At 72.0% G+C, this 56,453-nt stretch carries 36 protein-coding genes and 1 pseudogene; 18 read left to right on the top strand and 19 right to left on the bottom strand.

Going from position 1 to position 56,453, the window contains the following annotated elements:
- On the bottom strand, positions 1-184 hold a 184-nt coding region (locus tag Ade02nite_RS46805), incomplete at its 3' end, for a DUF3311 domain-containing protein (RefSeq protein WP_203777907.1).
- A 600-nt stretch (positions 185-784) separates the two neighbouring features.
- Here Ade02nite_RS46805 and Ade02nite_RS46800 point away from each other — a divergent pair.
- The 3 genes from Ade02nite_RS46800 (at position 785) to Ade02nite_RS46790 (ending at position 4,412) form a co-directional block, all read left to right on the top strand.
- Entirely contained in the window at positions 785-1,357 is a 573-nt protein-coding gene (locus Ade02nite_RS46800) for a class E sortase (protein WP_239169574.1), read from the top strand.
- A 170-nt stretch (positions 1,358-1,527) separates the two neighbouring features.
- Positions 1,528-2,469, top strand: coding sequence for an alpha/beta hydrolase (locus Ade02nite_RS46795; RefSeq protein ID WP_203777906.1), 942 nt, complete (start codon positions 1,528-1,530; stop codon positions 2,467-2,469).
- Between the two features lie 137 nt (positions 2,470-2,606).
- Positions 2,607-4,412 carry a protein-arginine deiminase family protein gene (locus Ade02nite_RS46790; RefSeq protein WP_203777905.1) on the top strand — a complete coding sequence of 602 codons (1,806 nt, stop codon included), beginning with the start codon at positions 2,607-2,609 and terminating at the stop codon, positions 4,410-4,412.
- An 85-nt stretch (positions 4,413-4,497) separates the two neighbouring features.
- Here Ade02nite_RS46790 and Ade02nite_RS46785 read toward each other — a convergent pair whose 3' ends face one another.
- A complete protein-coding gene (locus Ade02nite_RS46785; protein WP_203777904.1) occupies positions 4,498-5,379 on the bottom strand; it encodes a helix-turn-helix domain-containing protein in 882 nt (293 codons plus the stop codon).
- Between the two features lie 154 nt (positions 5,380-5,533).
- On the opposite strand from Ade02nite_RS46785, the gene Ade02nite_RS46780 reads away from it, so the two are divergent.
- Positions 5,534-6,721, top strand: a complete 1,188-nt coding sequence (locus Ade02nite_RS46780; protein ID WP_203777903.1) for an MFS transporter — start codon at positions 5,534-5,536, stop codon at positions 6,719-6,721.
- Positions 6,722-6,760: 39 nt separating this feature from the next.
- On the top strand, positions 6,761-7,813 hold the full coding sequence (locus Ade02nite_RS46775; RefSeq protein WP_203777902.1) for an alpha/beta fold hydrolase: 1,053 nt from the start codon (positions 6,761-6,763) through the stop codon (positions 7,811-7,813).
- Between the two features lie 108 nt (positions 7,814-7,921).
- On the opposite strand, the gene Ade02nite_RS46770 is transcribed toward Ade02nite_RS46775, so the two are convergent.
- The 9 genes from Ade02nite_RS46770 to Ade02nite_RS46730 all read right to left on the bottom strand — a co-directional run bounded on the left by Ade02nite_RS46770 (position 7,922) and on the right by Ade02nite_RS46730 (position 18,170).
- Complete coding sequence (locus Ade02nite_RS46770) at positions 7,922-8,791, bottom strand: LLM class F420-dependent oxidoreductase (RefSeq protein ID WP_203777910.1); 870 nt, start codon at positions 8,789-8,791, stop codon at positions 7,922-7,924.
- Between the two features lie 135 nt (positions 8,792-8,926).
- On the bottom strand, positions 8,927-10,534 hold the full coding sequence (locus tag Ade02nite_RS46765) for a dipeptide ABC transporter ATP-binding protein (protein WP_203777901.1): 1,608 nt from the start codon (positions 10,532-10,534) through the stop codon (positions 8,927-8,929).
- The gene (locus Ade02nite_RS46760) at positions 10,531-11,409 is read right to left on the bottom strand and encodes an ABC transporter permease (RefSeq protein WP_239169573.1); all 879 of its coding nucleotides are present in this window, start codon (positions 11,407-11,409) and stop codon (positions 10,531-10,533) included. Before Ade02nite_RS46760 ends, Ade02nite_RS46765 begins: the two co-directional genes overlap by 4 nt.
- Positions 11,410-11,417: 8 nt before the next feature.
- A complete protein-coding gene (locus Ade02nite_RS46755) occupies positions 11,418-12,398 on the bottom strand; it encodes an ABC transporter permease (RefSeq protein WP_203777899.1) in 981 nt (326 codons plus the stop codon).
- A 1-nt stretch (position 12,399) separates the two neighbouring features.
- Complete coding sequence (locus Ade02nite_RS46750) at positions 12,400-14,034, bottom strand: ABC transporter substrate-binding protein (RefSeq protein WP_203777898.1); 1,635 nt, start codon at positions 14,032-14,034, stop codon at positions 12,400-12,402.
- Complete coding sequence (locus tag Ade02nite_RS46745; protein WP_203777897.1) at positions 14,035-15,183, bottom strand: acyl-CoA dehydrogenase family protein; 1,149 nt, start codon at positions 15,181-15,183, stop codon at positions 14,035-14,037. It abuts the gene before it with no gap.
- A gap of 85 nt (positions 15,184-15,268) precedes the next feature.
- Entirely contained in the window at positions 15,269-16,468 is a 1,200-nt protein-coding gene (locus Ade02nite_RS46740; RefSeq protein ID WP_203777896.1) for an LLM class flavin-dependent oxidoreductase, read from the bottom strand.
- 13 nt (positions 16,469-16,481) lie between these two features.
- Positions 16,482-17,210, bottom strand: a complete 729-nt coding sequence (locus Ade02nite_RS46735; protein WP_203777895.1) for an alpha/beta hydrolase — start codon at positions 17,208-17,210, stop codon at positions 16,482-16,484.
- 120 nt (positions 17,211-17,330) lie between these two features.
- A complete protein-coding gene (locus Ade02nite_RS46730; protein WP_203777894.1) occupies positions 17,331-18,170 on the bottom strand; it encodes a LysR family transcriptional regulator in 840 nt (279 codons plus the stop codon).
- A gap of 123 nt (positions 18,171-18,293) precedes the next feature.
- Here Ade02nite_RS46730 and Ade02nite_RS51035 point away from each other — a divergent pair.
- The 5 genes and pseudogenes from Ade02nite_RS51035 to Ade02nite_RS46705 form a co-directional block, all read left to right on the top strand.
- A pseudogene (locus tag Ade02nite_RS51035) lies at positions 18,294-19,241 on the top strand (ketopantoate reductase family protein); the annotation flags it as partial.
- A 234-nt stretch (positions 19,242-19,475) separates the two neighbouring features.
- Entirely contained in the window at positions 19,476-20,297 is an 822-nt protein-coding gene (locus Ade02nite_RS51030) for a sulfurtransferase (RefSeq protein ID WP_379038034.1), read from the top strand.
- The gene (locus Ade02nite_RS46715; protein ID WP_203777893.1) at positions 20,294-21,628 is read left to right on the top strand and encodes an FAD-binding oxidoreductase; all 1,335 of its coding nucleotides are present in this window, start codon (positions 20,294-20,296) and stop codon (positions 21,626-21,628) included. The genes Ade02nite_RS51030 and Ade02nite_RS46715 overlap by 4 nt, the downstream gene beginning before the upstream one ends.
- Positions 21,629-21,633: 5 nt before the next feature.
- Positions 21,634-22,131, top strand: a complete 498-nt coding sequence (locus Ade02nite_RS46710) for a flavin reductase family protein (protein WP_203777892.1) — start codon at positions 21,634-21,636, stop codon at positions 22,129-22,131.
- A gap of 253 nt (positions 22,132-22,384) precedes the next feature.
- Complete coding sequence (locus Ade02nite_RS46705) at positions 22,385-28,546, top strand: polymorphic toxin-type HINT domain-containing protein (RefSeq protein WP_203777891.1); 6,162 nt, start codon at positions 22,385-22,387, stop codon at positions 28,544-28,546.
- Positions 28,547-28,648: 102 nt separating this feature from the next.
- Here the strand turns inward: Ade02nite_RS46705 and Ade02nite_RS46700 are convergent, their stop codons facing one another.
- On the bottom strand, positions 28,649-29,032 hold the full coding sequence (locus Ade02nite_RS46700; RefSeq protein WP_203777890.1) for a helix-turn-helix domain-containing protein: 384 nt from the start codon (positions 29,030-29,032) through the stop codon (positions 28,649-28,651).
- A 90-nt stretch (positions 29,033-29,122) separates the two neighbouring features.
- On the opposite strand from Ade02nite_RS46700, the gene Ade02nite_RS46695 reads away from it, so the two are divergent.
- Positions 29,123-29,611, top strand: a complete 489-nt coding sequence (locus Ade02nite_RS46695; protein WP_203777889.1) for a hypothetical protein — start codon at positions 29,123-29,125, stop codon at positions 29,609-29,611.
- A gap of 215 nt (positions 29,612-29,826) precedes the next feature.
- Positions 29,827-31,137: an extracellular catalytic domain type 1 short-chain-length polyhydroxyalkanoate depolymerase gene (locus Ade02nite_RS46690; RefSeq protein WP_203777908.1), complete on the top strand. Its 1,311-nt coding sequence runs from the start codon at positions 29,827-29,829 to the stop codon at positions 31,135-31,137.
- A gap of 40 nt (positions 31,138-31,177) precedes the next feature.
- Here the strand turns inward: Ade02nite_RS46690 and Ade02nite_RS46685 are convergent, their stop codons facing one another.
- A complete protein-coding gene (locus Ade02nite_RS46685) occupies positions 31,178-32,191 on the bottom strand; it encodes a LacI family DNA-binding transcriptional regulator (protein WP_203777888.1) in 1,014 nt (337 codons plus the stop codon).
- A gap of 249 nt (positions 32,192-32,440) precedes the next feature.
- Between Ade02nite_RS46685 and Ade02nite_RS46680 the strand changes: the two genes are divergently transcribed.
- The gene (locus Ade02nite_RS46680; RefSeq protein ID WP_203777887.1) at positions 32,441-33,406 is read left to right on the top strand and encodes a glycoside hydrolase family 6 protein; all 966 of its coding nucleotides are present in this window, start codon (positions 32,441-32,443) and stop codon (positions 33,404-33,406) included.
- Positions 33,407-33,510: 104 nt separating this feature from the next.
- Here the strand turns inward: Ade02nite_RS46680 and Ade02nite_RS46675 are convergent, their stop codons facing one another.
- The 6 genes from Ade02nite_RS46675 to Ade02nite_RS46650 all read right to left on the bottom strand — a co-directional run bounded on the left by Ade02nite_RS46675 (position 33,511) and on the right by Ade02nite_RS46650 (position 40,859).
- Complete coding sequence (locus Ade02nite_RS46675) at positions 33,511-36,561, bottom strand: glycoside hydrolase family 9 protein (protein ID WP_203777886.1); 3,051 nt, start codon at positions 36,559-36,561, stop codon at positions 33,511-33,513.
- Positions 36,562-36,727: 166 nt separating this feature from the next.
- On the bottom strand, positions 36,728-37,696 hold the full coding sequence (locus tag Ade02nite_RS46670) for an aldo/keto reductase (RefSeq protein ID WP_203777885.1): 969 nt from the start codon (positions 37,694-37,696) through the stop codon (positions 36,728-36,730).
- Between the two features lie 61 nt (positions 37,697-37,757).
- A complete protein-coding gene (locus Ade02nite_RS46665) occupies positions 37,758-37,937 on the bottom strand; it encodes an MbtH family protein (protein ID WP_203777884.1) in 180 nt (59 codons plus the stop codon).
- A 14-nt stretch (positions 37,938-37,951) separates the two neighbouring features.
- Positions 37,952-39,283: a crotonyl-CoA carboxylase/reductase gene (gene ccrA, locus Ade02nite_RS46660; protein WP_203777883.1), complete on the bottom strand. Its 1,332-nt coding sequence runs from the start codon at positions 39,281-39,283 to the stop codon at positions 37,952-37,954.
- Positions 39,280-40,035: a thioesterase II family protein gene (locus tag Ade02nite_RS46655; protein WP_203777882.1), complete on the bottom strand. Its 756-nt coding sequence runs from the start codon at positions 40,033-40,035 to the stop codon at positions 39,280-39,282. The genes ccrA and Ade02nite_RS46655 overlap by 4 nt, the downstream gene beginning before the upstream one ends.
- A complete protein-coding gene (locus Ade02nite_RS46650) occupies positions 40,032-40,859 on the bottom strand; it encodes an SAM-dependent methyltransferase (RefSeq protein WP_203777881.1) in 828 nt (275 codons plus the stop codon). Before Ade02nite_RS46650 ends, Ade02nite_RS46655 begins: the two co-directional genes overlap by 4 nt.
- Positions 40,860-41,626: 767 nt before the next feature.
- Here Ade02nite_RS46650 and Ade02nite_RS46645 point away from each other — a divergent pair.
- From Ade02nite_RS46645 to Ade02nite_RS46625, 5 genes are all read left to right on the top strand, one after another.
- Positions 41,627-42,772 (top strand): cytochrome P450, encoded by a 1,146-nt coding sequence (locus tag Ade02nite_RS46645; protein ID WP_203777880.1) that lies wholly within the window; start codon positions 41,627-41,629, stop codon positions 42,770-42,772.
- Between the two features lie 50 nt (positions 42,773-42,822).
- Positions 42,823-43,476: a hypothetical protein gene (locus tag Ade02nite_RS46640; RefSeq protein ID WP_203777879.1), complete on the top strand. Its 654-nt coding sequence runs from the start codon at positions 42,823-42,825 to the stop codon at positions 43,474-43,476.
- A 27-nt stretch (positions 43,477-43,503) separates the two neighbouring features.
- Complete coding sequence (locus Ade02nite_RS46635) at positions 43,504-44,157, top strand: FMN-binding negative transcriptional regulator (RefSeq protein WP_203777878.1); 654 nt, start codon at positions 43,504-43,506, stop codon at positions 44,155-44,157.
- Entirely contained in the window at positions 44,147-54,934 is a 10,788-nt protein-coding gene (locus Ade02nite_RS46630) for a non-ribosomal peptide synthetase (RefSeq protein ID WP_203777877.1), read from the top strand. Before Ade02nite_RS46635 ends, Ade02nite_RS46630 begins: the two co-directional genes overlap by 11 nt.
- Positions 54,931-56,453, top strand: a 1,523-nt coding sequence (locus Ade02nite_RS46625; RefSeq protein WP_239169570.1) for a beta-ketoacyl synthase N-terminal-like domain-containing protein, incomplete at its 3' end; no start/stop codon positions are given. The genes Ade02nite_RS46630 and Ade02nite_RS46625, both read left to right, overlap by 4 nt.

Here is a 56,453-nt window from a genome sequence, read left to right as displayed (position 1 = left end):
GGGTCGTCGTGCCCACGCCGACGAGGACAAGGGCGAACTGGATCCAGTAGAAGGCGGGAAAGCCGAACAGTCGCGGCTCGTCGAAGTTGTAGATGAAGGGCAGGACCGGCACGACGATCGGGATGAGCAGCAGCCAGTTCCACGGGCTGCGATCGTCGCGGGCTTTGGTCTCTGGCTCCGCCATTGCCCCGTACCTCCTCGTGAAGTGCTCGTGCTGAGGTGATCTCAGTAGGGAACGGCAGTTGATTCGGCGCGAAATGGGTGATTGCCGCGTACCGGGCGATGCCCAATATAGGCGTGGAGCCACGGAGGGGTACGTCCTTGCGACAGAAAACACGTCCTCATGAGGGGCTACACGTGATCGCCCATCTTGCCATGATCGACGTTCCCCGGAAACCAGGCGGCGCGTGGAGTACCGGTTCCAACGACCGATGAACTCACGGCGATGGATGCCGTTAAGCGAGGCGAGTAGACCAGGTAGTTGCGCGGTGCCGTTGTCCATTTGGGCCGGGCACGGAGGAAACGGTAAAGGAAAAGATGACAAAGTCGGCGCGCCAGGAATCGACCAGCCTCCGATCCCCGCGGGCCATCCGATGACGGATTTCTCTGATCAGCCGTCATCCGGATCCGGCGAGGGCCGGCACCGCGCGACCACCCGGATGCTTCCCGCACCGAAGCAGAGGGCTCGCCCCGGGAAAAGCGCCGAGCTGCCGCCGCGAAAGGTGGCGCCAGCCGCGTCGCCTGGCGAAGACGCGGAGGCGCACAGGCCGATAACTCAGCCAAGGTGCAGTCCGAGCAGCACAACCTGGCGCGGGAACTGGATCAGGCGTGGGCCGGCCCGCCGGCGGCACCGTCTGCCGGCGCCCCGCAAGGACCGGCGGCACCCGGCGACAGTCTCGTCGGCCGCCTCTACATACCGAAGTTCGACAAGGAGTGGGTGGTCGTCAACGGCGTGCGGCCGGACGACATCAAGTACGCGCCCGGCCACTACCCCGAGACCGCCATGCCCGGGCAGATCGGCAATTTCTCGGTGGCCGGTCACCGGATCAAGAAGATCTTCTGGCGGCTCGATGAGCTCCGGCCGGGCGACGTGATCGGCGTCGAGACCCGGGACAGTTGGTACGTGTACAGGGTGTACGACCTGGACATCGTCAAGCCGAACCAGGTCGAAGTCGTCGCTGCGGTGCCCGGCAAGCCCAGCGTCAAGCCGACGAAAGCGCTACTCACCCTCACCACCTGCAACCCGAAGTACAACCGCTATCAGCGGCTGATCGTGCACGCCGAGCTGGCGAGAAAGGTGCCGCGCAACCCATCGCCGGCCGATGCCGGCATGCCGCCCGAGATGAAAGCACACTGAGCCCGGAGCTGGGCGCGCTTGGTGTCGTCGAAGCGAGCCACCCGGGGCGGCGACACGGGACCCCCGTGCCGATGTGCCCGTGCCCGCGCCAGGGCGAGCTACCGGGGTCACTGAGGCGCGGCGGAGCGATGGTGGTGGAGCAAGCACCGAGCTCACCGAGAAGGAACGTCATGCAGAAAATGGACGTGAAGTTCGACAGCGCAGGCATCGAGCTGGCCGCCAACCTGTACCTGCCCGACGGGGCGGGCGACCGGCCGCTGCCGGCCATCGTGGTGGGTCACCCCGGGACCGGGGTCAAGGAACAGGCGGCGGGCCTCTACGCGTCGCTTCTTGCCCAGCAGGGCTTCATCACCATCGCGTTCGACGCCGCGTACCAAGGCGAGTCGGCCGGTCTGCCGCGAGGGCTGGAGGACCCCGCCCACCGCATCGAGGACCACAAGGCCGCCGTCTCCTACCTGACCACCCGGCCCGAGGTCGACGCGGACCGCATCGGGATGCTGGGCATCTGCGCCTCCGGCGGCTACGCCATGAACGCCACGGCGAGCGACCATCGGGTCAAGGCCATCGCGACGGTCAGCGGCGTCGACATCGCCCGGCAGTTCCGCCTCGGTGCCGACGGCGACCAGGATCCGGCCGTCTTTCAGGGCATGCTCGACGCGGCCGCGAAGGCGCGCACGGCCGAGGCGCACGGCGAGGGCGGGCAGGTCTTCCAGCTGTTCCCCGACACCATCGAGCAGGCTCGGGCGCTCGGTGGCGAGCACGGCTACGAGGGCTTCGAGTACTACTGCACCCCGCGCGGCCAGCACCCGCGCTCCACGAAGCTGCTCACCTGGACCAGTATCGACCACCTCGCCCTGTTCGACGCGTGGACCGCGGTCCCGCTCATCGGGCAGCGCCCCGTCCTGGTCATCGTGGGGCGGCGGGCGGTCACCGCGTGGATGAGCATCGACTCGTTCCAGCGGGCGGTCGGGCCCAAGAAGCTGGTCTTCATCGAGGGCGCCAGCCACGTCGACCTCTACGACAAGCGGGAGTACGTCGACCCGGCCGTCGAGGAGCTCCGCGGCTTCTTCACCACCAACCTCGCCGTCGAGCCCGTGCTGGTCTCCGCCTGAAACTGCACCCCACGGGCGTCAGCGGCCGCCCACACAGGCGCGTGCCGGCCAGCATCAGGTTCGACAGACCCGGCCTGCGTGGACGGCCGTTCGCGAGCAAACCGGATCCTGACAAGTCGCTGCGAGCATCGACTCCCATGAGACGACACATCATCGGGGCGGTGGCCGGTGCCGCCGGTCTGGCTCTGGCCGCGGTGCCCCTGGCCGCGTCGGCCGGCGAGACCGGCGGCGCCCAGCTGGGCGCGGTCACCCCGGGTGGGATGTTCCTGGCCAACATCGACGACGACGCCAACGCGTGCCGCGCCTCCGCCCGGACCATCACCAAGGACGCGGTGGCCCGCGAGGAGGCCAACGACCAGCGCTTCGCCGACGAGAAGGACGCGCTCTCCCAGCTGCCGGACCAGCAGGAGGCGGAGAGACGGTACCTGGCCCTGCGCCGCGCACACCGGCTCGAGCAGAACCTGGCCGACCGCCAGATGGCCGCGTGCAACGATGCCGCCGACACGGTCGTGAACGGTGCCGCCGACGAGCGCGACCTGTTTCGCCTGCGGGTGACGGCCTGGCCCGACGTCCCGGCGGACGCCTCCGCGACGCTCACCGCGACCGGCAAGGTGCGGCTGTTCGTCAAGCGCGGCCGCTGGGAGGTCGCCTCGTCGCTGTCCACGGCCGAGCTGAGGCACGGCGTCGACCTCGCCCTCGAAGGCATTGATGTGGTGCGGGACCGCGCTGCCTGGGACGGCACGTCGGTGGTGACGCTCAGCGTCGTTGCCGACGGCAAGGTCAAGACCTCTGCGGTACGCCTGCGTGAGGCGCCCGTGCTCACCCAGCTCAACACGCAGCGCCTCCAACGCGTCTTCACCAACAAGGCTTCGGACGACAACGGCAAGGCGTGGCGTGCCGCGGCCGCGAAGGTGGCGCCGCTCGCCACTCTGGACAGTGGCGACGACGACTGGACGCAGGATCTGTTCGAACCGGCGTACCAAAGAATGGGTGATGTCGGCATGCGGGTGCTGATCCCGTCGGTGAACGACCAGCATCGGCAGGCCGCCCGCGTCGCGTACACCCAGCTCAAGGGGCCGGATGTGGCGGTCGCGCACGTGCCCGGTGTGCCCGTGCCGGAGACCGACGACGACAACACGTACGACTCGATGGGCAATCTGGAGACCATGCCACCGACACCGGGTCACCCGAACGGCACGGTGGTCGTGGGCGGTAAGCCGTCCGCGCAGATCGTGGCCTTCCTGCGCGCGCAGGGTGCCCAGGAGGTCGTCACGGTCGACACGAGCTGGCTGAACGTCGGGCACGTCGACGAGTTCATCCAGTTCCTGCCGGTCGCGGGCGGCTGGAAGGCGATCGTCGCCGACCCGGCCGCGGGCCTGGCGCTGCTGAGCAAGGTGCCGCAGAGCGAGAAGCTGCACGGCGACCTGCCGGCGCTTCAGTGGCCCTACGACGAACGGATCGACCACCGCACGATCGCCGAGTTCCGGGCCGACGGGCAGTTCACCGACACCAACCGGATCGCCGCCCGCAGGATCGCCGAGAACGTCGCACGGCTCGGGCTGACGCCGGACCGGATCGTCCGCATCCCGGTGCTGTTCACCGCCCGCGGGCTGGACTGGGCTCTCGACAAGTCGGCGATCGACGGCATGGACGACGGCCCGGAGAAGGACAAGGCGATAGCCGCGCTCAACGCCCGCCGCGACGGCGTAGGCGAGACCCCCAACCTGATCAACGGCCTGGTGGCGGCCGGCCACCGCTACGTCGCCCCGAAGCCGTACGGCCCGTTGCTGCACGGCAGAGACGTGTTCGAGGACGCCGCCACCAGCGCGCTGGCCACAATCGGATACCGGGTCACCTTCGTGGACGACCTCACCTCCGCGCACGTCTCCGAGGGCGAGATCCACTGCTCCACGAACACGTTCCGTGACTACCTCCGCCCCTGACCGGGGGTCGCGTCGTATCCGTTCGTGACCGACGCGCGGGCCGGCGTGCGTTCGGCCTGACCGGCACCCAGGATGCCGATGATCGTCAACGGTGGTTCTCCGGGCGGGGTATTGCCTCCGGCTGGGCTCGCCGCCGCGGTTGCCGGGTGGGCAGACCGGCCGAGGCCAGGATCGACAGCTTCTCGGCATCGCGGGATCCGGCATCCGGGTGGTAGATCACCAGCGACTGCCCGTCCGTGCCGCTGATGGCCAGCCGTTCCCGGTGCAGCGCCAACTCGCCCACCTGGGGATGGTTGAAGCGGATCGTGGTGCCGCGCTGCGCACGCACCTCGTGCCGCGCCCACAACCGGCGGAAGGTCGCGCTCGCCAGCGACAGCTCACCGGTGAGCTCGATGAAACGCGGGTCCTCGATGTCGGCTCCGATCGCCTGGCGCAGGGCGGCGATGAAACACTCCGTCATTGCCTCCCACTCCGGATACAGATCCTGCTGCGCCGCGTCGAGGAAGAAGTCCCGGAGCTGGTTCCCGCCGACGTCGAGTCCGGGCGAGAGGGTCCGGGCCAGATTGTTGGCGGCGAGGATGTCGAAATAGCGCCCCTCGATGAAGGCGGGCTGCACGAGTCCGTCCAGCAACGTGAGCGCACCGTCAGGCACGGTCTCCGCACGGTGACGGGCCCGGCGCGGTCGCGGCGCGCCGACGACCAGCGAAAGCAGATGAGTCATGTGCTCATCGTCGAGGCAGAGAACCCGGCCGATCGACATGAGCACCTGTGGCGACGGGTTGCGGTCGCGGCCTCGCTCCAAGCGCAGGTAGTAGTCGGCGCTGATGCCGGCGAGCATCGCGACCTCCTCCCGGCGCAGCCCCGGCACACGTCGTACGCCGGTGTCTCCAATGCCGGCTTGCCGGGGCGTCACCAGCGCCCGGCGAGCGCTCAAGAACCTGCCGAGGGCATTCGATCTCTGACTCATTTTGCCAGCGTAGTGCGGCGCCGCCGATCAGCCGGGGCCCTGTCAGACCCCCGGCTGATCAGGGATCTGGCCGGGTCGGCGAGCCGTTCCTAGCGTCGTGGGACATCGCCCGGAGCGTCCCATCGGGCATTCCCTGTGTCGGAAGGATCGAACCTTGACCACCACGTCCCGGTCGCCCGAGGTGCCGGCGGCCGACCGGACGACGCCCGCGTGGGGTGCGGTCGTCTCCCTCGGCCTGGGCATCTTCGCCATCGTCATGTCGGAGTTCCTGCCGGCCAGTCTGCTGCCGCGCATCGCCGACGATCTCGGCGTCTCGGACGGGGCGGCCGGCCAGGCTGTCAGCGTGACCGCCTTCGCCGCCGCCGTCTCGGCGCTGTCGATATCCGTGGTCGTGCCGCGCGTCGACCGGCGGCGCGTCATGATCGGCCTGACCCTCCTCGCGATCGTTTCCAACCTGATCGTGTCCGTGGCGCCGAGCCTCTCCGCCGTGTTGCCCGCGCGTCTCCTGCTCGGCGTCGCGCTCGGCGGATTCTGGGCCATGGCCACCGCGATGGCCGCGCACCTGGTCCCGGCCGACCACGTGGGCCGCGCGCTCACGGTGATCAACTCGGGCGTCGCCGCGGCCACCGTCGCCGCCGTGCCCCTCGGTGCCTGGCTCGGCGACGTCTGGGGCTGGCGTGGCGTCTTCGTCCTCGGTGCGGGTGTCGCGGCGCTCGCCCTGGCCGTGCAGGTCGCCACGTTGCCGGCCGTCAGACCCGCCGCCCTGAGCGGACTCCGCGCGCTCGGGTCGGTACTTCGCTCCGGGATCGTTCTGGGCGGCCTGCTCGCGATCCTGCTGATCTTCGGCGGGCACTTCAGCGGCTTCACCTACGTCCGCGACGCCGCACAGAGCATGTCCGGCATCGGCGGGGGCGGGTTCGCCGTGCTGCTCCTCGCCTTCGGGACCGCCAACTTCCTCGGCACCGTCGCCGGCGGCCCGCTCGCGGACCGCGTACCGCGGGTGGGGGTCTTGCTCTTCCCGGCCGTGCTGGGCGTCGGAATGATCAGCATGTACGCCACCGGCACCTCTCTCACCGGACTGTTCATCGCCGCCGTCATCTGGGGCTTCGGCTTCGGCGGAGTCCCGACCACCGTGATGAGCTGGGGCGCCCGGACCGAGCCGGAGCGGCTCGAGCAAATCGGTGGCGTCATGGTGACGGTCTGCAACCTCGCGATCGCGGCGGGCGCCGTCGTCGGCGGTGTGCTCGTGGACCGGTCGGCGGCCAACGTCCCGCTTCTCGTCGGTGGTATCGCGTCGGTCGCCGGCGCCGTGGTGCTCACCAGCCTGCGCCACCGTCGATAGATCCAGATATATCGATAACGAACGGAGAGAACCGAATCAATGGAAACGCCTCGACGCCTCAGCGTTCTGATCGGCGCCGCCGTGCTGACTGTCGTCATCCTGGTCGGTGGCACGCTCAACGCCTCCGCGAGCACGCCGCAGCCGGCGAACGCGGCCACGCAGTCCGACGCGCCGGCCTGTGTGGCCCCGGAGCGTCCGCTCAGCCGTGACTTCGACGCCGCGACCCGGAAGAACGCCGCGTTCAACAGCAACTTCCGGCACTGCTTCACCACCATCAACGGCGTGCAGATGCATTATGTGATCGGCGGGCACGGACCAGACCCGTTGGTGCTGCTGCACGGGTGGCCGCAGAGCTGGTACGCGTACCACGACATCATGCCGGAGCTGCTTCCCGGCCGTACCGTCATCGCGATCGACCACGCCGGACTGGGCGACTCGACCGGTACCCCGCCCGCGATGACGACCAACGTCCTGGCCGAGTACGTGCACCTGCTCCTCAACCGCCTCGGCTTGCAGCGCGACGTGCAGGTCGTCGCCCATGACATCGGAGTCGGTGTCGCCTATGCCCTGGCCGCCCAGTACCGCCGGCAGGTCGCCGGCCTGTTCAACCTGGACTTCGCCCTGGTCGGCAAGAGCCTGAAATTCGCCGACCTCGTCCCGCTGGCGTTCCACTTCTCGTTCAATCAGCAGACCTTCTCGGAAGAATTGCTCACCGGGCGGGTCGGCTTCTTCCTGACCAACTTCTACCCGCTTGTCTCCACGTTGCCCCAGCCGATAGCCGCTCGTGACATCGCCGAATACACCCGCGTCTATTCTCGGCCGCAGGTGCTGCACAACGGCATGGAGTTCTACCGCGACTGGCCGAAGGTCGATCAGGACAACGCGGTCCTGATGCGGACTCCGCTGACCATTCCGGTGCGCCTGCTGAGCATGGGTCTGATCCCCGCATGGACGGCGTTGTCCCAGCAGTCCATGAAGGACGCCGCACCGGCCGCCACCGGTACCGCGGTGGACGGGGCCGGCCACTGGCTCATCGAGGAACGCCCCGCCCTGGTCATCTCCGAGATCAACAAGTTCTACCCGGTCGGCTGACCGATCCGCGCGTCGCGCGCCCGGCCCCGAGCGATCATCGCCCGGGGCCGGGCGCGCCGGCTACGAACGCTTCCGCCCGCTGCGGCCTGCGGCACCGTTGCGACGGCGTCATCCCCGCGAAAGGCTCAGCACCTTCGCCACCCGGGTCAGAGCGTCGATGTGCTCGTCGGCGGTGTTCGGGCCGGAACGGGCGGTGTTGATCGCGATGTGGGTCGCGCCCGCCGTCTCCCAGAGCCGCACGGCCTCGGCCACCTCCTCGGCCGAGCCCGACCAGCGCACACTGCCCTCGAGGCCGAGCTGAGCCGGGTCGCGGCCGGCCGCCACCGCGGCCCGGTCGACGATCTCCTTCGCCGCGTCCAGGTCCGGGCCGGGCTGTACCAGCGGGAACCAGCCGTCAGCGACCCGGCCGGCCCGGCGGTAGCCGACGGGTGAGGAGGCGCCGATCCAGAGCGGGATCGGCCGTTGCACCGGCAGCGGGTTGATACCGGCGCCGGTCACCGTCTCGTGCTCGCCTCGGTGGGTCACCGAGCGTTCGGTCCAGTAGCGGCGCAGCAGCGCGATCTGCTCGTCGTAGCGGCGGCCCCGGTTGTCGAACGGCCGGCCGAGGGCTTCGAACTCGACCGCATTCCAGCCCGCCCCGACGCCGAGCCGGAGGCGGCCGCCGGTCAGCCAGTCGAGTTCGGCCGCCTGTTTCGCCACGAGCGCGGTCTGCCGTTGCGGCAGGATGATCACGCTGGTCACCAGTTCCAGCGAGGTGAGCGCGGCCAGGTAGCCGAAGACCACGAACGGTTCGTGGATGACGGTGTCCACGTCGTAGGGGCGGTCCCACCCGGGGTGGACGGCCGGGTCGGCGCCGAGGACGTGGTCGGCGATGCGCACGTGGGCGTAGCCGAGCTCGTCGACGGCCTGGCCGAAGGCCCGGACCTCGCCGGGGTCGTCCGACAGCGCGTTCTGCGGGAAGACCACGCCGATCTTGATCGTCATGACAGCCTCCGATGGGTGCGTTCCCGGCGGACCAGGGAAGGATGTAGCGGCCGTAATCGATGAGGTCGTCAAGGTTGTCGTAGCCCCGGATGGCGGCGGCCACCGTCTCCGGCGGGGTGCCGGCGGATTTCAGGCGGCATCGACCACGCGCCGGCCGGGAATCGCGTCGATCAGCTCACGGGTCCAGGGGCTGCGCGGACTGGTGAACACCTCGGCCACCGGGCCATGCTCGACGACCTTGCCGTGGCTCATCACCGAGACGGTGTGCGCGACCTCGGCGACGACCGCGAGATCGTGCGAGACGAACAGGTAGGACAGGCCGAGCGCGGCCTGAAGGTCGGTGAGCAGCTGCAGGATCTGCTCCTGCACCAGCACGTCGAGGGCGGAGACCGGCTCGTCGAGCATGATCAGGTCTGGGCGCAGGGCGAGGGCGCGGGCGATGGCGACGCGCTGCCGCTGGCCGCCGGAGAGCTCGGTGGGCAGCCGGTCGAGGTAGGAGGTGGGCAGCTGGACCTGGTCCAGCAGCTCGCGGGCCCGTTCCTGGCGGCTCCTGCGGTTGCCGATGCGGAACGACACGAGCGGTTCGGTGATCGACTGGCCGACGGTGAACTTCGGGTCGAGGGTGGCGAACGGGTCCTGGTGCACGAGCTGGGCCTTGCGCCGCAGCGGGCGCAGTTGGTTCCACGACCGGCCGACGATCTCGTCGCCGTCGAGCACGACCGATCCGCTGGTGGCGGTCTCCAGGCCGAGCGCGATACGCAAAGTGGTGGTCTTGCCGCAGCCGGACTCGCCGACCAGCGCGTGGGTCCGGCCGCGTGGCACGGTGACGCTCACCTTGTCGAGGGCGTTGAAGCCGCGCGCTCCTCGCCGCAGATCGTTGCCGGCGAAGGTCTTGCTCACCTCGGTGAGGGTCAGGATCGGTTCCGGTACGGCCTGGTCGCGCACGTCGAAGCGGGGAGCGAGTCGTGGTGTCGCGGCGGTCAGGCGCCGGGTGTAGCTTTCGCGCGGCGCGCTCACGATCGTGGCCGGGTCACCCTGCTCGACCAGCCGCCCGTCGCGCATCACGACGATCCGGTCGGCCCGGTCGGCGGCGACGGCCAGGTCGTGCGTGATGATCACCAGTGAGATGCCCTGTTCGCGGACGAGGCCGCCGAGATGGTCGAGGATCCGTTTCTGCACGGTGACGTCGAGGGCGCTGGTCGGCTCGTCCGCGATGATCAGCTTGGGCCGGCCGGCCAGCGCGATCGCGATGAGCGCCCGCTGGCGCAGGCCGCCGGAGAGCTCGTGCGGATATTGCCGGGCCCGCAACTCCGGGTCCGGCACGCCGGCCTGTTCGAGGAATCGCAGGACCTCGGCCGGCACGGCGGCTCCGGTGATGCCGCGCAGCCGTACCGCCTCGGCGATCTGGTGGCCGACCCGCTGGGTCGGGTTGAGCCCGACCATCGGGTCCTGCGGGATCAGCCCGACCACCGAGCCGCGCAGGCGGCGCAGGGTCCGCTCGCTCGCGCCGGCGGTCTCGACCCCGTCCACCACGGCGGAGCCGGCGGTGATCCGCCCGTTGGGCGGCAGCAGGCCGATGATCGCGTTCGCGGTGGTGGTCTTGCCCGAGCCGGACTCGCCGACGATGGCGACGACCTCGCCCGCCTCGACGGTCAGGTCGAGGCCGGCGACGGCGGGCCGCACCCGGCGATGCCGGACGTAGCCGACATCGAGTCCCTTGATGTCGACGAGCGTCATCGCGTCAGCTCCTGGAGTGTCTTGGAGATGTGGTTGAGCCCGAGCACGAGCAGGGCCACGAACAGGCCGGGCAGCAGGCTCAGCCACCACGAGGTGACCAGGTAGTTGCGGCCGTCGGCGATCAGCGTTCCCCACTCGGCCTCGGGTGGGGCGGCGCCGAACCCGAGAAAGCTCAGCGACGCGATCGCGATGATCGCCACCCCGGCGTCCAGGACGGCCAGGACCGCCACCGGACCCCACGAGTTGGGCAGGATGTGCCTCAGCAGCACCCGGGTCCAGGATGCGCCGCCGGCCCGCGCGGCTTCCACGTACGGCAAGGTCTTGACCCGCAGGACCTCGGCACGGGTCGTTCGGGCGAAGCCCGGGACGATGGCGACGCCGACCGCCACCGCCACCGGCACGGTGCCGTAGCCGAGCGCCGTGACGATCGAGAGGGCGAGCAGCAGGCCGGGGATGGCCAGCAGCACGTCGATGCCCCGCATCAGCACCGCGTCGACCAGCCCGCCGAAGAAGCCCGAGACGATGCCCAGGCCGAGCCCGGCGACCAGCGCGATGGCCAGCGCGATCAGGGTGGCCTTGATGGTCAGCGGTGAGCCGTGCAGCACCCGTGACCACAGGTCACGGCCGTAGATGTCGGTGCCGAACAGATGGGCCGCGCTCGGTGCCTGCGCCACCGCGGCCGGATTCGTCTCGTACGGGTCCTGTGAGGTGAACAGCCGAGGCCAGAAGGCGGAGACGACCACGAACAGCACGTAGAGAACGGACAGCAGGAACACCGGTTTGCGGGCGAGCTGCACCAGGTTGGCGATCAGGTTCGCTCGCCGGCCGCCGGCCTCCTCGGCAGGCAGCGGCGCCTCGGTAACCAGATCAGCCACGGCGGTCGTCATGTCGAGGTCACCACTTCCGGTGCGGGGCGGACCCGGCCGCGGGTGTGCGAGATCCGCGGGTCGAGCAGGGGATAGAGCAGGTCGACGATCAGATTGACCAGCACGAACATGGCCGCCGCGACGGTGACCACGGCGAGCACGACCGGTACGTCCTGCGACAGCACCGCCTCCTGGGCGAGCTTGCCGACGCCCTCGCGGGTGAAGACCGTCTCGACCACGATCGAGCTGGTGACCGTGAGGCCGACGAGAACGCCGAGAATGGTCATGGCGGGCAGGGCCGCGTTGCGGAACGCGTGCCGGAGGTGCACCGCCGACCGCGACAGGCCCTTGGCCCGCGCCGTGGCGATGTAGGGCTGGCGGAGGGTCTCGTCGAAGCTCTTGACCAGAACTTGAGCGAGTACGGACGAGGCCAGCACGCTGATCGTCACGACCGGCATCACCAGCGACCGCGCGCCCTCGGTGCCGGTGGCCGGGAACCAGCCGAGCTGGAACGAGAAGAACTGGATGAGGAACAGCGCCACGAAGAACTGCGGGAACGAGGCGCCCAGGGCCGGCAGCCGGGTGAGGAACACCCGCAGCGGATTCCAGCGGGCGAACGTCGCCAGGTAAGCGAGCGCGGAGCCGGCGATCAGCGACAGGACCGCGGCGGTGACGCTGAGCAGCAGGGTGCCGTCGATGCGCTCTGTGATCAGGTCACTGACCGGCACCTGCTGGCTGAGCGAGGTGCCGAAGTCGCCGTGCAGCACCCCGGTCAGGTGCTGCCAGTACTGGGCCCACATCGATTGGTCGAGGCCGAACCGGTGCTTCATCGCAGCGAGCTGGTCCGGTGTGAGGCTGTCCGGCTGCACCCCGGCCGCGGCGAGCTGAAGCTCCATCGGGTCGCTCGGCAGCAGGTAAAGGATGGCGAAGGTGAGCGTGAAGGCCGCCCACAGCACGACGACCGCCTGCACGACGCGACCCGCGACGTAGCGCGCCATGTCATTCCTTCCAGACGTCGTTGAGCTTGAGGAAGCTCTCCGACGTGAACGCGAATCCGTGCACCTTGCTGGAGACGCCGGCCTTCTGCACCCGCTCGGCGAGCGGGTAGACGATGGCGTTGTCGATCAGATAGTCCTGGAGCTCGCCGTAGGCCTTCCCGGCCGCCGCCGTGTCGGTCGTCTCGAGGGCCTTCTTGAACAACGCCTGGATCTGTGCGGTCTCCTCCGGGGCGGCCGCCTGCGTGGCGAGGGCCTTGGAGTTGGCGACCTCGGGGTTGATGATGAACTGGAGCGCCCCGGGGTCGGCGCGGGTGAAGTAGGTGGAGGTCAGGTCGTAGTTGCCCTCCTTGAGGTAGGTCGCCGACTGCGCGGTGGTGAGCTGGCGCAGCCTCAGGTCGATGCCGACCTTCTTGAGCTGGGCCTGCAGCAGTTCGGCGCCCGAGTTGAACGTCGTCAGCGGGTAGTCGATGGTCAGCTTCGCGCCGTTCTTCGCGCGGATGCCGTCGGCGCCCAGCGTCCAGCCGGCCGTGTCGAGGGCCTTGCCGGCGCCGTCCGGGTCGTAGGCGAGTTTGGCTGCCTGCGACTTGAAGTACGGCGTGGCCTGGTCGAACGGTCCCTCGACGATCGGGTAGTCCGGGCCGTAGAGGGTCGACGCGTACGTCTTCACGTCGATCGCCTTGGAGAGCGCCTTGCGGATGGCCGGGTCGCTCAGCGGATGACCGGCGCTGACGTTGCCGAACAGGGTCAGCGAGACGCCGGGCAGCGACCGCGCCTCGACCTTGTCCCCGGACCTCTGGATCAGCTGCTCGTCCTGCGGGCTGAACGGGTTGCGCGGCCAGGCGATGTCGGTGGCCCCGCTGATCAGGTTGCCGGTGCGGACGCTGTCCTCGGCCACGTAGTCGAAGACCACCTTGTCGAGCCGGGCCTCACCGGTGTTGGCCGACAGCGACGAGCCCCACGCGTAGCCGGCCCGCTTGGTCAATACCGTCTCGACCTTGGCGGTGTAGTGGTCGAGCTGGAACAGGCCGGAGCCGACCACGCCCTTGCCGGTGCACCGCTCGGCCGGAGTGAGCTGGAACTCCGCCGGGTCGGTGATGGCCAGGTTGGTGGTCGAGGTGGCTTGCAGGAACGACGAGTTGGGCTTGCTCAGGTGGAAGACCACGGTGGCCGGGCCGGCCACCGTCGCGCCGGTCAGGCCCTGGATGTAGGAGGAGCCGAAGGCGGCGCCGTTGGTGTCCTTGACGGTCCGGATCCAGCCGGCCGCGTTGTCGGCGACCGCCTGCGCGTCGAGCTTCTTGCCGTTGGCGAAGGTGACGTCGTCGCGCAGGTGGAACGTGTAGGTCAGGCCGTCCGGGCTGATCTCCCAGCTCTTGGCGAGCCATGGCACGATCTTGCCGGTCTGTGGGTCCTGATCGGTCAGCGAGTCGGCGAAGTTGCGGATGATCGTGCGACTTTCGATCCAGTAGACCTGGAACGGGTCGATGCAGGAGAACGTCGGGTTGTCCGGCCAGAACGACACCTTGAGGGTGCCGCCGCTCTTGGGCGAGCCGTCGCCGCTGCTGCCGGCCCCGTTTCCGCCGCAGGCGGCGAGGGTGAGAACCGCCGCCGTGGCCGCGATGAATCGTCTGAGGCGCATCTATTTTCCTTCGGTGAGAATGCGGCGGCCGCTCGCGAGCAGGACAGTGTCCTCCTGCGGCGGGTGGACACGGATGCAGAGCGCATCGCGCAGATGACGTTCGAGCGGGTGGTGCCGGGACAGGCCGGGATTGCCGAGGGCGGCCACAGCGGTCTGGGTCGCCGTGATCACCGACCGGCCGATCGCGACCTTGATGTTGGACAGTTCGGCCGCGACCTCGTCGCCGGCCTCCAGGCGCAGCAGCGTGCCGTGCAGAAGTGTCTCGGCCTGCGTGACCTGCAGGTCGATCTCGCCGGCCACCGCCTGGATGCGCTCGGTCCGCGCGATCGGCTTGCCCAGCGCGGCCGGTGCCCGGCCGCGGGCGAACGCGGCGAATGCCGTGCGGGCCGCCCGGGCGACACCGATGTAGAGCGCCGGATGGCTGAAGCTTTGCGGGCCGGCCATGGCGGCCGGATCCCGGTAGACACCGTCGGGGCCGCGTGGGATCTCGACGAACGCGCCGGCCGGCACCCGGACGTTCTCGTAGATCACGTCGTGCGTGTTGGAGGCGCGCAGGCCGAGGTGGTCCCACGTGTCGATCCAGGTGATGCCGGGCCGGTCGCCGGGGACGATCAGGTGCCCGACTCGTCCGTCGTCGGTGGCCACCCACACCACGTGATAGGCGAGGCCGGTGCCTCCGGTGGCGTACGCCTTGCGGCCGTTGACCACCCAGCTGTCACCGTCGCGGGTGGCGGTGGTCTTCGGCAGGCCGCCGCGGGCCGGGGCGCCCAGCTCCGGCTCCGCGCGGATCGCGTTGACCAGGGCTGGGCCGGTCTCCGATCGGGCGAGCAGGTCGTCGTAGAACTCGGCCGGCCAGTGCGGGCGGGCGGCCTGCCCGGCGTGTGACATCAGCAGGTTGGCGGCGAGCAGGCCGACCGAGGCGTCGCCCTCGCCGATCGCGGTGAGGATCCGGGCGGTGTCGCGTGGTCCCAGCCCCGGGCCGCCGAACTGCTTGCCGACGGTCGCGGTCAGCAGGCCGGCCCGATGTGCCGCCTCGACGCCCTTCCAGGGCAGCTCCCCGGTGCGGTCGTAGTCGGCGGCGGTCGCCGCGATCTCGGCGGTGACCTCGGCCAGCGCGCCGGGGGAGAGGTCGGGCACCGGAAAGCTCATGGCTGAGCCTCCTTTGTCATGCCCTTCTGGCCCTCGCCTGCATGGCCGTTTCGAGGTGCGGCGGGGTGCCGCTCGGTGCAGGCGGTCATGACTGTCCAGCCGTGGCGTACTGGCCGTAGTCGGCGCCGTAGTTGCCGGGGTGCTCGGCCTGGAAGGCGCTGCGCCGGCCGGTGGCCTTGCGGTGAGCGAGCTCCTGGCGGACCAGCGGCAGGATGTAACGGCCGTAATCGACAGCGTCGGCGAGGGTGTCGTAACCGCGGATCGACACCAGCGACGCGCCCTGGTCGATGTAGTCGAGGATCGCGGCGGCCACCGTCTCGGGCGAGCCCACCAGGGCGGTGGACGCGCCGGCCGCGTTGGTGACGGCCGCGGTCCTGGTCCACAGCGCCCGGTCGTAGAGCTCGGAACGGTCGGCGAAGGCCAGCGCGCGCTGCGAGCCGACGTTCTGCGGGTGGGCGCCGGCCGCCGGCGGCCCGACCTTGGCGAAGTTGGCGGCGATGCGGGTGACGTAGTCGTGCGCCTTGGCCCAAGCCAGCTTGTCGGTGCGGGCGATGATCGGGCGGAACGTCACCCAGATGCGTGGCAGCGTGGCGCGGCCGGCGGCGCGAGCGATGCCGTAGACCCGGTCGATCTCGCCGCGCAGGTCGTCGAGGGGCTCGCCCCAGAAGCTGAAGATGTCGGCCTTGGCGCCGCCGACCGCGAACGCCTCGTCGGACTGGCCGCCGATCGAGATCGGGATCGGGCCTTCGTACGGTGCGAAACCGGGCCCGAAGTCGTCGAACTTGTAGAACTCACCGTCGTGGCTGAACGCCGTCGGTGACGTCCATGCCCGGCGCAGGATGTCGATGTATTCCGACGTGCGCGCGTACCGCTGGTGCTTGGGCAGATAGTCGCCCTGCCGGGCCTGCTCGGCGTCGCTGCCACCGGAGATCAGGTGGACCACGGCGCGGCCCTCGGTGAGCTGGTCGAGGGTGGCGAGCTTCTGCGCCCCGACGGTCGGGAAGGTGGTGTTCGGGCGCAGCGCGACGATCGGGCGGATCCGCTCGGAGAGTTGCCCGACGGCGCTGGCGGTGACGAACGAGTCGGCGCTGGACGAGCCGTAGGGCAGCAGCGTGTAGTCGTAGCCGCCCTCCTCCAGCGAGCGGACGTAGCGGCGGAAGTACTTGAGATCGATGCCGCGGCTGGGCAGCGGGCTCAGCTCGGTGGAGGGATTGAGGTGGGTGAGGCTGATGAACTCGGCCTCCGGCGAGGCGGTCGCCGGGATGTTCTCGTCGAAGGAGGGCATGAGGGGGTCCTCTCTAGAGGGCTTCGGCGACCGCGATCGGCGCGCCGGCCCGGAGTCGTTCGAGGAAGAGCACGATCGAGGCCGCGACGGTGCGGTGGGTCTGGTCATTGAGGGCGTCGTGCGGGGCACCGGCGATGCCGATCAGCTCGGCCCGTGGCACCCGGGCGTACCAGGCGCGGGCGTTGCCGATCGGGCTGATCGTGTCGGCGCGGCCGTGCACGCCGAGGACCGGAACGGTGATCCGGGCGGGTGTGGCCGGGTCGAACCATTCGGCCGGCAGGTCCGTGAACAACTCGGCGCGGCGCACGCCCGCCTGCGTGATCCGGGCCCGGTGCGTCGGGCAGGACGAGCGGGCGTCCAGCTCCTCGTCCCAGCTCCGGGCCGGCGCGGCGGCCGCGGAGACCGGCAGCCCGGCGAGCACCAGGGCGGCGAACGGGGCCGGGGCGGTCGCGGCCAGGTGGGCGGCGTAGGCGGCGCCGGCATCCGAGCCGACCAGCACGACCGGGCGCTCCGGGTCGGCGGTGGCAAGCAGCCCGTCGACCTGGTCCCGGGTGCGGCCGGGGTCGTCGGTGGGTGCCTGGACGACGTGCACACGGTAGGCGTCGGTGGCCAGCCGGCGGCCGAACCGCTCGTAGACCCCGGGAGACTCGCCCCGGCCGGGCAGCACGATCAAGGTTCCGCGAAGCGGCACCGGGTCGGGCTCGGTCCAGGTGAGAATCGCGTCGGACTGGGCGAGCGTCATGGTGGGCCTTCCGGATCGGCGCTGGAATCCCTATAAGACCTACCAACCCGATAGGTTTTTGGGAAGGGTCCGTCCGACGACGTTTCGCGATCGATCCGATCGTGAACGCTTATCGATCGCTCAGAGCGACCCCTCGAAGGCCCGGCGCAGGCCGTCGGTGACCGCCGCGGCCAGGGTCGGATCGGCCCCGGCCCGGGTGCGCAGGCTGAGCGGAGCCGGCGGCGCCGGCGGCAGATCGGTGCGCTCGGCGAGGCCCTGCGGCGGGGTGGCGGCCGTCGCCATCAGGGCCACCCCCAGTCCGGAGCGGACCGCCTCGAAGACGCCCGCGACGTAACCACTGTCACAGACGACGTAGGGATCGAGGCCGTGCGCGGACAGTGCGCTCAGCGCCCGGCGGCGAAGGACACACGGCTCCTCGATGGCGACGACGGGCCAGCCCCGGTCGGTGGGCGGCCGCCAGGTCTCGGCGGAGTACCAGCTCAGCGGCAGGGAGCCGATCAGGATGCCGTCGGCCGAGGAGGCCTCGGCCAGATAGACCGCGAGATCGATCGCGCCCTGGTCGATGGCCGCGTCGAGCCGGCGGGTGCGGTCGATGCGGAACCGCACCTCGTGGCGCGGCAGCGCGGCGGTGACCGCCGGCAGGATCAGATCCGCGGCATGCTCGGTGGCACCGACCGTGATGGTCGGCCATTCCGGGCCGACCATCCGCCGCACCGCCTGGTCATGGGCGGCCAGGACGCGCCTGGCCTCGGCGAGAAGCGCCTGCCCGTCGGGAGTGAAGACGGACGTACGCCCGTGGCGTTCGACGATGGCGCGGCCGAGCACCCGCTCGAGCCGGCGGATGTGCTGGCTCACCGCCGACTGGCTGACCCGCAGCGTGGCGGCGGCGCGGTGGAATCCGCCGTAGTCGGCGACCGCCGCGAGGCTCCGCAGCGCCACGATGTCGAGCACACGTTCCATGCCTCGGCACGCTAACACCCGATCGATAAGAAGTTGTGTCCCGTTCCGATAAGGGATCGGCATTGGACAGCCGGCCCGATCCGGGGCGATGCTGGCGGTACCGCACCCGCCCGGAGGAGTCAGATGACCAGCGCGCAAAATCCTACTAGATCCGTCGAGGATGCAGGCTATCCGTCGCGTTACGTGGTGATCGGCGCCGGAGCGGTCGGTGCCACCATCGCCGCCGAACTGCACCGGGCCGGCCTCGACACCGTCCTGGTGGCGCGAGGCGCGCAGTTGGCCGCGCTGCGCGAGAACGGCCTTACCTACGTGCGCCCGGACGGCTCGCACCAGCTGCGCATCCCGGTCATCGCCGGGCCGGCCGAAGCCGACCTCACCGACGGCGACGTGCTGGTGCTGGCCACCAAGACGCAGGACGCCGAGGCCGCGGTCCGCGAGTGGGCCTGGCGCCCGGTCAAGCGCGCCGACGGCACCACCGGCCTCGCCGCCACCGACCTGCCACTGGTCACCCTGGAGAACGGCCTCGACAGCGAACGGACCGCACTGCGCCACTTCGCCGGCGTCCTCGGCGCTGTGGTATGGATTCCCGCCCAATTCGTCGTTCCCGGCGAGGTCGTCAACCACGCCGCCCCGGTACCGGCCGTCCTCTGGCTCGGCCGTTTCCCGTCCGGGGACGACCCGGTGGCCCGGTCGATCGCCGCCGGCCTGCGGCGCGGCGGATTCACCGTGCACACGGTCGACGACATCGCCGGGCACAAGGCGGCCAAGCTCCTCGGCAACCTGGTCAACGGATTGGATGCGCTCTACCTGCCCAGCGAGCTGCGGGACATCGCGCTGACCCGGTTGCGTGCGGAGGCCGCCGCCGTCTACCGGGCGGCGGGCATCACGCCGGTCAGCCGCCCGCCCGAGGACTTCCGCGCCGCCGAGATTCCCGGCCACACTCGGGTCGGGAACTCGACCTGGCAGAGCCTGGCCCGCGCCGGCACCACCGAGATCGATTTCCTGAGCGGCGAGATCGTCCTGCTCGGCCGGCTGCACGGCGTCCCGGCGCCGGCCAACGCGGCCATCCAGGCCCGCATCCACCGGGCCGTGGCCGAGGGCACCGCCCCCGGGTCCCTCGACGACGCCGACCTGGCCGCCACCCTCCCCGGCCTGACCCTCACGTCGCCCGGCTCGGACGCCGTCCGCGAGGAGGCCGTTCGCGAGGAGGCCGTTCGCGAGGAGGCGGTTCGCGAGGAGGCCGTTCGCGAGGAGGCGGTCCGCGACGACGCCGTCCGCGACGGCCTGGACTCGCCCGGAAAGGTCGTGCTGATCAGCGCCGACGAGTTGCGTCGGCGGGTGGTCGCCGCGGAGCCTCCGGTCCTGCTCGACGTGCGGTGGGCGCTCGGCGACCCGCACGGCGCGCAGCACTACCGCGACGGGCACCTGCCGGGCGCGGTCTTCGTCGATCTGGAGACCGAGCTCGCCGCGCCCGCCTCGCTCGAGGGCGGACGGCACCCGCTGCCGCCGATCGACCGGCTGCAAGCGGCCGCCCGGCGATGGGGCATCACCGGCAGCGTCGTGGTCTACGACAACACCGGCGGTCTCGCTGCCGCTCGGGCCTGGTGGCTGCTGCGGTGGGCCGGCGTCCCGGAGGTACTGATCCTCGACGGCGGACTGGCCGCCTGGCGGGCCGCCGGGCACGCTGTCGTCTCCGGGGAGGCACGGCTGCGGGCACCCAGTGAGATCGTGCTTCGCGGCGGGCAGATGCCCACGCTCACCGCCGACGAGGCGGCCGCACTGCCGTCCTCCGGCACCTTGATCGACGCCCGGGCCGGCGAACGCTACCGCGGCGAGGTCGAGCCGGTCGATCCACGCGCGGGGCACATCCCGGGCGCGGTCAGCCTGCCCACCACCGGCAACCTGCGCGACGGCACACCGCTGTTCAAGACCGCCGCCGAGCTGCGCGAACGCTTCGCCGGGGTGCGCGGGCCGGTCGGCGTCTACTGCGGCTCGGGTGTCACCGCGGCCCACGAGATCGCCGCCCTGGCCGTCGCCGGCATCGACGCGGCGCTCTACCCGGGCTCGTGGTCCGCCTGGTCGTCGGACCCGGCCCGGCCGGTGGCGACCGGCGGGCAGCCGGCGTGACCGGGCCTTTCTGGCTGGCGGACACCGGCGCCGAGTGGACGGACGAGCCGTCGGTGGTCGCCGGCCACCGGCTCGATCGGTCCGGAGTCCAGCCGCACGGCTCTCCGCTGGCCGTGGCCTTCCCGCGCGGCGTCGAGCAGGTGCGGGAAGTGGTACGCGGCGCGTATGCCACCCGTACGCCGATCGTCACCCGGGGAGCCGGAACCGCGCTGACCGGCGCGAGCACCGCCGGAGAGGGCGTGATCGTCCTTGATCTTTCCAGGATGGATCGGATCCGGGAGATCCGGGCCGATGACGGGGTCGCCGTCACCGAACCGGGTGTGATCACCGCGCAGCTCGACCGGGCTGCGGCGGCACACGGCCTGCGCTACGCGCCCGACCCGGCCAGCCTGGAGATCTCCACGATCGGCGGGAACATCGCCACCAACGCCGGCGGGCTGCGGTGCGCGAAGTACGGCGTCACCCGCGACGCGGTGCTCGGGCTCGACGTGGTGCTCGCCGACGGGCGCCTGATCAGGACCGGGCGCGCCACCCTCAAGGGCGTGGCCGGCTACGACTTGACCGGGCTGTTCGTCGGCTCGGAGGGCACCCTCGGCGTGATCGTCGGGGCCACGCTGCGGTTGCGCCCGCTGCCCGAGCCGACCACGACGATCGCCGCGTCCTACGGTGCGGTGGCCGACGCCGCGGCAGCGTCGGTCGCGCTCGCCGGCGCCCGCATCCAGCCGGTGCTTGCCGAGCTGCTCGACGAGGCGACCCTCGACGCGATCGACGCCGACCAGGGCACGCACCTGCGCAAGGCCGCCTCGGCGCTGCTCATCGTCCAGATCGACGGGGGTGCGGCGGAGGCGGCGCGCGCCCTGGAAGTGCTCGGGACGGACGCTACCGACGTGCGGAGCACCGCGGACCCGGCGGAGACCGCCGCCCTGCTGGCCGCGCGGCGCGGCGCGCTGCCGGCCATCGAACGGCTCGGACGGCCGTTGATCGAGGACATCGCCGTCCCGCGATCCCGGCTCGCCGAGGCGGTTCGGGAGATCGGCGCGATCGCCCGCCGGTACGACATCACGATCTGCACGCTCGCCCACGCGGGCGACGGCAACCTGCACCCGATCATCGTGGCGGACGAAACTATGGTCGCGGCGACCGCGGCCGCCGACGAGATCTTCGCACTGGCCCTGCGGCTCGGCGGCACGGTCACCGGTGAGCACGGTGTGGGCGTCCTGAAACGGGCCTGGCTGCGGCGCGAGCTCGGCCCGGACAACCACGACCTGCAGCGGCAGCTCAAGTCGCTGTTCGACCCGTACGGGCTCCTGAACCCCGGAAAGGCGTTGTGACGGCCATGACCATTCCATCGGCTCTGGAACCGTTGCGCCTCCGACAGGTCTTCGGTTCCTTTCCGACCGGAGTCACCGTGATCGCCGGCGTCGTCGACGGGGTGCCGGCCGGTCTCGCGGCCAACTCGTTCGTGTCGGTGTCGCTCGATCCGCCGATGGTCTCCGTCTGCGTGGCCCGCACCTCGGCCACCTGGCCGATGTTGCGCCGGGCCGGGCGAATCGGGGTGAGCGTGCTCGGCGCTCACCAGGAGCACATCAGCCGGCAACTGAGCGCCCGCGCGGACGACCGATTCGCCGCGCTGCGCTGGCGCACCAGCGCGGACGGTGCGGTCCTGCTCGACGGGGCCAGCGCCTGGCTGGACTGCGCCATCGAGCGGGAGCTCCCGGCCGGGGACCACGACATCGTGCTGCTGCGCGTGCACGATCTGGACGCCGACCCGGAGGTGGCGCCGCTCGTCTTCCACGGCAGCCGGTATCGGCGGTTGCACCACGGCCTCAAATGACCGGTGACGTAGACCGTGGCGTCATGCCGCCGACCACGCCGGGGCGGCTCGCGCCGGGGTTTGTGGCGGGGCCGGACGCGTCCAAGTAGGCACACACGCCGACCCGGTAGATGAAACGGTTCAGACGCGCCCGTAGTGCGTAACCTCGTCTGTTCGGCCGAGGAAGGGCTTAACCGTTTGATCCATTGATTGAGCTGTATCGATGCTGAAGCGTGTGGGCTGCCTGTCAACGCACAGTCACGGGGGAGTGCTCATGCGCGCGTGGCACCGTCGGCTGCTGTCCGCAGCCCTGACCTCAGTCCTGATATCCAGTTACCTCGCGGTGTCACCGCCGGGGCTCGCGACCGCGGCGCCGCCGCCGGTCGCGCCGGCCGGGGCCGATCCGGTGGATCGCGGCCTGCCCAAGGAGGCCACACCCAACCACGGCCTGCCGGCGGGGGAGGCCGCGCCGCCCGTGCCGCCCGCGGTGGAGTCCGCGGGCAAGCCGGTCAAGACCGACGGCCGCGCCCTGCGGCGGACGGCTACGGCCAAAGCCGTGCAGGCCGATGAAAAGGCCGAGACGCCGGGCACGCCGATCGTGCGGCCCGGGTTCACGCTCGGCGACACGTCGCTCGTCGTGTACTTCGACGCCCAGGTCGCCGACGGGGACCCGACGTCGTGGGCGCGCTGGTGGGCCACGGTGCGCGACGTCGAGTCGGGCACCGAGCAGCGCTCCACCGATCAGGGGCGGGCCGATCTGAGCCGGTGCTCGTACCCGGCCACGTTCTGCCGGACCTTCGGCGCGGCCGAGGGGTGGGTGCTCGACCCGGCGCGCAAGTACACGGTGACGATCACCGTGGCGGCGGCCGAGGGCGAGCTGTCCAGCGGCGAGTCGCAGCCGGCGCAGCCCCGGCGGGTGGAGACGCCGCCGTCGGTCCCGGCGAGTCAGGCCGTGGGCTGCGGCTGCGCGACCGTGCTGGGCGCGACCGTGCGGGCGCAGGCCTTCCGCGGCCAGATGGTCAACACGGGCACGGGCACGTTCCAGCGGGTGGAGCAGGACTTCGGCATGCCCTCGTACGGCATTCCGTTCCGGCTGGCCCGCTACTACTCGTCGGGCAACACGGCGCCGGGCATGTTCGGGCCGGGCTGGTCGTCCACGTACGACATCCGGATCGTGTCGGCCGACGGCGGCGCGGCCCGGGTGCGCGCGGAGGACGGCTCCGAGGCGGTCTACACCGGCGGCGCCGACGGCAGCTACGAGGCGCCCGCCGGCGTGCGCGCCAGGCTCACCAAGGTCGACGGCGGATGGCAGCTGGTGCCGCCGGACAAGCGGGTGCTGCGGTTCGACGCCGACGGCAAGCTGATCTCGATCAAGAACGCCCGCGGGCACGGGGTGACGCTCGCGTACACGGCGCAGGGCGTGATCGACAAGGTCACCGATGCGAGCGGGCGGGTTGCCGACTTCGACGCGCGGGCCGATCTGCGGCTGGTCACCAAGGTGACGATGCCCGACGGCCGGGTGGTGCAGTTCGACTACGAAGGCACCCGGCTGCTCAAGGTGCAGGACGCGCGCCGCTACACCACCACGTACGGCTATGACGCCGCCGGGCGGCTGGCGACCGTGGTCGACGCCCGCGGCAACCGGCAGGTGTTCAACGAGTACGACGCCGCCGGGCGGGTGGGCCGGCAGACCGACGCCGAGAACGGGGTGACCACGTTCGCGTGGGACGCCGGCAAGCAGGAGGCGACCACCACCGACCCGGACGGCGTTGTCGTGGTCGACGGCTACCGCGACAACGTGCTGCTGTGGTCGCGCAACGGCAACAACGACGTGGTCAACACCCGGTATGACGGCAAGCTGCAGAAGAGCCTGGTGGTCGACCCGAAGGGCAACCAGGAGGAGACGACCTTCGACGCGGCGGGCAACCCGCGGTCGCGTACCGCTCCGGAGCCCTTCTCCTTCACCCAGAGCAGCCAGTTCGACGGCCGCGGCAACCTCACCGAGTTCAGCGACGGCCGCAACAACAAGTGGATCTACACGTACAACGAGTTCAACGAGCTCACCAGCCAGCGCGATCCCGAGCAGGCCAAGGGCTACCGGTACGAGTACGACAGCCGCGGCAACGTGGTCAAGAAGACCGACCCGCGCGACAAGGCCACCACGTACGAGTACGACACCGACGGCAACCGCACCGCCGAGATCTCGCCGACCGGGCGCAAGACCGTCATGGCGTACGACCGGACCGGCCGGATGACCTCGGTGGTCGACCCGCGCGGCACGGTGTCCGGGGCCAACCCCGACGCCTACCGCACGCGGTACACGTACGACGAGGAGAACACCGTCGTCGAGGTGCGGCAGCCCGGCAAGCAGGCGCCGTACAAGAAGACCCTCGACGAGCTCGGCCAGGTCGTCGTGGTGACCGACCCGCTGTCCGGATCGACGCACACCACCTACGACAAGGCCGGCCGCCCGGTGCTGGTCAAGGACCCGGTCGGCAACACCACCGCGACCGCCTACACCCCCGCCGGCCGGCGCAAGTCGGTCACGGCCAACCCGGGCGAGCTCAACCTGACCACCAGCTGGACGTACGACTCCACGGGCCGGGTCTCCACCGAAGTGGCACCGCTGGGCAACGCCGACCCGGCCCGGGCCGAGCTGTACACCAGCCGCTTCCACTACGACTTCAACGGCAACCTGGTGCAGGCCGACCGGCCGTACGGCTCGGCGGGCAAGCGGGCCAAGGTGGACACCGCCTTCGACGCCCTGGACCGGCCGAACGGGCAGGTCGACCAGCTCGACCGCAAGACCAGCGTGCGCTACGACAACGCCGGCAACGTCGTCGGGATGACGAACGAGAACGGTGAGGAGCTCACCAGCTCGTTCGACGGCGCCAACCGGCGCACCGGCAGCGCGTCGGAGAGCGGCGGGGCCAACGCGGGCATCGAGTACGACGACGCCGGCAACCCGGTCAAGCAGACCACCCCGACCGGCGGCGTGGTCACCTGGAAGTACGACGACGACGGCCGGCCGATCGAGATCACCGAGCCGCGCGGCAACGTCGAGGGCAACAACGCGAGCGACTACACCACCAAGTACGGCTACGACCGCGCCGGCAACCTCGAGACGGTCACCGATCCGCTCGGCAACGTCAGCAAGCGGACGTACGACGCGAACGACCGGCTGATCGCCAGCACCGACGCGAACGACCGCACCACGCGGCTGGGCTACAACGACAACGACTGGCTCACCTCGGTCATCGGCCCCGACGCGACCAACGGGCAGGCGCTGACCTACCAGTACAACGCGAACGGCCAGGTGGTGCGCCGCACCGATCCGCTGAACCGGTCGGCGTACACCGAATACGACAAGGCCGGCCGCACGGTCGCCACCACCGATCAACTGGGCCGGCGGCGGGAGTACGTGTACGACGCGAACTCCCAACTCGTCCAGGAGATCACCGCGCGGATGGTCGAGCCCAACCGGCCCGACCCGAACATCCCCGCCAAGACCATCTTCTACGGCTACGACAACCTGGGCCGGCTGATCAGCAAGCAGCTGGGCGACAACGGGCCGATCAGCACGTTCGGCTACGACGCCAAGAACAAGCTCACCGCCGCCGCCGATCCCAGCGGCACCCAGGTGCGCGAGTACGACAACACCGACCGGCTCACCAAGGTGATCCGCGGCGACCAGGAGTTCGGCTACACCTACGACGCCGACGACCGGATCATCGGCCGCAGCTACCCGGACGGCACGAAGATCTCCGCCGAGTACGACGACGGTGACCGGATCACGTCGCTGACCAGCAACAAGGGCGGCACCTCGTCGAGGTACGAGTTCGGGTACGACGTCTCGGACAACCTGATCAAGACCACGTACCCGGCGTCGACCGGCGTGGTCGAGGAGCGCGGCTACGACCGGGCCGGGCGCATGACACGGATCGCGGCCGGCAAGGGCGACACCGTCCTGTCCGCCTTCGACCTGCAGCTCGACAAGGTCGGCAACCCCACGCGGATCACCGAGACCACGGGGCAGCCGGGCCGGCCGACCGTCACCGAGGCCACCGCGTACACCTATGACGCGGCGAACCGGCTCACCGCCGAGTGCTTCGGCGCCCAGTCCTGCGCCGGCGCGTCGGCCGAGCGCACGGATTACACGTACGACCTGGTCGGCAACCGCACCACCAAGAAGGTGGTGGCGCCGGGCGAGAACACCACGACGTCCTACACGTACGACGCGGCCGACCAGCTCACCACCGAGCGGATCACGGGCAGCCGCAGCAACGAGCGGACCTTCGAGTACGACCTCGAGGGCAACCAGATCCGCGCCGGCAACAACCGGTTCACGTACGCCCTCGACCACACGATGACCTCGGCCACGGTCGACGGGAAGACCACCGGCTACACGTACGACGCGCTCGGCAACCGGATCAAGGCGGTCACCGGCAGCGGCGCCCAGCAGGTCGTGCAGAACTGGCTCTGGGACCTCAACAGCGACCGGCCGCTGCTGGCCGCCGAGACCCAGACCGGCGCGAACGGCGACGTCTCCCGCAGTTACCTCTACAACCCCGGCGGGCAGGCCCTGGCCATGCTGGCCGGCAACGGCGGGACGCATTCCTACCTGCACGACTGGCTCGGCGGTGTGTCCGGCATGGTCTCGGCCAACGGCACCCCGCAATGGTCGTACGACTACGACGCGTTCGGCATGGCGCGCGGCACCGGCCTGACCGACGGCGGCAAGAAGCTGGACGCGGACGCGCCGGCCAACCCGGTGCAGTACGCCGGCACCTACCGCGACGTCAGCCAGGGCGACCGGTACGCGATGGGCGCCCGCAACTACGACCCGAGCACCGGCCGGTTCGACGCCACCGACCCGGCGGCCCAGCCGGCGACGGACCCGGCGGTGTCGACGTACTCCTACACCAACGCCCGTCCGACGGTGTGGACCGACCCGAGCGGGCTCGACCCGGACGGCGCCACGGTGCCGTTCACGGGCAGCGCGACCGCGGCCGAGTACCGGATGAACAACCCGGAGGCGGCCGCCACCACCGTCGTGGCCAACAACCCCGACGGCACCACCACGGTCGAGGTCGAGAATCCCGAGTGGATGAGCGCGAAGAAGCTCGTCGACGAGGCCGAGGGGTTCGTCAAGCAGATCGGCGACGAGATCGTCAACCTGATCCTCGACCTGGTCGGCTTCAACGACGCGAAGGCGTGTGTCACCGAGGGCGACATCGTCGCCTGCATCTCCACGGCGCTGCAGGCCGTGCCCTGGGGCAAGCTGTTCAAGGCGGCCAAGGTCGCGGTCAAGGCGATCGGCGTCGGCCGGCGGCTGATCGAGGCGTACGGCCGGCTGAAGGCGGCCCGCTCCGCGCTCTCGAGCATCCCGCAGCGCATCACCAAGGTCGTCGGGGAAGCCACCAACAAGGTGAAATCCGCCGCGGCCAAACAGGTCGAGAACACCGTCGCGGCGGCCAAGGACCTGGGCGCCAAGGCCAAGGCGACCACGCAGAAGGCCGCCGGCAAGGTCAAACAGAAGCGGAAGTCGACGACCGGGGAGAGCTGCGACACCGCGGCCGGAGCCGGCAAGCGGCTCGCCTCGCCCAACTCGTTCGTGGCCGGCACCTTGGTCCTCATGGCCGACGGCAGCACCAAGCCGATCGAGAAGGTTCAGCCGGGTGACACCGTCAAGGCCACGAACGCCGAGACCGGCGTCAGCGAGCCCCAGCAGGTCACCGCGTCGGTCACCGGGTCCGGCGACAAGAGCCTGGTCGAGCTGACCCTGGCCGGAGCCGGCGCCGGCGGCGGCGGCCCGCCGCGAAAGCTGACGGCCACCGCGGGCCACAAGTTCTACAGCCCCGGCAAGGGCTGGATCGAGGCCGAGGACCTGAAGGCCGGTGACACTCTCCGCGACCCCCGGGGCCGCGCGGTCACCATCACCAGGACCGTCGACCATTCCGGGACCACCACGGTCTACAACCTCACGGTCAACGACACCCACACGTACTACGTGGCCGCCGGCGACGAGTCCGTTCTCGTCCACAACTGCGGTGACGGCCTGCTGCATCCTGGTCGAAACGGTGCGGATGACAGTCCTCAGGACTGGATTCCCATGAATAGATGGACGAGGAACGGTGCGAACCTGGCGGAGGGCAACCATCATTTCGTGGTGATGCCGGACAAGTCGGTACGGACGTTCCATGAAAGTCTCTGGGAGACCGCGCCGGGCGCGGGTCACACAAGCCTCTCGCGAGGCAAGGGTGTGCTGGCCGCTGGCACGTTCGACGTGGGGCCGGGTGGAGTGATCAATCGATTCGACAACTTCTCGGGCCACTACCGGCCAGGTGCGTCCACCGAAGGTATAATTCGCGATGCCTTCGGCCGAAATGGGTTCGACCTCAGCAATGCGCAATGGGATCCCTTCGAATTCGGTTAGCCGCTGGTGTTGATTGCTCCCGCGGGGCCACCAACTGCACGCAGAGGTGTGCGTTGGTGGTCCCGCAGGCTGCGGCCAGTAGCCTTCGGCAGGAGCCGGGCGCTACACCGTCCGGGGTGTCTCTCCGCGATCACCGGGGTTGTCGCCCCTGAGGGCCTTCGCGGCTTGGATCAATTGCTTGACCTCCGCGGGAGTCAAGAAGCTGGCGGCAGCAACGAGCTGACCTATCTCGATGGTTGCGGGGTAGGGCTCTCGCGCGGCCGTTTCGATATCTGACGAAAGATCTGCAATGACAAATAAATCGGCCGCATCCAATTGCAGGACGGGCGCGAGGTCTCGAAGGATGTCGTGATTCGGTTGAAGCGTGCCGGCAAGTAGTTGATTGACGGTCGACTCGGCCCGGCCAGAAGCTCGGCTGACGGCTCTGGCCGATAGTCGACGGTTCTGCATCAGGCCGTGGAGAACCCTGGCGAAATCGGCGCTCATTGCTGGATCCTATACGGGCTGAACGTCCACCTGTGAGGCCGCCGGAGCGCGTCGTGGCGCGAACTTGTGCGCCGATGGAAAGGTCAAATGATGGCGACCGGTAGACAGCTCAAGGTTTATCTGCATCCCGAGGATCGGCCGGCGGTCGACGACTATGTGCGCGAACTCGGGTGCGTGCTGCTGCGGGAGCGCTCGGCCGGCCGGGCCTCCCTGGTGACCACCGACTCCCGGGACGGCATGGCCCGGCTCATCGGCCTCGCGTCGCAGGTGGCTCGGCTGGAGCCGCGCTTCGTCGAGGCGAGGGACGAGTGGGTGATGAGCGTCCAGTCGGGGCCGCTGATCGAATGGTGGTTCTCGAAGCTCGACGGCGATCAGCTCTTCCCGGGGCGGTTCTACTACCTGCCGCACGATGACGATCCGTTCAGCAAGGCCGCCACCGGCCTGTTCAAGTGGATACGCCGTTACGCGCCGGCGGTGCCGGTGGAATGGGGCCCGGAGAGGCTGGGCCCGGCCGCGGCCGAGATGGTGCGGGCCGGGAAGATCAGCCTGCGCCGGAATCCTCCGGGCTCGAGAGCCTGAGCCGGACAGCCGGAGGCCAAGGCGGCCAGGCCGTGACGCACGCCGAACGGGACCCCTGCCTACGGGCAGGACCCGGCGTCGCGGCCCGGCCGCCTTCCGGACGTATTCACTTTCTTGAATGCATGGGAGCGCTCCCGTAACATCCGGACCACGGTGTCAACGCGTGCTCGCGGAAAGGAGCCGTGGTGCGAAGGTATCTGCGCCTCGCCCTCTCGATGGCCATGCTTCCCCTGATCGCGGCCACGGTGCTGCTGGTGGCCCGGCCCGCCGCCGCGGCCTCGCTGACCCGGGTGACCGGCTTCGGCAACAACCCGACGAACCTCAACATGTACGTCTACGTGCCGGACAACGTGGCGCCGAGACCGGCTTTGCTGCTGCTCGTGCACTACTGCAGCGGTTCGGCCGGCGGCATCTTCAACGGCAACGGCCGCGACTACGTCACCGCGGCCGACCGCTACGGCTACGTCATCGTGCTGCCCGAGGCCACCCGGAGCGGAAGCTGCTTCGACGTCTCGACGCCGCAGGCCCTCAGGCGCGACGGCGGCAGCGACTCCACCGGCATCATGTCGATGGTGGCCTGGGCCCGCTCGCGCTACAACGTCGACCCGGCCCGCATCGTGGTCAGCGGCTTCTCCTCGGGCGCGATGATGACGAACGTGCTCGCCGCCCAGTATCCGGACGTGTTCGCGGCCGCCTCGGCGTTCTCCGGCGTCCCGGCCGGCTGCTTCGCGACCACCGACGGCTCGCTGTGGAACAGCACCTGCTCCGGCGGGCGCCTGATCAAGACCGCCGACCAGTGGGCGAGCCAGGCCCGCGCGATGTATCCGGGATACAGCGGCAGCTACCCGCGGATGCAGCTGTGGCACGGCACCACCGACACGACGCTCGCCTACCCGAACTTCGGCGAGGAGATCAAACAGTGGACCGCCCTGCACGGGCTGAGCCAGACCCCCGCGTTCACCGACCATCCCCAGTCGTCGTGGACGCGCACCCGGTACGGCACCACGAGCACCCGGGCCACGGTCGAGGGCATCAGCATCGCCGGCGTGGGGCACGCGCTGCCGATGTCCGGCCAGCTGGCGTACGCGATCTCGTTCCTCGGTCTCGACGGCACCTCGACCCCGCCGACCTCGCCGCCGACTTCACCGCCGACTTCACCGCCGACTTCACCGCCGACTTCACCGCCGACCTCGCCGCCGGCCGGCTCGGGGGCGTGCCGGGTCGCGGCCACGGTCAGCGCCTGGAACACCGGCCTGACCGAGAGCATCACGATCACCAACACGTCGGCCACGGCCGTCACCGGGTGGTCGCTGGGCTTCATGTTGCCCGCCGGGCAGACGATCACCTCGGGCTGGAACGCCACCTACACGCCCAGCTCCGGCGCGGTGACCGCGGCCAACGTGTCCTACAACGCCGCGATCCCGGCCGGCGGCTCTGTCAGCATCGGCTTCCAGGCGACACACACGGGTAACGCCGGCGCCGCGTCCGGCTTCGCCCTCAACGGCGCCGCCTGCGGCGCCGGCTGAGTTTCCGTCCCCTCGGGGGAGGCCCACACGAGGGGAGGCGTCAGGCGGAGCCGCGGCGGACCAGGTGGGTGGGCAGGATGATCGACGTACGCTCCTGTCCGGCGATCAGGCCGAGGAGCGTCCGGGTCATCTCCGTGCCCAGCGCCTGTATCGACTGGTGCACGGTCGTCAGGGGCGGCTCGGTCAGCTCGGCGATGCCGAGGTCGTCGAAGCCCACCACCGCCACGTCGGCCGGCACCGACCTGCCGAGCTCGTTGAGCACGCGCAGCGCGCCGGCCGCCATGTTGTCGCTGGCGGCGAAGACGGCGTCGAGGGCGGGGTGCCGGTCGAGCAGCGTTCGCATCGCGGCCGCCCCGCCCGCCTCGGTGAAGTCGGCCTCCGCCATGCCGTGCGGGGTCAGGCCCGACATGACCATCGCTTCGCGATAGCCGCGGTAGCGGTCCTCGCCGACCCGCGTGCGGAGCTGGCCGGTGATGGTGACGATCCGGGTGCGGCCGATGCCGACGAGGTGCTCGGTGGCGAGCCGCGCCCCGCCGACGTTGTCGGAGTCCACGTACCACGACGGCTCGAACCCGAACGGCCGGCCACCGTGGACCGCGGGCAGTCCCGCCTTGCTCACGATGTCGGTGAGCGGGTCGTCCTCGCGCAGCGCCATCAGCATGACGCCGTCGACGCCGCGGGCGTGCAGCAGGTTCGTCAGCCGGGACCGGCCGCGATCGGAGCTGGCCAGGCAGAGCAGCAGGTGGAAGTCGGTGTCCTCGAGCGCCGTCGAGACGCCGGCGATGACCTGGGCGAAGAACGGGTCGGCGAACAGCTCGGGATCGTCGTGCGAGACGGCGAGGGCGACGATGCCGGTCTGCTGGGTGGCGAGCGCGCGCGCCGCGCGGTTGGGCCGGTAGCCCATGTCCTGGATGGCTTTCTCGACGGCCTCGCGGGTGGCCCGGCTGACGTGCGGAGCCTTGTTGATCACCCGGGACGCGGCCGAGCGTGACACGCCCGCGCGCTCGGCCACCTCGTCGAGGGTGGGTTGCCGCCGGGGCGTCTCTGCTGTCATCTCGATGCCGGGTCCTTCCGTGACCGCTGAACGATCATAGCGGCCGTCCATGCATAGCGGTCGATCGGCCCAGCCCTGGAAGCGCTCCCGGTCAGGTCGGGCGGGCTCGGTTCTGTCGACGGGCGATTCCTTGACTTCTCCGAGGCAGTGGCCGACCATCGGAATCGATATGTATGAATAAAGGCTGGAAGCGCTTCCAGTCTTGTACCGCAGACCCTGAACGATCCCCCGCGCTTAGGAGACCTGCCGATGAGAGCACTCCGTTCCCGCACGCTCGCCGCCGCGCTGGCGATGGCCGTGTCCGCCGTCCTGGTGAACGCCACCGCGGCCCATGCCGACCCGGTCGGCCAGACCAGCGGGTTCTATGTGAACCCCAACTCCAGCCCGGCGGCGTGGGCGGCCGCCAACCCCGGCGACGGGCGCGCCGCGGCGATCCGCACGCAGATCGCCCAGAAGCCGATGGCCAGCTGGTTCGGCAACTGGAGCGGCGACATCTCGAGCGCCGTGAGCCGGTATGTCGGCGCCGCGGACGCCGTCGACAAGCTGCCCATCCTGGTGGCCTACAACATCCCCGGCCGCGACGCCTGCGGTGGTCACTCCGGGGGCGGCGCCGGCAGCGTCGGCGCGTACGACGCGTGGATCGCGTCCTTCGCCGCCGCGATCGGCAACCGCCCGGCCGTGGTGGTCATCGAACCGGACTCGCTCGGCGACTTCAGCTGCATGAGCCAGGCGCAGATCAACGACCGCGTGGGCATGCTCTCCCGCGCCGCCGCCCAGTTCCGCGCCAAGGCCCCCAACACGTGGGCCTACCTCGACGCGGGCAACCCCGGCTGGGTCGACGCATCGACGATGGCGCAGCGCCTCACCATGGCCGGTGTGGCGAGCGCGCACGGCTTCGCGCTCAACGTCTCGAACTACTTCACCACCGGCGACAACGCCAACTACGGCAACCGGGTCGCGTCGGCCTTGCGCGCCTACGGCTACACCAAGCCGTTCGTGATCGACACCAGCCGCAACGGCAACGGCTCCAACGGCCAGTGGTGCAACCCGTCCGGCCGGCGGATCGGCACGCCCAGCCAGCTCGGCGGCGGGGCGGAGATGCTGCTCTGGCTCAAGACGCCGGGGGAGTCCGACGGCAACTGCGGTGTCGGTGCCGGCTCCAGCGCTGGGCAGTTCCTGCCCGAGGTGGCGTACAAGATGATCTTCGGTTACTAGCCGGGCGCCCGCGCCCGGCGTGCACTGATCGCTCCCGCTCTCCGGTGGCTCCGGCCGGGGGCGATCAGGGGCCGGCCGGCCACGCGCCGGCCGGCCCCACCCGGTCAGGACCGGCCGCAGGCCGCCCCGTTGAGGGTGATCAGCTCCGGTGACGGGTTCGGCCCGCCCGGCGTGGTGGCGTTGAAGCCGAAGTACACGGTCGCCCCCGGCTGGAGGCGCCGGTTCGTGGTGGTGTTGCGGGCCGTCACCGTGGCGCCGGACTGCGCCGTCTCGGCCGACCACGCCTCGCGGACACGCTGGCCGCCGAGGAAGGCGAAGCGCACCGCCCAGCCGTCGATGGTGGTGGTGCCGGTGTTCGTGACGGCCAGCTGCGCGGTGAACCCGCTCCCGTCCGCCCAGTCGCCGTAGTTGGTGTACGAGGCCCGGCACGCCGCCGCGGCGACCGGCTCACCCGCTCCCTGATCGGCCAGGAAGGACGCCACCCAGGCCAGCGCGGAGTTCCAGTTGATGGCGACCTCGTTCGTCGCGTACGACTCGATGTCGTCGACGTAGCAGAACATCGGCTTGCAGCCGGCGAGCAGATCCTTCGCGTACGGGTCGTCGAGCCCGGCGTTGGCGCCCCCGGCCAGCGATCCGGCCGGCGGGTGCGGCAGCGCCGCGTCCTTCTGGTGCGCGTAGATCCGGCTGTGCTGGTTCTGCGACGCCTTCTCGCCCCAGCCGGTGACGTACGACTGGTTGAGCGCGTTGCGGCCGAAGATGTAGTCGACGCCCCGCACCGCTCCGTCGCGGTACTTCGCCGTGCCGGTCAGGTCGAACGCTGTCGCCAGCACCTGCACGTTGTTGAGGATGTTGCTGTTGCCGCCCCAGAAGTAGCTGCCCGCGTTGCCCGGCATCGGCAGGCCGTACGCCTGCGCTTCGAGCGTGGCCAGGTAGTTGTCGGCGGCGGTGAGCACCGACTGGCGGACCCGTTGCCGGTCGGCGGCCGGCAGCGCGCTCGGCACCGTGGCCAGGTCGAGCCGGCCCAGCGCCGCGGTGCTGCCCCAGCCGAAGCCGGTGGCGGCGAAGACGTCGCCGGTGTGGTGCGGGGACGCGGTCACGTCGGCCAGGAAAGCCGCCTCGCCGGTCGTCAGGTAGAGCTCCGCGGCCGCCCAGTAGAACTCGTCGGAGACGTCGTTGTCGCCGTACGATCCGCCGCCCCCGCCCAGGTCCTGGGCGAGCTTGGCCGGGTTCGCCTTGGCCGCGGCGTAGGCGGTGCGAGCCGAGGCCAGCAGCTTGGCCGAGAACGCCGCGTCGTACGGCGCGAACAGCCGCGCGCCCTGGGCGGCGGTGGCCGCCAGGTTCAGCGTGGCCGCCGTCGAGGGCGGCTGCAGCTCGCGCTGCTCGGGGTCGTCCTCGGGCTGCATCGGCAGACCGGTCCAGTTGGCGTCGTGGATCTTGTGGTGGGCCATACCGGCGAACGGCTTACCCGCCGGCACCTGCATCCGCATGAGGAACTCGAGCTCCCAGCGGGCCTCGTCGAGGATGTCGGGAACCTGGTTGCCGCGCTCGGGCACCCGCAGCGTGCTGTCGGCCAGGCCGGCGCCGCCGTCGGCGGTGACCGCGGTCTTGGTGCGTTCGAAGCTGCTCATCAGCTGCTGCACGGCTATGCCGCCGTTCACCACGTACTTGCCGTGGTCGCCGGCGTCGTACCAGCCGCCGCGCACGTCGAGGCGGTAGTCGCAGGAGCCGGCCCGGCACGGCACGCTGGTGTCGCCCTTGTTCGGGGCCACGCCGAGGTGACCGGCCGGCCGGGCGTACTGCCGGCCGACCAGATCGCCGTCGATCGCGATGCCGCTGCGCTGGATGTAGAAGAACTGCAGGGCGTCCGAGCGCAGCTGCCGGTAAAGGGTGCCGGAGATGTCGAACGGGTGGCTGGTCTGCCCGTCGGCGACGAGCGTGTAGCCGGTGCCCGCGGTGGTGTAGGCGGAGAAGTCGATGGTGTGGACGTTCTGCCCTGAGGCGGCGTCCACCCCGCGCGGCGTGCTGCGTCCCGAGGTGACCACGTCACCGGCGGCGTTGTTGAGCTGCCAGTCCAGCGCCGCGGTGGCGTCGGTGACAAGCGTCGCGTTCTTCGGCCCGGCCGGCAGGTAGCCGACCTGGTTGACCCGGACCCGCGGCCCGGTCTCCGGCACGTACGGCGGTTCCGCCTCGCCGCCGATCAGCGACACGTTGTCCAGGCACAGCCGGTATTCCGCGGCGGCGCCGCCGACCTGGAAGGCGACCTGGCCCAACGTGGTGTCCTCCGGGGCGGTGAAGGTGTACTCCAGATGCTGCCGGGTGGGGGTCAGCGCCACGTCCCGGCTGAGGTACGACGTGTACGGGTCGGCGCCGAGTTGGACGGCCGCCCGCACGGTGGCGCCGGGGCTCGCCGTGGCGTCGAACGACAGTGTGTATGAGGAACCGGCCGTCAGCGTGACGTTGTTCTGCCCGATGCCGGCGTCCCAGGGGTTGGCCAGCCCGGCCGGCACGGTGGCGCACAGCTGCCCGTCCTCGGCACCGGTCGCCGTGGTGCCGTAGGAGTACCAGCCCGCGGTGCCGTCGGCGAAGTCGCCGTTCTCCAGTTGCTCGGCACCGGCCGGCGGCGCGGCGGTGTCGCTGGTCAGCGAGACGTCGTCGAGACAGAAGGTGAAGGCCCCGGTGCCGCCGCCGAGCTGGAACGTCAGGGTGCCGCCGGCCGAGTCGAGGTTGCCGGTGAAGGCGTACTCGAAGGTCTGCGCCTCGGTGGTCAGCGCCACCGCCCGCGACAGTGCGGTGGTGTACGGCGCCTCGTTGAGCTGCACGTTCGCCCGGACGGTCACCGGTGTGCCGGCGTGCGCGCGGAAGCTCAGCCGGTAGGCGGCGCCGTTGACGAGCGGGATGTCGTTGTGGCCGAGGCTGACGTCCCAGGCGTTGGTGGTGCCGCCGGGGACCGCGGCGCAGAGCTCTCCGTCGGTGGCGGAGATCGGGGCGTTGTCGGTGGACCACCAGCCGGCCGTCCCGGTGGAGAAGTCGCCGTTGGGGATGTGCTGCACCGGGTCGGCCGACGCCGGCTGCACCGACACGGATGTCAGCGCCACGGTGGCCACGACGGCGGCCGCGGCCAGCGCGGTGACCCGCTTGCGCAAGTGTGGAGTCACGGAGGGTCCTTCCAAGCTTCGGGGAGCGGCGAGGACGGGGGTTGGGAGCGCTCCCAAAGCATTCATTGTCACCAATGTGTTACGGCGCGTCAATCGGCCGGGACGAGCATGGGTGGCGGTCCGGAAGGGCGGAAGGTACTGGTCAGCGGCTCACGTCGATCGCCGGTCAGGGGTGGGCGTACGGGTCGGCCCAGGGCGAGTGGTCGGCGCTGGTGAGGCGGCGCAGCTGGTCGTCGCTGAGCTTCAGCGCCACGCCGTCGAGGGCGCTGTCCAGCTGGCCGAGCTTGCTGCCGCCCAGCATCGGGCGGATGCCGCGGCTCAGGAGCCAGGCGAGGACCACCTGCCCGCGGGTGGCCTCGGCCTCGGCGGCCACCTCGTCGAGAGCCTTCAGCCGCGTCGTGGTGCCCGGGTGGTCGTACACCTCGGGGATGGGCTTTGCCGGATTGTCGTAGGCGCCGGACAGCAGCGGGGTGTAGGCCCACAGGTCCATCCGGTGCTCGGCGGCGTAGTCGGCCTGTTCGTCGCTGAGCACCCCGAAGCGGTGCACCACCCCGGGCGGCAACGTGCCGGGCCGGGGACGCAGGTACGTGGCGTTGAGCTGAAGGGCGTCGAAGGGCCGCGTGCCGATCGCCCGAGCGTGGGCGCGGCCGCGCTCGACCAGCCAGGTGGGGTGGTTGGAGACGCCGAACCGGTCGGCGGGCAGGCCGGCGAGCGCCTCCACGGTCTGCTCGATGGGCGTCGAACGGTCCTCCTGGTGCAGCCACAACAGGTCGACGTGGTCGATGCCCATGCGGTCGAGGCTGCCGGCGAACGCCGCCCGTACCGCCTTGGGGGACAGCCCTTCGCGGCGCAGCGGCGCGGAGCCCGGCTCGATCGGCTCGGCGCCCACCTTGGTGGCGATCCGCACCCGGTCGCGGACGCCGGGGCGGGCGGCCAGCCAGCGCCCGAGCAGCCGCTCGCTGTCGCCGCCGCGACCGCTGTCGCTCGCCCAGAACGCATAGCAGTCGGCGGTGTCGATCCAGACGCCACCGCGTTCGACGAACCGGTCGAGCAAGGCGAAAGACGTCTGCTCGTCGACGGTGGTCCCGAACATCATCGCCCCGAGCACGAGCGGGGACTGCATCTCTTCTGCCATGGCCATCACCCTGGCACCTCGAGCGCACTCGAGGTCAAGGGCGATCGGGCGGCCCGGCCCGTCACTCCCGGCGCAGGGAGAGCGGGCGCATGTCCGTCCATACCCGGTCGATGTGGGCGAGGCATTCCTCCTTGGTGCCGTGCACGCCGACGTCGCGCCAGCCCGCGGGCAGCTCGGCGGACTCCGGCCAGAGGGAGTACTGCTCCTCGTGGTTGACGAGGACGGCGTAACGGCTGGGCACGAGCGCCTCCGGAGCTAGCGAAAACGGTTGATGGCGGTCAGGTGGCGGTCACGCATGGCGGGATCGGTGACACCCCGGTCCTCGGCAGGGGCCAGGCACAGGACCCCCACCTTTCCCTTGTGGCGGTTGTGGTGCAGGTCGTCCACGGCCTGGCCGACCTCGTCCAGGGGGTACACGGTGGACAGTGTGGGGTGCACCCGGCCGCGGAGGATGAGGCGGTTGGCCTGCCAAGCCTCGTGGTAGTTGGCGAAGTGGGAGCCGAGGATCCGCTTCACGCTCATCCACAGGTAGCGGTTGTCGAACTGGTGCTGATAGCCGCTCGTGGAGGCGCAGGTGACCACCGTGCCACCCCGGCGGGCGACGTAGACCGAGGCGCCGAAGGTCTCCTGGCCGGGGTGCTCGAAGACGATGTCGACGTCCTCGCCGCCGGTCAGCTCGCGGATGCGGGAGCCGAAGCGGCGCCACTCGCGGGGGTTCTGGGTGTGCTCGTCGCTCCAGAAGCGGTAGCCCTCGGCCTCGCGGTCGATGATGGCCTCGGCGCCCATGCGCCGGCACACCTCGGCCTTGCTCTCGCTGGAGACCACGCAGATCGGGTTCGCGCCGCCGGCCAGGGCATACTGGACGGCGTACGAGCCCAGGCCGCCCGCGGCGCCCCAGATCAGCACGTTGTCGCCCAGCTTCATGCCGGCGCCGTGATGGGAGACGAGCTGCCGGTAGACCGTCGAGTTGACCAGGCCGGGTGCGGCCGCCTCGGCCCAGGTCAGGTGCGCCGCCTTGGGCATGAGCTGGTTGGCTTTGACGAGGGCCAGCTCGGCCAGGCCGCCGAAGTTGGTCTCGTAGCCCCAGATGCGCTGCTCGGGGTCGAGCATGCTGTCGTCGTGCCCGGCGGCGTCCTCCAGCTCCACCGACAGGCAGTGCGCGACCACGCGGTCGCCGGCCTGCCAGCGCCGCACCCCGGGGCCGGTCCGCAGCACGACGCCGGCGAGGTCCGAGCCGACCACGTGGTAGGGCAGGTCGTGCCGGGCCGCCGGGCCGCCCGTTCGCGCGTACCGCTCGAGCATCGCGAACGTGGGCACCGGGGAGAACAGCGCGCTCCACACGGTGTTGTAGTTGACCGCGCTGGCCATCACGGCGATCAGGGCCTCGCCCGGCCCGGGCTCCGGCGTCGGGACCTCGCGCACGTGCAGGGAGTCGGCGGGCTTGCGGTCGCGCAGCGGGACGCCGTCGAACATCGTCTGCTCGTCCTTCAGCAGGACGGCGGCGCGATAGCTCTCGGGCACCCGCAGCGCGGCGACCTCGCCGGCGGAGGTGGCCTGTTCGAGCGTCTCCGCGAACCCGGGGATCATGCGGCCACGCCGGCGGTGATGACCCGGCCGATCGCGTCGGTGACCTCCGCGGCGTGGTCGTTGAGGTAGAAGTGGCCGCCGCTGTAGGGCGTCAGCGAGAAGCCCGCCGTCGTGTGCTCGCACCACGCCGCGGCCTCTTCGAGCGTCACCCGCGGGTCCGACCGCCCGGTGTGCACGTGGATCGGGGTGCGCAGCGGCGGGCCCGGCACCCACCTGTACGTCTCGGCGGCCGTGTAGTCGCCCCGGATCGCCGGGAGCGCCATCCGCATCAGCTCGTCGTCGCCGAGCAGCGACGAGTGTGTGCCGCCGAGCGCGCGCAGCTCCCGGAGCAGGCCCTCGTCGTCGAGTTGATGGGTGGTCTCGACGTGGTGCCGGGAGGGCGCGCGGCGGCCGCTGACGAACAGCGCCAGCGGGGTGACGGCGCGGTCCTCCAGGCGCCGGGTGAGCTCGAAGGCGAGCGAGGCGCCCATGCTGTGCCCGAAGAGCGCCAGCGGCCGGTCGGCGTGGGCCAGCAGGTACGGGGTGAGGGCGTCGGCCAGCTCGGCGATCGACTCGAGGCAACGCTCGCCGCGGCGGTCCTGGCGTCCGGGGTACTGCACGGCCAGCACCTCCACGGCCGGGCTCAGCCGCGCCGAGACGGGGAAGAAGTAGCTGGCGGATCCGCCGGCGTGCGGCAGGCAGACCAGTTTCGCGCCGGCCGCGGCGGCCGGATGGTAGGTGCGGATCCACAGGTCCGCGGGGGAGGCGGTCACGAGCGGTCCCCGGCCGCCGTGGCGGTGGCGACGACCAGCACGCAGCCCAGGTCGACGGCGGCGGTGAGCGGCATGTTGGCGGCCGCGACCGCCTGCTGCCGCGCCGGGTCCATCGTGGCCGCGAAGGCGGCCTGGTCCTCGGCCGAGGCGCTCATCATGCGCGCGAGGGAGAGGTGCACCGTGTTGGCGGTCACGTCGAGCAGCTCGACCGGTTCGAGCCCGCTCTCGGCCAGCAGGTCCGGGTACCGCGCCAGCAGGGGCAGCGGGGTGAAGGTGGCGTTGGCGGGCGGGGTCACCTGGTCCGGGGTGGCGCGCTCCACCAGGTCGGTGGCGACCAGCCGGCCGCCGGGCCGCAGCACCCGGCCCACCTCGCGCAGCGCCCGGCCGCGGTCCATGTGCAGGATCGACTCGAACGCCAGGACGGCGTCGAACGAGTCGTCGGGGAACGGCATGTCGGTGCCGTCGGCCACCTGGAAGCTCACGCGGCCGGCCAGCCCCTCCCGGCGGGCCCGATCGTTGGCCTGCTCGACCTGGTCGTGGCTGACCGTGATGCCGACGACCTCGACCTCGGCGGCGCGGGCGAGGCGCAGGGCCGGCTTGCCGATGCCGCAGCCCAGGTCGAGGACGCGGGCGCCGGCAGTGGCGGCGAGCCGGCCGATGACCAGGTCGGTGAACCGGTCGGTCGCCGCCGCCACCGTGCTGGTGTCGCCGGGATCGTCCCAGTATCCGAAGTGGAAATTGTCGTCCCACAGTTTTTGCATGACGGGACCGACGATGTCGTAGTAATCGATCACCGCCAGGTCGTCACGATCCGGATCGACCAACGATTTCACGCTCCCCCGGTGGTTGACGGTTCAAGAATGGCGCGCCGCATTCAGTCACGCGTAATAGCGCGTATACGAAGAGTTTTTCTCATGGCATCGGCGCCATTAATGGAGTGCACATGTATCGGCGCGGTCGGCGCTCGGAAAAGTCGCCTCCGCGGGCCGGGGAGCCGTGGCCGGGCGAACCGTCCGGCGGGCAGATGATCATCCCCCTACGCTTCAGCCACAATAGACCACCGGTGCCCGTCGGGGGCAACCCCGCGACCGCCGAAACTCGCCGGGCGACTGCTCCATCTCTGCCTCTCCATCGTTGTGAGCTGCGAAAACTCAGTCTGCTCGCGGGAGGCTGAGGTGCGCGGGTTCTCGGCTGACCTGGGTCGTGACGGCCGGGGGCGCCGGTGCCCGCGGTCGCGGGCCGAGGCCGGCCGGCGCGGCAACCCCTAGCCGTGCCGGCCGGTCGTGGCCCGCTGAGGCCGAACCCTACACCCGCGTTTGCGAGATCATCTACATCAATGTCTCTTGACATTTCGACGGCGTGGGAGCATGGCAATTGATCTGTGATCTGAGCCACATTGACACTCTCTGATGCAACTTGCAGGCTCAGTGGCATGGTGTGGGGAACGGCCAAAATGGCCACGAAGATGTTTATTTCCCGCTCGATGTTGGGGTTACTTTCCCGCACGGGAGATCCGGTTGCACGCCTCATTTCGAGGCGTCCCGAAGAGGATCCCTATCCCATTTACGAGCGCATCAGATCCGGTGGCGAAATGGTGAGGGGCAGCATCGGCGCCTTCGCCACCTGCGATCACGCGATGGCCTCCGCGATCCTCTCGGACAGCAAGCGGTTCGGCTCGTTCGCCGTGGCCAAGCACAAGCCCATCGACACCACCGTCCACGACGACGAGGGGCGGCGGCTCATCGTGCCGATGGACGACTCGTTCCTGTCGATGGACCCGCCCGACCACACCCGCCTGCGCCGCATGGTGGCGCCGTGGTTCTCGCCCCGGGCCATCCGGCAGCGCACCGAGACCATCGAGGCCATGCTCGAGGAGATCCTCGACGAGCTCGGGCGCCGCGGCGGCTGGGACGCGGTCAACGACCTGTCCGTCCGGGTGCCGATCCGGGTGATCGCCGCCTTCTTCGGCATCGGCGAGGACAACTACGAGGACTTCCGGCGCTGGGGCGGCATCATCGGCACCTCGGTGGACGGCATCCGCACGATGAGCGACCTGCGCGACTTCCGGCGAATGCTGATCGAGATGCGCGACTTCTTCAACGACCTCATCGTCAAGCGCACCGCCGAGCCGGGCGACGACCTGGTCAGCTTCATGGTGCAGGCCGCGCCCGAGGGCGAGCCGCTGACCGGCGACGAGATGATCGCCACCTGCGGCGTCCTGCTCGGCGCGGGGTTCGAGACGACGGTCAACCTCATCGGCAACTGCATCCTCACCGTGCTCGGCCACGAGGACGTGCGGCAGCGGCTGCTGAGCGACCCCGACCTGATCCCGGGCGCCGTCGAAGAGGTGCTGCGCTGGGACGCGCCCGTGCAATACCTGCTGCGGGTCACCACCGAACCGGTGACCATGGCGGGCGTCGACATCCCGGCCGACGCGCCGGTGTTCGTCGTGGTCGCCGGCGCCAACCGCGACCCCCGGGTGTTCGGCGACGACGCCGGCGAGCTCGACATCACCCGGCCCAACAGCCGCAAGCACCTGACCTTCGGCGACGGCATCCACCTCTGCGTCGGCGCCGGGCTGGCCCGCATCGAGGCCGCCGCGACGCTGCGGGTGCTGCTGCGCAAGTTCCCCGACCTCCAGCTCGCCGACGGCGCGCAGCGCCGGCCGACCCGGGTCGTCCGCGGCATGACCACCCTGCCCGTGCGGCAGCCCGTCGCCGGGGTGGCCATGGCCTGACCGCCCGGCGCCACCATCGCACCGCAGAGACAACGGGGGAAGGAAACACCATGACGGACCACGTGCGGCAGCTGCTCGCGACCGCCACCGACGAGCTCGCGCCGGAGCCGGGCGACAACGCCTTCATCGAGCTGGCCGCGCGCGGCGAGCTCGCCCGGCCCACGATGCTCACCTACGTCGCCGCCGAGACCGTCATCTTCGCCGGCGACCAGGGCAGTTTCCTCACCCTGGCCGGTCGCTCGGCCGGCGCGGAGCGCCAGTTATTCCTCGGCCTCGCGATGGGCGAGACGATGGGCCTGGCCGCCCTTCCGGCGCTGGCGAACGCGTACGAGGGCACCGCGCCGCCGCTGGGCGCCGAGGCCGACGCGCTGTGCCGCGCCTACCCGTCGTACGTCGGCTGGCTCGCGCTCAACGCCGACCCGGCCGACGTCGTGTTCGGCCTGCTCGCCAACTTCCCGCACTGGTGCCAGGGCTTCGCCGTGCTCGCCAAGGCGCTGCGGCAGCACCACGGCCTGGACGACGCGGCCGCCGCCTTCCTCGACGCGCTCAGCGTGCCCAACCCGCAACTCCAGGAGCAGGGCGCCGGCATCCTCGCGGCCCGGCTCGCCGACGGCTGGAAGCCCGCCACCGCGCTGTCGTACGCCCGCCTGCTGCGCGCCTACGACCTGCTGTTCTGGAACACCCTCGCCGCGTCGCAGCGCTGAGCGCACGCACCACGGATGGGACGCCACATGCTTGTGCCCCGAAGCTTCGCGGTCGAGGACGCCGGGCCCGTCGTCGAGCTGATGAGATCGAACCCCCTGGCCTGCTTCGTCCTCGGCGGCGAGAGCCCCTCGGTGTCCCACCTGCCGGTGATCTTCGCCGACGACGACGAGCACGACGACCTGCACGGCATCACCCTGCTCACCCACATGAACCGGAAGAACCCGCTGTGGGGGGCGCTCCGCGACGGCACGCGCGTGCTCGTGGTCTTCCAAGGGCCGCACGGCTACGTCTCCCCGACCGTCTACGGGGTGAGCCCGGCCGCACCGACCTGGAACTTCACCGTCGTGCACGCGCACGGCGTGGTCCGCCTCCTCGGGGCCGGCGAGCCCGCGCTGCGCGTGGTGAAACGGACCGCGCAGGTCCTCGAGGGCCGCTTCGGCGCGGGCTGGGACATGACCGGATCGCTCGGCTACTTCGAGCGCATCGTGCCCGCCGTCGGCGCGCTGGAGATCCACGTCGACGCGGTGCAGAGCATGTTCAAGCTGTCCCAGGACCAGCCGGCCGAGCTGCAGTCCAAAGTGGCGGCTGCCTTCGCCGGCAGCGGCCGCGGCACACACCGCGAGCTCGCCGAGCAGATGTACACCCACCTCAGGCTGAAGGCGGACATCGATGGCTCCTGAACCGCCCGCCGGTCTGCAGAACGCGCTGCGCCGTCTCCTGGAGCACACCCGGCCCGCCGCTCCGGACGGGATCCCCCGAGCCGACCGGGAAAAAGCCCTGCCGCTGTCCTACGCGCAGCAGCGGCTGTGGCTGGTGGACCGGCTCGCCCCCGGCGCGGCCTACAACGTGCCCCTCACCCTGCGCATGCGCGGCCCGCTCGACCCCGACCGGCTCGGCTCGGCGCTGACCGCCGTGGCCGAGCGGCACGAGGTGCTGCGCACGGTCATCCTCGACGAGGACGGCCGGGCGGCGCAGCGGATCCAGCCGCCTTGCGCGGTGCCGGTCGTCACGGTCCGCGCGTCCGGCGAGGCCGCCGCGGCGCGGCTGGTCGCCGACGAGATCGCGCGGCCGTTCGACCTGGCCCGCGGGCCGCTGATCCGGGCGCTGGTGGTGCGGCTGGCCGACGACGACCAGGTGCTCGCGCTGACCATGCACCACGTGGTCACCGACGCGTGGTCGCAGGCGATCCTGTGGAGCGAGCTGTCCACGGCGTACGCCGCGCTGTCCGCCGGGTCCGAGCCGTCCTGGGCGCCGTTGCCCGTGCAGTACGCCGACTTCGCAGCCTGGCAGCGACAATGGCTGACCGGGCCGGTGCTGGACCGCCAGTGGGCGTATTGGCAGCGGCAGCTGGCCGGGCTCCCGGCCGCCCTGGAGCTGCCCACCGACCGGCCTCGCGAGGCCGTGATGGGTTACGAGGCCGGCTCCCGCGCATGGGAGATCTCACCGGCGGCGGCGCGCGCCGTGCGCCTGCTCGGCGAGCGGGAGAACGCGACGCCGTTCATGGTGCTGCTGGCCCTGTTCCAGCTGGTGCTGGGCCGGTACGCGGGCACCGCCGACGTGGCGGTCGGCTCGCCGGTGGCCAACCGGCCGCGGGCCGAGCTGGAGGGGCTGATCGGGTTCTTCGTCAACACGGTGGTGTTGCGCACGGATCTGTCGGGCGATCCGTCGTTCCGGGCGCTGGTGGGCCGGGTGCGGGAGACGGCGCTGGGTGCGTTCGCGCATCAGGACCTGCCGTTCGAGCATCTGGTGGAGCGGCTGGCCCCGGAGCGCGACCTCTCCCGCAACCCGCTGGTCCAGGTCGTCTTCCAGCTCGCCGGCAGCCTTCCCGACTTCGCGGCGTGGCCCGGGGCGACCGCGTCGATCTTCCCGGCCGGCCGTGAGTTCACCCGCATGGACCTCGAGGTCTACCTGTTCCCGGCCGCGGACGGCGGCCTGTACGGACGGGTCGTGCACAGCCGCGCGCTGTTCGACGACGCCACCGTCGAACGCCTCGTCGAGCACCTCGGCCGGGCCCTCGACCAGGTCCTCGCCGACCCGGACCGGCCGATCTCGGCGGTCGACCCGCTCGGGGCCGAGGAGCGCGACGACCTGCTGCGGGCCCGCAACGACACGGCCCGGCCGCTGCCCGAGGCGTCGCTGCCGGACCTGTTCGACCGGGTGGTGACCCGCACCCCGCACGCCGTCGCGCTCGAACTGCCCGGCGGCAAGCGGATGACCTACGCCGAGCTCGCCGCCCGCGCCTACCGGCTCGCGCACCGCCTGCGCGCGGCCGGGGTGTCGGCCGAGGAGCCGGTCGGCCTGCACCTCGACCGCGGGGCGGGCATGATCGTGGCGATCCTCGGCGTGCTCGCCGCGGGCGGCGCCTACCTGCCCCTCGACCGCCGGGATCCGCGCGCCCGCACCGAGCAGATCCTCGCCGGCTCGGGCGCCCGGCTCGTGCTCAGCGACCGGCCGGACGCGTTCTCCGGCGCCGTCGTGCTGCCGGTCGAGGCGCCCGGCGACCCGGCGACCCGGCCCGCCGTGCGGCCGCGCCCGGACGCGGCGGCCTACGTGATGTCGACCTCCGGGTCGACCGGCGTGCCCAAGGGCGTCGTGGTGACCCACCGCAACGTGGTCGCGCTGGCGCTGGACGAGCGGTGGCGCAACGGCAACCACGACCGGGTCCTGCTGCACTCGCCGTACGTCTTCGACGCCTCCACCTACGAGATCTGGGCCCCGCTGCTGGCCGGCGGCTGCGTCGTGGTGGCGCCGCCCGGCGAGCTCGGGCTGCACGAGCTCGGCCGGGCCATCGTGGCCGGCCGGGTCGGCGGTCTGTGGCTGACCGCCGGCCTGTTCGCCGCGCTGGTCGCCGAGAACCCCGGCTGCTTCCGCGAGGGACAGGTGCGGGAGGTCTGGACCGGCGGCGAGGCGGTGCCGCCCGAGGCGGTGACCACGCTGCTGGCCGTCAACCCCGCGATCACCGTGGTCGACGGGTACGGGCCGACCGAGACCACCACCTTCGCGACCTCGTACGCGATGACCGCCGACCGGCCGCCGCGCGGTCGCGTGCCGATCGGCCGGCCCCTCGACAACAGCCGGGTGTACGTACTCGACGACCGGCTGCGGCCGGTGCCGGCCGGCGTCGCGGGCGAGCTGTTCATCGGCGGCGCCGGAGTCGCGCGTGGCTACCACCGCCGCCCCGGCCTGACCGCCGAGCGCTTCCTCGCCGACCCGTACGGCGAGCCCGGCAGCCGGATGTATCGCACCGGCGACCGGGCGCGCTGGAGCGCCGGAGGCGTCCTGGAGTACCTCGGCCGCGACGACGACCAGGTCAAGATCCGGGGCCTGCGGATCGAGCCCGGCGAGGCCGCCGCGGTCCTGGAACGCCAGGAGCCGGTGGCCGCCGCGGCCGTCGTCGTCCGCGAGGACCGGCCGGGCGACAAGCGGCTGGTCGCCTACGTGGTGCCGGCCGTGCCCGGCGACGACCCGTCCGGCCGGCTGCGCGCCGCCCTCGAGGCCCGGCTGCCCGGCTACCTCGTGCCCACGGACTTCGTCCTGCTGGACGCCCTGCCGCGCACCGCCAACGGCAAGCTCGACCGCCGTGCCCTGCCCGCACCCGGCCGCCCGGCGGCGGAGGACGGCACGGCCGCACCCGCGACCGAGCGGGAGAGGCTCGTCTGCGCGGTGTTCGCGGAGGTGCTCGACCGGCCCGCGGTCGGACCCGGCGACGGCTTCTTCGCCCTCGGCGGACACTCGCTGCTGGCCGCCCAGGCGGCGGCGCGGCTGCAGGCGCGCCTCGGCGTCGAGGTCCCCCTGCGGCTGCTGTTCCGGCACCCCACGGCGCGGGCGCTCGCGACCGCCCTGCCCGGGGACCGGCCGGATCCCGGCCGCATCGCCCCGGCCCGCCGGGACCGCCCGCTGCCGCTGTCGTCCGGCCAGCGGCGGCTCTGGTTCGTCGACCAGCTCGCGCCCGGCGGCAGCGCGTACAACGTGCCCTTCGCGGTGCGGGTGCGCGGCCCGGTCGACGCCGGCACGCTCGCCGCGGCCCTGTCCACTGTGGTGGAGCGGCACGAGTCGCTGCGCACGGTCTTCCGCGAGGCCGGCGGCGAGCCGGTCCAGGTGATCCTGCCGCCGGCCCCGCTGGTGGTGCCTGTGGTCGAGGCGGCGGACGAGGCGGAGGCTCGCCGCCTGGTGGGCGACGACGCCGAACGCGGCTTCGACCTCGCGGCCGGCCCGCTGGTGCGCGCGCTGCTGGTGCGGCTCGCTGCCGACGACCACGTGGTGGCGGTGACCATGCACCACGCGGTGACCGACGCGTGGTCGCAGGGCGTTCTCGGCACCGAGCTGCCGGCGGCCTACACCGCGCTGGCGGCGGGCTCGAAGCCGGTCCTGAAGCCGCTTGCGGTGCAGTACGCCGACTTCGCCGTCTGGCAACGTGAGCGGCTCTCCGCCGAGCGCGTGGCCGAGCTGGCCGGCTACTGGCAGGACCAGTTGAGGGGTCTGCGCCCGCTGGAGCTGCCGGCCGACCGGCCGCGGCCGCCGGTCGCCTCGCCCGCCGCCGGCTGGTGCGACTTCCGGCTGCCGGCCGATGTGGTGGCCGCGGCGCGGGCGCTGGCCGAGCGCGAGAACGCGACGCCGTTCATGGTGCTGCTGGCCCTGTTCCAGCTGGTGCTGGGCCGCACCGCCGGCACCGACGACGTGGCGGTCGGCTCGCCGGTCGCCAACCGGCCCCGCCCGGAGCTCGAGGACCTGATCGGCTTCTTCGTCAACACGGTGGTGCTGCGCACGGATCTGTCCGGCGACCCGTCGTTCCGGGCGCTGGTGGGCCGGGTGCGGGAGACGGCGCTCGGCGCGTTCGCGCATCAGGAGCTGCCGTTCGAGCACCTGGTGGAGCGGCTGGCCCCGGAGCGCGACCTGTCCCGGCACCCGCTGGTGCAGGTGGTGTTCCAGGTCGTCAACACGCCGTCGTTCGGCCGGCTGGACGACGCGGCCGGCCCGGCGGAGGTGTTCGCGCCCGACCGGATGTCGACCCGGGTCGACCTCGAACTGCACCTCGTCGAGCAGCAGGACGGCTCGATGGCCGGGCGCGCGGTGTTCAGCGCCGCCCTGTTCGACGAGCCGACCGTGGCACGGCTGGCCGGCCGGCTCGCCGCGGCCGCCCGCGAGGTCCTCACCGAGCCCGACCGGCCGATCGGCTCCTCCTGGCTGCTCGAACCGGCCGAGCGGGACGCGGTCCTGCGTGGCTGGCAGGGCCCGCGGCAGGAGATCCCGGCGGCCACGCTCACCGAGCTCTTCGCCGAGCAGGCCCGAATCAAGCCGGACGCGGTGGCCGCGGTCCAGGACGGCCGCGCGGTGACCTACGCGGAGCTGGATCGCGACTCGAACCGCCTGGCGCACCGCCTGCTGGCCCTGGGCCTTGCCGCCGAGGGCGTGGTCGGCCTGGACCTCGGCCGCTCGCCCGACGTGGTGACGGCGGTGCTCGCGGTGCTCAAGGCGGGCGGCGCCTACCTGCCGCTGGACGCGCGCAACCCGGCCGCCCGCCGGCTCACCATGCTCACCGAGGCGGGCGCGCGGCTGGTCCTCACCGACTGCCCGGAGCGCACAGCCGAAGCCGTACGGGGCACCGGGATCGTGGTCGTCGACGTGCGTGCGGACCTCACCGGCCACCCCGGCACACCGCCGCAGCCGCGGGCCCGGCCCGACTCGCTGGCGTACGTCATCTACACCTCCGGGTCGACCGGCCGGCCCAAGGGCGTCGGGGTGACCCACCGCAACGTGGCGGGCTTCGCGCTCGACGAGCTGTTCACCGGCGGCCGCTACGAGCGGGTGCTGGTGCACTCCTCGTACGCCTTCGACGTGTCCACCGCGGAGATGTGGCCGGCGCTGCTCGGCGGCGGGACGCTCGTCTTCGCGCCGCCCGGCGACCTGGACGCGGCCACCTACCACGACGTCGTGCGCCGGCACGAGGTCACCGCGCTGTTCCTCACCCCGGGCCTGCTCGACCTGCTGGCAGAGGAGTGCCCCGACGCGTTCGCCTCGGTGCGCGAGGTGCAGGCCGGCGGCGACAAGGTCTCCGCGGCCACCGTCTCCGGCCTGCTCGACCGGCACCCCGGCCTGGAGGTCGTGGACGTGTACGGGCCGACCGAGGCCACCGTGATCGCGACGGGCTTCCGGATGAACGCGCGGTCGCGCCCCGCCGCCGGCGCCGTCCCGATCGGCCGGCCCCTGGCCAACCGCCGGGTCCTCGTGCTCGACCGGCAGCTGCGGCCGGTGCCGGTCGGCGTGCCCGGCGACCTGTACGTCTCGGGCATCGGCCTCTCCCGCGGCTACCTGAACCGCCCCGGCCTGACCGCGGAGCTGTTCCGGCCCGACCCGTACGGCCCGCCCGGCGCCCGCATGTACCGCACCGGCGACCTCGGCCGCTGGCGCCCCGACGGCACCCTCGAATACCTGGGCCGCGTCGACGAGCAGGTGAAGATCCGTGGCTTCCGGGTCGAGCCCGGCGAGGTCGAGGCCGTGCTGCGCCGCCACGAGCGGGTCGCGCAGGCGCTCGTGGTGGCCCGGGACGACGGCCCGGCCGGCCTGCGCCTGATCGGCTACATCGTGCCCGGCGCCCCCGTGGGCGAGGAGGAGCTGCGGGCGCACGCGGTCGCCGCCCTGCCGGACTACATGGTGCCGTCGGCCTTCGTGGTGCTGCCCGCGCTGCCGCTGACCAGCACCGGCAAGGTCGACCGGCGGGCGTTGCCCGACCCCGGGCCGGCCGACCGGCCCGGCCTGGTCGCGCCGCGCACGCCGCAGGAGGAACTGCTCTGCGGCATCTTCGCGGAGGTCCTCGGCGCGGCGGAGGTGGGCATCGACGACGGCTTCTTCGCCCTGGGCGGCCACTCGCTGCTGGCCACCCGGGTCGTCTCCCGGATCCGCGCCGCCACGGGACTGGCCGTGTCCCTCGAGGCGCTGTTCCGCAACCCGACCCCGCGCACGCTCGCCGAGGCCCTGCCGCAGGGGCGGCCCGGATCCGGCGAGGCCGGCGCCGTCCGGCCGGCCGGCCGCGACCGGCCGCTCCCGCTCTCGTCCGGCCAGCGCCGGCTGTGGTTCCTCGACCGGCTCGCCCCCGGCACCACCTCGTGGAACGCGACCTCGGCGATCCGGCTCCGCGGCCCGCTGGACGTCGGCGCCCTGCGCGCCGCGGTGTCCGCCGTGGTGGCCCGGCACGAGGTGCTGCGCACCGTCTTCGACGCGTCGGGCGGCGAGCCGGTGCAGATCGTGCTGCCGGCCGCGCCGGTGCCGGTCGAGCTCGCCACCGGCGACCCCGCGGCCGCCGTCGCGGCGCTCGCCGCCCGCGGCTTCGACCTGACCACCGGCCCCCTGCTGCGCGTCCTGGTGGTCGAGCTCGGCCGCGACGATCACGTGGTCGCGTTCGGCATGCACCACGTGGTCACCGACGCGTGGTCGCAGGGCGTGCTCTGGCGCGATCTGGTGCGGGCCTACGAGGCGGCGCTTGCCGGCGCCGCGCCGGGCCTTGCGCCCCTGCCGATCCAGTACGCGGACTTCGCGGTCTGGCAGCGCGAGCGGATGAGCGGCCCGGAGCACGAGCGGGAGTGGGCGTACTGGCGCCGGCGGCTCGACGGCTGCTCGTTCGTCCTCGACCTGCCGGCCGACCGGGCCCGGCCCGCGGTGGCCACCCACGACGCCGGCACCCTCGAATGGGTCATCCCGGCCGAGGTGGCGAGCGCGGTGCGCGCGCTGGCCGAGCGCGAGAACGCGACCGTGTTCATGGTGCTGCTGGCCGTCTTCCAGCTGGTGCTCGGGCGGCACGCCGGCACCGGCGACGTGGCGGTCGGCTCGCCGGTCGCCAACCGGCCCCGCCCCGAGCTCGAGGACCTGATCGGCTTCTTCGTCAACACCGTGGTGCTGCGCACGGATCTGTCCGGCGACCCGTCCTTCCGCGCCCTCGTCGGCCAGGTGCGCGAGACCGCGCTCGGCGCGTTCGCGCACCAGAGCCTGCCGTTCGAGCATCTGGTGGAGCGGCTGGCCCCGGAGCGCGACCTGTCCCGGCACCCGCTGGTGCAGGCGGTCTTCCAGGTCGTCAACACGCCGTTCGAGCGGCTGCCGTGGCCCGGCGCCGACGTCGAGGTGTTCGAGTCCGGCACCGCCGGCACGCGGCTCGACCTCGAACTGCACCTGGTCGAACGGGCCGACGGGACGATCAGCGGCCCGCTGGTCTACAACAGCTCGCTCTTCGGCCCCGCGACCGCGGCCCGCCTCGTCGGCCATCTCGGCACCGCGCTGGCCGCCGCGGTCGCCGAGCCGGAGCTGCCGCTGTCCCGCATCCCGCTCAGCGACCGATCCGAGCGGGCCGCCCTGCTCGCCCTGGGCACCGGCGCCGCGGCCGGCATCCCGGCGACGTCGCTGCCGGACCTGCTCATGGAGCAGGCGCGCCGCACGCCCGAGCTGACCGCCGTCGAGTACGAGGGCGACACGCTCACCTACGCCCAGCTGCTGAGCCGCGCCAACGGCCTCGCCCACCGGCTCCGCGCCGCCGGGGCCGGACCCGACCGGCTGGTCGGGCTCTGCCTGCCCCGCGGCCTCGACATGATCGTCGGACTGGTCGGCATCCTCCAGGCCGGCGCCGCGTACGTGCCGGTCAACGCCGAGCACCCGGCCGAGCGCGTCCGCTACGTGATCGCGAACGCACGGATGGACGTCGTGGTCACCGAACCCGGCGCACGGGGCCTGTTCGACGGGCAGGTCCGCACGGTCGTCGAGCTGGACGACGCGGTCGCCGCGACGCCGCCGGACACCGGCGTCACGATCGACCACCTCGCCTACGTCGTCTACACCTCCGGCTCGACCGGCACGCCCAAGGGCATCGCGATGCCCGGCCGGTGCGTGGTCAACATGCTCGAGTGGCAGAAGCGGGCCGTGCCGGGCGGTCCGGGCACCCGCACCGCGCAGTTCACCGAGCTCACCTTCGACGTGCACGTCCAGGAGGTGCTTTCGGCGCTGCTGTACGGCGAGACGCTGGTGGTGCCGCCGGCGGCGATCCGGCGTGACCCGGTGGCGTTCGTCGGCTGGCTGAGCCGTACGGCGGTCAACCAGATGTTCGTGCCGAACGTCATGATCCGGGCGGTCGCCGCGGCCGCCCGCCGCACCGGCGCCGACCTGAGCGCGCTGCGGCACATCAGCCAGGCCGGCGAGGCGCTCTCGCTCGACGACGACCTGCGCGCGCTGGCCGGACGCCGGCCGCGCCCCCGGATCCACAACCACTACGGCTCCACCGAGGTGCAGGTGGTCACCGCTTACACAGCGCCGGAGGACCCGGCGCAGTGGCCCGGCGCGGCGCCGGTCGGCGAGCCGACGTGGAACCACAGCATCTACGTCGTCGACGAGCTGATGCGGCTCGTCCCGGCCGGGGTGGCCGGCGAGATCTGCGTGGCCGGGCCCGGACTGGCCCGCGGCTACGTGGACCGGCCGGGGCTGACGGCCGAGCGGTTCGTCGCCGACCCGTACGGCGCGCCCGGTGCCCGGATGTACCGCACCGGCGACGTCGGCCGGTGGCGCGCCGACGGCCTGCTGGAATACCTGGGCCGTGCCGACGACCAGGTGAAGATCCGTGGCTTCCGGGTGGAGCCCGGTGAGGTCGAGACGGTGCTGCGCCGGCACGACGCGGTGGCGGCGGCCGCGGTCGTCGCGCGGCCCGACGGCGCCGGCGGCCGCCGGCTGGTGGCCTACGTGGTGCCGGTGGCCGGCGCCGACACCGGCTCGCTGCGGGCGCACGTGGCCGCGGCCGTGCCGGAGTACATGGTGCCGTCGGCGTTCGTGACCGTGGCCGAGTTCCCGCTCACCTCGACCGGCAAGATCGACCGGCGGGCGCTGCCCGATCCGGGCGTGCGCGGCGAGGTCGCCGCCGGATACGTGGCGCCCCGCACGGCCGAGGAGACCGTCGTCTGCGCGGTCTTCGCCGAGTTGTTCGGCGGCGGGCGGATCGGCGTGGACGACGACTTCTTCGCGCTCGGCGGCCACTCGCTGCTGGCCACCCAGGTGGTGACCCGCCTCGAAAGCGCCACCGGCGTCCCGCTTCCCCTGGCCGACGTCTTCCGCCTGCGCACCCCGCGCGCGGTGGCGGCCGCGCTCGCCGAGGCCCCGCGGGCGGCCGCCGTGGGCATCGAGCCGGCCGGCCGGGAGCGGCCGCTGCCGCTGTCCTACGCCCAGGAGGGCTACCTGCTATTGGAGCGACGGCAGCCGGGCAGTCCCCTGTGGAACGTGCCGTTCATGATGCTGGCGGCCGGGCCGCTCGACCTCGGCGCGCTCGGCCACGCCGTGACGCTGCTGCTGAGCCGGCATGAGGCGCTGCGCACGACCGTCACCGGGACGGCCCAGCACATCGGCAAGGTGACCCCGGTGACGCTGGTGGCCGAGCCGGTGCCCGGCCGCACACCGGAGGAGCGCGAGCGCGCCGCCCGCGACCTCGCCGCGGAGGAGGCGGCCCGGCCGTTCGACCTGGCTCGGGGGCCGATCCTGCGGGCCCGGGTGCTGCGGCTCGCACCGGACCGCCACGTGATCATGCTGACCACCCACCACATCGCCACCGACGCCTGGTCGCAGGAGGTGCTCTGGGGCGAGCTCGCGACCGCGTACGCGGCCCGGCTCGAAGGCCGGGAACCCGGGTTGTCCCCGCTGCCGGTGCAGTACGCCGACTTCGCGGTGTGGCAGCGCCGCGCCCTCGACGTCGAGCGCCTGTGGTCGTACTGGTCGCGGGCGCTGTCCGGGCGGGCGCCGTTCGCGCTGCCCCCCGACCGCGCGCGGACCGGCCCCGACGACCCCGCCGGCGACTCGGTCGTGTGGCCGATCGACGCGGACCTGGTGCGCGCGGCCACCCGGTGGGGCGCCGAGCAGGACACCACCCTGTTCACGACGCTGCTCGCCGCCTTTCAGCTCACCCTCGCGGCGGCCGCCGGCAACGACGACGTCGTGGTGGCCTCGCCGGTCGCCGGCCGCACCCGCACCGAGATCGAGCCGCTGATCGGCGGCTTCGCCAACATGCTGCTGCTGCGCACCCGCGTCGGCGGTGACCCGACCGGCCGCGAACTGCTGGACCGGGCCGCGGCCACGGCCACCGGCGCGTACGCGCATCAGGACATGCCCTACCACCTGCTGGCCGAGCGCCTCGGCGACGACCAGCCGGCCCGCGTGATGTTCCAGCTGATCAACACCTCGCCCGCGCGGGTGTCGCTGGCCGGGGCGCGGCTGGAGCCGTTCGACTACCGCCGGGTGACGGTCCGGATGGAGCTGGAGGTGACCCTGATGTCCCACGACGGTGAGCTCACCGCGCACGCGCTGTACCGGACGTCGCTGTTCGACCGGACCACCGTCGAACGGCTGCTGAGCGACTTCACCGCGGTGCTGGGCGCGCTGGCGGCCGACCCCGGCCGGCCCGTCTCCACCGTGCTCCCGACGGCCGCCGAGGCCCGGCGATGACCGCGATCGCCCTGGTCGGGATCGGCTGCCGGCTGCCCGGCGCGCACGGCCCGGACGCCTTCTGGCGTCTGCTGCGCGACGGCCGCAGCGCGGTCACCCGCTCCGAGCGGCCCGGCGCGCCGGCCTGGGGTGGCTTCCTCGACGGCCCGGACCTGTTCGACGCCGCCTACTTCGGGATCACACCGCGCGAGGCGGCCGCCATGGACCCCCGGCAGCGGCTGCTGCTGGAGGTGTGCGTCGAGGCGCTGGAGGACGCCGGCCTGCCGCTCGATCGCCTGCGGGACACCGATGCCGCGGTCCTCGCCGGCGCCATGTGGGACGACTGGTCGAGCGTCACCGCGGCCGCCGGGCCGGACGCGCTCGGCCCGCACACCATGACCGGCGTGCACCGCGGCCTGCTGGCCAACCGCGTCTCGTACGCGCTGGGCCTGCGCGGGCCGAGCCTGACGGTCGACACGGGACAATCGTCGTCGCTGGTGGCGGTCCACCTGGCGGCCGAGAGCCTGCGCCGCGGCGAGACCGGGCTGGCCCTGGTCGCCGGCGTGAACCTGATGGTGGCGCCCGAGTCCACGGCGATCGCCGAGAGCTTCGGCGGGCTCTCGCCGGACGGGCGCTGTTTCACCTTCGACGCGCGGGCCAACGGGTTCGTCCGCGGCGAGGGCGCCGCGGTGGTGGTGCTGAAGACCCTGGACGCCGCGATCGCGGCCGGCGACCCGATCTACTGCGTGATCCGCGGCAGCGCGGTGAACAACGACGGCGCCACCGACGGCCTCACCGTGCCCAGCGCCGCCGCGCAGGCGTCGGTGGTGCGGGCCGCGCAGGAGTCGGCCGGGGTGCGCGCCGGGGAGGTGCAGTACGTCGAGCTGCACGGCACCGGCACCGCGGTCGGCGACCCGATCGAGGCGGCCGGCCTCGGCGAGGTGTTCCGCGGTGGCGCCCGCCCGGTCCGGGTCGGCTCGGTCAAGACCAACATCGGTCACCTCGAGGGCGCCGCCGGTCTGGCCGGCCTGATCAAGACCGCCCTGGCCGTGCGCCATCGCGAGGTGCCGCCCAGCCTCAACTTCGCCACCCCGAACCCGCGGATCCCGCTGGCCGAGCTCAACCTCGAAGTCGGCCGGGAACGGTCGGCCTGGCCGGACGGCGACCGGCCGCTGGTCGCCGGGGTGAGCGCGTTCGGCATGGGCGGGACGAACTGCCACGTGATCGTCGGCGAGGCGCCGGCGCCGCCGCCCGCGCCCACCGGCGAGGCCGCCGGGCCGTTCCCCGTGCTGCTCTCCGCCCGCACGCGGGAGGGCCTGGCGGCTCAGGCCGCGCGCCTGGCCGCCTTCCTGGACTCGCGGCCCGGCCTCCGCACGGTCGACGTGGCCTATTCGCTGGCCACCACGCGGACCGCTCACCCGCACCGGGCGGCGTTCCTGGCGGCCGACCGCGCCGAGCTGGGGGAGCGGCTGGCGACGTGCGCCGACGGCGCGGGCGTGGCCTCGGCGAAGCCGCGTGTGGCGTTCGTGTTCGCGGGTCA

Source organism: Paractinoplanes deccanensis, assembly GCF_016862115.1.
In the GTDB taxonomy this organism is placed as follows: Bacteria; Actinomycetota; Actinomycetes; order Mycobacteriales; family Micromonosporaceae; genus Actinoplanes; species Actinoplanes deccanensis.
This window is presented reverse-complemented; position numbering and strand designations above follow the sequence as displayed.

Bases quoted from the DNA above. Each gene is read 5' to 3' on its own strand.
- Ade02nite_RS46775 (WP_203777902.1), top strand. From the start codon at position 6,761: ATGGAAACGCCTCGACGCCTCAGCGTTCTGATCGGCGCCGCCGTGCTG.
- Ade02nite_RS46695 (WP_203777889.1), top strand. From the start codon at position 29,123: ATGGCGACCGGTAGACAGCTCAAGGTTTATCTGCATCCCGAGGATCGG.
- Ade02nite_RS46745 (WP_203777897.1), bottom strand. From the start codon at position 15,183: ATGAGCTTTCCGGTGCCCGACCTCTCCCCCGGCGCGCTGGCCGAGGTC.
- Ade02nite_RS46735 (WP_203777895.1), bottom strand. From the start codon at position 17,210: ATGACGCTCGCCCAGTCCGACGCGATTCTCACCTGGACCGAGCCCGAC.
- ccrA (WP_203777883.1), bottom strand. From the start codon at position 39,283: ATGATCCCCGGGTTCGCGGAGACGCTCGAACAGGCCACCTCCGCCGGC.
- Ade02nite_RS46670 (WP_203777885.1), bottom strand. From the start codon at position 37,696: ATGGCAGAAGAGATGCAGTCCCCGCTCGTGCTCGGGGCGATGATGTTC.
- Ade02nite_RS46635 (WP_203777878.1), top strand. From the start codon at position 43,504: ATGCTTGTGCCCCGAAGCTTCGCGGTCGAGGACGCCGGGCCCGTCGTC.
- Ade02nite_RS46755 (WP_203777899.1), bottom strand. From the start codon at position 12,398: ATGGCGCGCTACGTCGCGGGTCGCGTCGTGCAGGCGGTCGTCGTGCTG.
- Ade02nite_RS46790 (WP_203777905.1), top strand. From the start codon at position 2,607: ATGAGACGACACATCATCGGGGCGGTGGCCGGTGCCGCCGGTCTGGCT.
- Ade02nite_RS46785 (WP_203777904.1), bottom strand. From the start codon at position 5,379: ATGAGTCAGAGATCGAATGCCCTCGGCAGGTTCTTGAGCGCTCGCCGG.
- Ade02nite_RS46685 (WP_203777888.1), bottom strand. From the start codon at position 32,191: ATGACAGCAGAGACGCCCCGGCGGCAACCCACCCTCGACGAGGTGGCC.
- Ade02nite_RS46645 (WP_203777880.1), top strand. From the start codon at position 41,627: ATGGTGAGGGGCAGCATCGGCGCCTTCGCCACCTGCGATCACGCGATG.
- Ade02nite_RS46730 (WP_203777894.1), bottom strand. From the start codon at position 18,170: ATGGAACGTGTGCTCGACATCGTGGCGCTGCGGAGCCTCGCGGCGGTC.
- Ade02nite_RS46740 (WP_203777896.1), bottom strand. From the start codon at position 16,468: ATGCCCTCCTTCGACGAGAACATCCCGGCGACCGCCTCGCCGGAGGCC.
- Ade02nite_RS46690 (WP_203777908.1), top strand. From the start codon at position 29,827: ATGGCCATGCTTCCCCTGATCGCGGCCACGGTGCTGCTGGTGGCCCGG.
- Ade02nite_RS46765 (WP_203777901.1), bottom strand. From the start codon at position 10,534: ATGACGCTCGTCGACATCAAGGGACTCGATGTCGGCTACGTCCGGCAT.
- Ade02nite_RS46680 (WP_203777887.1), top strand. From the start codon at position 32,441: ATGAGAGCACTCCGTTCCCGCACGCTCGCCGCCGCGCTGGCGATGGCC.
- Ade02nite_RS46710 (WP_203777892.1), top strand. From the start codon at position 21,634: ATGACCATTCCATCGGCTCTGGAACCGTTGCGCCTCCGACAGGTCTTC.
- Ade02nite_RS46705 (WP_203777891.1), top strand. From the start codon at position 22,385: ATGCGCGCGTGGCACCGTCGGCTGCTGTCCGCAGCCCTGACCTCAGTC.
- Ade02nite_RS46640 (WP_203777879.1), top strand. From the start codon at position 42,823: ATGACGGACCACGTGCGGCAGCTGCTCGCGACCGCCACCGACGAGCTC.
- Ade02nite_RS46700 (WP_203777890.1), bottom strand. From the start codon at position 29,032: ATGAGCGCCGATTTCGCCAGGGTTCTCCACGGCCTGATGCAGAACCGT.
- Ade02nite_RS46795 (WP_203777906.1), top strand. From the start codon at position 1,528: ATGCAGAAAATGGACGTGAAGTTCGACAGCGCAGGCATCGAGCTGGCC.
- Ade02nite_RS46630 (WP_203777877.1), top strand. From the start codon at position 44,147: ATGGCTCCTGAACCGCCCGCCGGTCTGCAGAACGCGCTGCGCCGTCTC.
- Ade02nite_RS46750 (WP_203777898.1), bottom strand. From the start codon at position 14,034: ATGCGCCTCAGACGATTCATCGCGGCCACGGCGGCGGTTCTCACCCTC.